This is a genomic window from Thalassobacillus devorans (genome assembly GCF_900176565.1).
GTDB lineage: Bacteria > Bacillota > Bacilli > Bacillales > Halobacillaceae > Thalassobacillus > Thalassobacillus devorans_A.
Map to the genome: position 1 here is coordinate 115,343 of NZ_FXEH01000005.1, position 57,671 is coordinate 173,013.

Sequence of the window (57,671 nt, forward strand, 5' to 3'; positions counted from 1 at the left end):
TAATCGGTGTTTTGACACTATTAATTGGTACTTTCATGGAAACGCTATCAATCTTAATTATTCTGACCCCATTGTTTCTGCCAGTCGTTACTCAGTTAGGGGTAGACCCTATTCACTTTGGGATTATTCTCGTTCTAGCTGCAGAAATTGGCTTACTTACACCTCCTGTTGGCCTTAACCTTTTTGTAGCCTCTGGAATATCTAAGATTTCGATTGAACGCATTTCTATGGCCATGATTCCATTTATTTTAGCTATGATATTGGCACTTATCGTTATCATTATTTTTCCGCAAATATCAGTGTTTTTACCGAACTTAATTGATTAATTTATAACGTCATTGCACTGAAGAAGGGAATGAAATTCATGAATTTTGTCGTCGCTCCTGACTCTTATAAAGGGAGTTTAACAGCAATTGATGTAGCTAAAACAATAGAAAATGCGATTATTTCGGAGTTATCAAGTGCAACAGTTGTAAAGGTGCCTATGGCAGATGGAGGAGAAGGGTTTATTGACTCTCTAGTTTTTTCAACTAATAACAGCCTTACATGTGAGTACTTTATCAAAGGACCTTTATCACAGAATATAAAAAGCTATTATGGATTACTAAAAGACAGTAGCACCGCGGTTATTGAAGTAGCAAATATTTGTGGATTAACTTTGGTTAGTGCTGACCTCAAAAATCCATTCTTGACAACATCTTATGGTGTTGGGGAAGCGATTCTCCATCTATTGGACCAAGGGATTAGAAAATTTATTATCGGACTTGGTGGAAGTGCTACTAATGATGGTGGGCTAGGAATGCTTCAAGCATTAGGCGTAAAATTTCATGATCAAAACGGACAAAATGTTGTTCCAAACGGATACGGTTTAAAGCATATCAGGAAAGTAAACTTTGAATCCATTGATCCTCGCATAAAAGACTGTGACATAAAAATTGCAAGTGATGTAGAAAACCCTCTTTGCGGACCGAAAGGAGCTACACACATATATGGTCCGCAAAAGGGAGCAAGCCCACAGCAAATCAAAGAACTAGATACCGCATTAAAACATTACGCTCAAATAATTAAGAATGAAATCGATTACGACTATGAAAATACACTTGGTGCTGGTGCTGCTGGAGGACTTGGTTTTGCCTTTCTTATTATTGGGGCATTCATCGAGTCGGGTGCAAAACTTGTTGCTGAAGCTACAAATTTAAATGAGAAGATAAAGAACAGTGATTGGGTTATTACAGGGGAAGGACAAACTGATTACCAAACACTTTTTGGAAAAGCACCAGCACATGTAGCAAAAATTGCAAAGGATCATCATAAAAAAACAATCTTAGTATCTGGAAGCTTAGGTGAAGGAATTGAAGAATTATATGAATTATTTGTAAGCTGCCATGCTACCATACCAAAGCCAGTTTCCATAGCAACAGCAATGCAAGAGGCTAAAATTAACTTAACGCTTACAACGAGAAATATAGCAAGACTATTAAAATTTACCTCATAATAAGGAAAAAAGACATTGATACAATAGCATGTATCTAATGTCTTTTTTTGCTTTTATAATTTACTTTTTGAAAATCGTCTCCTAATATTATGCCCTTTGAAAATCCATATACTGCCTACTACCAACCGAACGCTCTAAGATCTCTGCAATATCTAGAGTTTGAACACTTTCTTCAATTTCTTTTGCCTTCGTACCATCACTTAGCATCGTTAAACAATAGGGACAACCACTACTAATCATAGATGGATTAACGCTAAGTGCTTGTTCTGTACGAGCAACGTTAATACGACTTCCTGTATTTTCCTCCATCCACATCATACCGCCGCCCGCTCCACAGCACATCCCGCTTTCTCGGTTACGCTTCATTTCTACCAGCGTGACGCCTGGAATCATTTCCAGGACTTCCCTTGGAGGCTGGTATACCTCGTTGTAGCGGCCGAGGTAGCAGCTGTCATGGTAGGTGATCGTTTCATTCACTTCATTTACTGGCCTCAACCGACCATCCTTCAGCCATTCGGCAAGCATCTCGGTATGATGGTAGACCTCTGCTTCATAACCGAAGTCCGGGTATTCATTTTTAAATGTGTTATAAGCATGCGGGTCGATAGTAATGATCTTTTTAACGTCATTCTTTTCAAATTCTTTGATATTCTTTTCCACAAGTTCCTGATACAAGAATTCGTTCCCCATCCGACGCGCTGTATCTCCGGAGTTACGTTCTTTGTTACCGAGGATAGCGAACTTGATGCCCGCTTCATTCATCAGCTTGGCAAAAGCAAGCGAGATTTTTTGACTGCGGTTGTCATAGGCGCCCATGGAACTGACCCAGAATAGGTATTCAAAGTCTTCCCCTTCTTTTTTCAATTCTTTCACAGTCGGAATGCGGACGTCCGGCTCCTGGTCGCGCCAGTCTTCCCGCTCTTTCTTAGATAAACCCCAAGGATTGCCCTGACGTTCGATATTCGTCATCGCGCGCTGGGCATCCGGATCCATTTTTCCTTCCGTCAATACAAGATAACGGCGAAGGTCAATGATTTTATCCACGTGTTCATTCATGACCGGGCACTGATCTTCACAGTTACGGCAAGTGGTACATGCCCACAGCTCTTCCTCTGTGATGACATCGCCGATCAGGTTATGGTTCTGGGCAGCCTCTACAGAAGCTGCCGCTTCATCACCACCTTGAGTCTGCGCCATTTTGGCAAGTTGATTTCCCTGTGTATTGGAAAAGGCATAAGCCGGCACCCATGGTGATTTTCCAGTGACCGCTGCTCCTTTTTCCGTCAACTGATCACGCAGTTTGATGATTAGGTCCATCGGGGAAAGCATTTTTCCTGTACCTGTAGCTGGACATACATTGGTACAACGGCCGCATTCGACACAAGCGTAAAAGTCGATCATTTGCAACTGGTTGAAGTCTTCGATTTTACCGACACCAAAGGAAACATCTTCTTCGGCAGTCTCATCATCGACATCAAAGTCAATTTTAGAAAGCTTTCCAGGTGGTGTCTGGCGAGTCAAGAACACATTGACTGGAGCCGCCAGCAGGTGGGCGTGCTTGGATTGTGGTACATAAACCAGGAAGCTTAATAGCACCAACAGGTGAATCCACCACATGACGAAAAACACAACAGCTGCAGCAGTCGGGCTTATCCATCCGAAAGCGCTTGCAATTGAGGTCGCAACAGGTTCTGTCCAGGCGCCTTCATGACCGTGCCAGATTAAGCCCATACCATTACCGATCAAAACACTTAACATTAATGCTCCGATAAATAATAGCACAAGCCCCGCTTTAAAGCCTCGCTTCAAGCGGACAAGCTTTTCCACATAACGGCGGTGGAACGCCCATACGACAGCGATCAGGATCATCAAGGTGACCAGTTCCTGGAAGAATGTGAAGCCTGGATAAAAAGGTCCTAAAGGAAGATGGGTGTCTGGAGCAAGACCCTTCCAGATAAAATCAATGGCACCAAACTGCACCAAAATAAAACCGTAAAACATCATCACGTGGATGATCCCGGACTTTTTATCTTTCAATAATTTCTTTTGACCAAAAACATAAACCAATATCAGCTTCAACCGATTCTTAATTTCACTATCATAATCGGCTTTTTGTCCCAATCGAATATAGGCAATACGTGTACGAACGACTCGAACAAACAAATATATACCATAAATAGTGGTCCCAAGAAACAAAATCCAGTTTACCACTAGAAAGGATTCCATATTTAAATCTCCTTTTTATATAGGTTTAAATTCCATATTTTTTTAAAATTATAGATTGACAGAAAGGCCCCAACTCGTACAATAATTGTACAAAATTCTATTATTTGTACGGTTTAACATCACTTTTCATAAGGAGAGATGGGTTTGTCAAAAAGAAATGCAGAAGGCTTGAACTCTAACCAAGTCATTATAAAACCAGGGGACTATCTTAAAACACTTGAAAAAGATTTAGAAGATATTAAGGCTTTTAAGAAGTAACCTCATTCAACCATTACTGAATCTTCCAAAATTACAGGATTACCCCAGCCGGTCACAAGACGTGCCCCGCTTATGTTAGAACATCTTGGCTACGCTAACTTTAAAGATGGTCTATACTCCCTTACATCGAAAGTTCTTTCTTTAGGGTATTCGTATATTTCTTTTCAAAATATCTGGTAAATTGCAACACCATATCTTGAAGAACTATCAGAAAAACTCCAAGAGTCAAGTTCTCTTGCTATACTGGATGATACAGATATTGTTTATATAGCGCGCGTTCCAGTAAACAAAATTATGAAACATTCATTAATTGACATTCTGATCATGTATATTTTTGGTTATTTATTACTTAAAGCAGGGGAAACATCCCTAAAGAGTCGACGCCTGTTTAAATGCACACATGTTTGATTTTTGGCATTTACATAGCTAAAAACACCCCTGCTTCCTAGTAAGTAACTATTCATACATAGCCGCTTGTATGGATTAGACCCGTACTTTCAATAATTCTTCCTTCAGCTTAGGAACAACTTCAAATAAATCTCCTACAATACCATAGTCTGCCACATTGAAAATATTAGCTTCTGGATCTTTATTGATGGCGACGATGACTTTTGAGTTAGACATACCAGCTAAGTGCTGAATAGCACCCGAAATCCCCGCAGCAATATATAAATCCGGTGTAACTACTTTACCAGTCTGGCCGATCTGAAGAGAGTAATCGCAATATCCTGCATCACAGGCTCCACGTGATGCACCAATAGCTCCGCCTAACACTTCTGCCAATTCTTCCAGCGGCTCGAAACCTTCTGCGCTCTTAACCCCGCGCCCGCCTGCTACGATTACTTTTGATTCGGATAAATCGACACCCTCAGATCCCTTTCTGATGATGTCTTTAATAATCGTACGGAGATCTGCGATATCCACGTCTTTAGTGGTCACTTCTCCTGACCGGGACTCGTCACGCTCAAGTGATGCGATGTTATTCGGACGGATCGTTGCGAAAATAATTCCGTCTGTAATGATTTTCTTTTCGAATGCTTTTCCAGAGTAAATCGGACGGGTGAAGATGACATTCCCTCCTTCACTGTTTACTTCAGTGACATCTGAGATTAAGCCTGTTTCCAGCTTGCTGGCGAGCTTAGGTGTCAAATCCTTCCCAACAGCTGTGTGACCCATCACGATACCTTCCGGACCTTCATCCTCAATCACTGCCTTAACTGCTTGTCCATATCCTTCTGATGTATACGTTTTCAATTTTTCGTCTGAGACAGTGATTACACGGTCTGCCCCGTAATAAACCATTTCGTTTCCTTGTTCAGTCAAATCGCCTTCACTACATAAGACGCCCACCACTTCTCCGTCCGGACTAATTTGTTTGGCAGCCGCAATGGCTTCAAACGTTACATTACGTAATGCACCCTCACGAGATTCCCCGATCACTAACATTTTTTTACCCATACCGATTCTCCTTTCCCAATAAATACTGCGTTTATAGTACCTTCGCATCGGTTCTTAATAAAGCTACGAGTTCTGTAACTTGATCGTCTATTTCCCCTTCAAAGACTTTTCCAGCTTCTTTCTCTGGCGGTAAGAAAATGTCCAATGTTTTCGTTTTCGCTTCCACATCATCTTCATCTAAATCCAAATCATCAAGCTCTAATTCTTCTAATGGTTTCTTCTTCGCTTTCATAATGCCTGGCAATGATGGATACCTTGGCTCATTCAGCCCTTGCTGGCATGTAACAAGTAATGGAAGAGAAGTTTCTACTTTCTCTACATCCCCCTCTACATCACGTTCAATTGTTGCAGTTACTTTATCAATATTAATATTCGTTATAGCAGTTACGTATGGAATATCTAGTAATTCAGCTACACAGGGACCAACTTGCCCAGAACCGCCATCAATTGCCAAATTACCGCCTAAGATAATATCGTAGTTATTTTCGTTAAAATACTCGGCGAGAATTTTTGCTGTTGTAAATTCATCACTTTCTTCTAGATCATCATATGCATTAATAAGTACCGCCTTATCAACCCCCATTGCTAGAGCTGTACGGAGTTCTTTCTCTGCTTCATCATTACCTACTGTAATTACTGTTACTTCCCCATCATGCTCATTCTTTAGCTGAATAGCTTCCTCAATTGCATATTCATCATAAGGATTGATGATAAACTCCGCACCTTCTGTATTTATAGCCCCTTTTTGGACTACAATTTTCTCTTCGGTATCAAATGTTCGTTTGATAATTACGAAAATATTCATTTGCTACACCCTTCCTTAATATCGATTATCGATAATATATAATGCATAGTAGCAATTATATTTAGAATTGTCAAATTTTTTTGATTGATAAACATCTTAATTTAAGCTATAATAATAAATAAACGATTATCGATAAAATTTAGTAATATGAGGTGTTAGTATGGAAAAGCTTATTAAAAATTACTCTCTTTCTGATCAAATTTATAATTTACTAAAAGAATCTATCATTAAAGGCAACTTAAATCCCGGCGATCGGATATTAGAGTTAGAGGTGGCAAAAAAATATGAAGTAAGCCAAGCTCCTGTTCGTGAAGCTTTATCTCGATTAAAAAAAGAAGGCTTTGTTATACACCATCGTAACAAAGGAAGCTTTGTCTCTAATCTATCAAATAAAAATATAGAAGAGGTATATAGTTTTCGTGCAGCAATTGAGCCATTAGCAATTTCTCGTGCTATAGAGAATATTACTGACAAACAAATTGATAAATTATACGAAATATATGAAGGAATGCTTACAGCTGGTAAAGCTAATAACTTAGATGAAATAAGAAGCTATGATGTGCAATTTCATTCTTATATTTATCAATTAGCTGATCACCATTTTATGTACCAAGTATGGAACGACCTCATTGCAATTGGAGATCGCATATGGTACTTAAACACAAAACTATACTTTGAAAACTTGGAAGAATTGGCACAAATTCATAAGCCAATCGTAGATTCAATAGCTGAACGCAATACTGAAAAGTGCATATCAGCATTTAAGGAGCATATGAACTATGTGCGAAAAAAAATGAATATTGATAACACACAAAAAAAGTGAATTAAAAATTAAGCAATTGCTATAGCTGAAAGTAAGGCTCCGCTTATCAGATCACATGCCCTGGTAGGAAGTATTTTTTGCAAGGGTGTGTTACATACCCGTTAGGAATCAGCCTTCATGAATAGGCAGATTTCTAAAAAGGTAACCAGTGCTAAATGCCTTATAAGTTAGCAAGTTATTCTTTCTCTGACTTCTCTTTTGGGTACTTTCTCACTATGGACTAAGATAGGAGTAATCACTTTTTACCCGTCCCAGTATTTCCAAAGCTCGATTACATATTACTTCATTCGCATTCATGTTTATGGAAGTTCCTGCTCCTCCTTGGATCGGGTCTACGATGAATTGATCATGATGCTCTCCATGAATGATTTCAGTAGATGCTTTTATAATCGCATTTCCAAGATAGGATAAAAGACGCCCAGTTGGTGATTAAAGATTCATGGATACGATAGCCTGTGATTGGGAAATTTTCAGAAGCTCTTAAGGTTTGTATGCCATAATGCATGTACAGGAATCTCTCTTTCACCTAAGAAGTCTTTTTCTACTCGAGTAGTTTTCACTTTATACATGATGTAACCTCTTGAAATATTGTAATCGAACCTATAGTGATACGTAGCAGCTAAATAGATGTTCGTTGCTTTCCCTTTCTATCTCGAGATGGATATAGTGAACCACCTCTTGAATAGAATTGTATTTTCCAAGATAAATCATTAACTTTGATAACAAGGCTTCTGTATTCATGTCATTTGAGATTACTACATTATTTCGATATATTTTGCGTCCGACCTCATATAAATCTATGTCAATTCTGATATAAGAATTATCTACATAAGAGATGTATGGATAGTTAACGCTTTCAAAGCATGTTTACTTTGCTTTTCAAAGATTAGATAATAGACTAGGAACACCTAACTTATCCCAAGCAATCGAAGCTGCTAAACCTGAATTTCCAAAACACATTAGATGAATTTGGTAAACTAACTTACTTTTTATAGACAGAGGGACAAGTCTGCCCCTCTTGATCATCTGCATCCTTTATCATACTAGCACCCTAATTTTGAGCTTTTGTTAGCTTAACTAATTGATTAATACTCGCATCCAAAGATTTAGCAAAAGCTTCTGGGTCTGAGGTAGCCTGCCATCTATTTTGACGAACTTCCTTCATGACCTCATCCAGTGACTCATGGGCTAATCCTTGCTCTTTTAATAATTGGAGAGCTTTTTCTAAGGTATCTATCATTCTCATAGGTCCATAGCTATGTGGCTCTCGGTACAATCCCCTTGTGCTTGTTAAAACGTAGCTTACAAAATCCAGGAGACCTTCCTTTGATTCTTCGGACGAGATATTATTATCCACTGTATTTTTCATGAGAAATGACCTCCGTAACCGGTTTTATAGTTTTGGGCCTTGGTTTTTGATCAGGGTAACCAAGACTAATTAAGAGTTCTGGTTCTACCTCTGCAGGCAGCTCTAAGATTTCTTTTACAGATTGTTGATGAAAAGATCTGGCCGGGCAGTTTCCAACACCATGGGATTGGGCCACTAATATAATGAAAGAGGCTACTATCCCTAAATTTATAAACCGTAAAACTTCCTTTGTATCTTGCCCCCCACGGACAAGAGCCTCCTGTTTGTTTGAGCACAGCACTACAATAGCAGTTGGATTACCCGAAACACCGGGGGCAAACCTTTTCACTCTGTGAATTTGTTTTTTATCCTGGACAATGACAAAGTGTGACTCTTGTGCATTACTGCCAGAGGGACTGTGCATGATTGCCTCGTTAATCTCCGATATAACTTTTTCTGGGATTGGCTGGTCTTCAAAAGATCTGGAACTGCGCCTCGTTTTGATTGCCTGAAATGTATCCATACCTATCACCCTCCTATTTTACTTAAATGAAAATCCATGTGATTCTAAAATAGCACGCAAGTTTTCTCTTAAACTAGCGGAAGCAGCAATCGTCTCTGGCCTAGTACAGCGGCGGGCTGTGTGTTCACACCACCCATACTCCAAACCATCCCGCTCCGGTTCCCCGGCTATAGAAACACGCCTGCCCTCATAAGTTCTCCGCGCGACCATTTGTCTGTCGTAACCCTTAAGGCCTTCTTCAAGATGTTCTGTGGAATATCCCTCTTGATGAACAGTTACTTTTTGCGGCAGGCGAGGCTTTATTCCCCGCCTCACCCCTTCCTTTTCATAGCCTATCGCAAGTCCCACAAGCGCATAGACACCTTTAGGCAGGTTAAGCTCCTCTATCACCTTTATTGGCTCATTTCTAATAGACCCAACTGGTACTGCACCTAAACCCAATGCTTCGGAGGCTACCAGGGCATTTTGCATTGTAAGTGTGGCATCCATGGATGCCAGTAAAAACATTTCCAATGAATCACCTTCAAATTGATAGCCTTGCCGGTTCGTAACATATTTTAGTCGGTGTATATCAGCACAAAATACAAGAAACACTGGAGCTTCCCTTATAAAATTTTGGTCTCCCGAATATGTTGCTAAACTATCTTTCTTTTCTTGGCTGGAAACAACGATAATACTATATGCTTGTAAGTTAGATGATGTAGGAGCAGACCTGGCGGATGTAATAATTGCTTCTAGATAGTCCCCCGGAATAGTCTTTGAGTTAAAAGCTCTGATAGATTCATGGGACGTTAAAACGTCAATAGTTTCACTTTTCAAATCATCAAGACTAGTAATGCCTTCAAGCTCCTGTCTTTTACGAAAAATATTATTACTCATACAATATTCCTCCAATAAGTTTAGACCTTGCCATTCTCCACAACTTTTTCATTCTCTATCCAAACAGTGGGTTTCCTCGTGACACAATCTAAATGAACACCTGCATTAATAGTTCCGCCAAAGGTAATATTCGAACCGAAGGCAAGATGGATTGTTCCGTATGCTTTTTCGTCTTCAAGGATATTTCCGCTTATCCGGGCCGTTTCATTCGTTCCAATACCAAACTCAGCAATACATCTTCCATCCTTGTCTCCCAGTAACTGTAATAGTTTTTCTCCATCTTCTCCACTCGCTGAAACGAGCCTTCCCTTCTCTAACCTCAGTAACACTGGATCGCTAACCTTTCCGATTCCGGCAATAGATCCATCAATTAATATTTCCCCCTCAGATCCTTCTAGCTGGGGAGCGATGTAACTCTCACCAGAAGGAAGGTTTCCCGATGCGCCTTTTTCATTAAATACTCCAGTGCTGCTAATCCCTTTTCTGCTGCTAATATTAACCGTTAAAACATACTCTCCCTTTGCACCAGTGTGTATTGTTATTTTTTCAGCCGCGTTTAACCTCTCCGTAAGGGCATAGGTCAGGCTTTTAACCATTTCATAATCAGCTTTCATGGCTCCCTCTGTAAACATGTCCATGGTAACCCCCGGCATTGTAATCACTTTTGTTCCTGTCTGGCTTGCCTCCTTCCTTGCCTTTGTATGTGTTAAGGAGTGCTGGCAAATACAAAAGCAAACATCAGCTTCCTTCATCATCGCCGCTACGGTTGCAGGGGGTTCTTCTCCGGATTTTGATCTAGTTTGCATAAGTTTGTAATCACAGGTAAATCCGAGATGATCTAAACTATCAAATACTAGTCTTCCGATCTCTTCTTTTTCTAAATCTGTTAAAATAACAACATGTTCATTCCCACTAGCGCATACATTTTGTTCCATCACATTTTTTACAATTGGTATGAACGTATTAAGATGACTCACTTTTGATTACCACCCTTCTTTTTTTACGATTGATAATACCTATACTTATTAAAATTAAGATTAATCCTATTACCATACTTCCTGTGACACTTTCATCTAAGAAAAGATACCCTAAAATTAAAGTGACAACAGGCATTAGGTATGTAATAAATAGTGCATAAACGGGTCCTCCATAAGCAACTAAATAATAAAATACAACAAAACCCAAACCTGAACTTAACATTCCTAAAATGAGATATACTGGAAAATTGTTGCGATCAAACAAATAGACGTAACTGTCTGGCTGAACAAAAATCATGATGATACCACAAACAAAGGTCGCAGTAATTAACGTTGTGAATGCCAGGATATAAGGTGACGTCTGTTTTTGATATTTACTTGACAGTACACTTGTAAATGAGTAGCTGAAAGTTGCGCTGAGGAGAATCATCACGCCAAGAAATTCAGAAGACTGGATACCTTTTCCTTGAACGATAAATATAAAAACTACCCCAAAAAAACCTAAAAATAAACTCAGCCAGTCTAATGGTGTTGCACGATGTTTCAGCACAAAAATACTTAATATCATACCGAAGACAGGAGTAAGTGCATTAATAATGCCAGTCAAAGTCGTTTCTAGAAACTGTACGCTAACTGTCATTAAAGTCCATGGCACAGTTGCGCCTAAGAGGCTTATCCATATTAAGGATGGTGAAATCTTAATTTTTGAAAAAGCTCGTTGTTTAATAAGAAAGGGGAGCAGAAAAAGAACCCCGAACAGACAACGAAAGAAAACAATTGAAATGGGATGAAATTCTACGAGTAAAATTTTTGTCCAAAAAAAGGTTGAGCCCCATAAAGCACTCAACATTAACAAGGCAAATAGATAAATGGGATTCACCTCTTCCTGTAAATGGGAAGGAAGAGCGGTATAACCGCTCTCCTAAGCCATTTCTGCTGCAATTCTAGCCACAATGCTTCTTGAAAGGATTACAGGAAGTCCTGTTATAGATTTCACTTTTTGCTTGTGCTCATTTGTATATCCCATGCAGTCTAAAACAAAAATAGTAGCACCTTTTTCTTTTAACTCTAATGCTGGCTTTTCAAAATCAGCTTTTTCATAAGGCGAGGCTGCCGCAGCAACAACAGGTATACTCCCCCATTTATCGAGCAACTGCATTCTTTGCTCTTCCAGTGGGACAATTAACCCTAATTTTCCGCTTCCCAGCACAGCTTGTACTACATTTTTCAGAACCTGATCAGGAAACAATATCGGCTTCTTATTTTTTAACGTTGGAAAGCTTCCGGTACAAACTACTATAGAACTTGAAACCTCTTCTTCCACTTTACTTAATTGATTTTGCAAATAAGGTATTAACTTGGACTTCGAAAGTTTGACACTTCGCCTATTCCTCAGCCTTGAAATATATGTCGTTTCATTAGAATCCGGCGATAATTGCCTAATTTCATTTTCATTCAAATCATCTAATGCGCCTACTTCAACAAATTCAACGGAAGGGCCAAGAAGGGCTTTCATTTCCGGTGTCATGTCGGAACGGGGGGATTGACCAATTGTTAACAACCCGATCTTTTCATCCATAGTTACTCTTTCCCGTCCAGTGTTTGTAATTTTTTCATGGAACCGTACAGATTAACTAAATGGTTAAATTCCTCCTCATCATGGAAGGATATAGAACCAGCAGTAAACTCCTTTGCCACTTCTATCGCAAAACGTACTGACTGGGCAATATCTACTTCGTGGCTCGCCCCTGTTCCACAGCCAGGAACAGCGGAAGCTGCTGTGATTGCCAAGCCCACCACTGGAACATCTGTTGCAACTGACGGCTGTAATATTGAATTAATATGGAAAACATCATTACCATAAGGAGTAATGTCTTGTGTAGTTACAGTAAATGTCGCAGGTAATTCACCGGAAGTCATTTCTAAAATCCTTATTAAATCATTGCTGAACTTTAATATATATCCTTCTTTCACGGTAGGTGATAGTGCGACTCCTTTATGGTTGATAATACGATTTCCTTTTGTGGTATCGATGGAGACAATCGCTTCCATCTCGGGCAGTACTTCATATTTGTTCATTGTTAATATATCAACAGGAGACCCCATAAAGTCTACTGGTTCGTGTGGTTGTGTCGGCGCATGAGGGCAGATATGTGTGGTGATATATACATCCCCTTCCAAGCGGTCACCCTTTTGAGACATATCTGCTAGTTTGGTAGCCGCGGCAATGGCTGCCACTGCTCCGTCAGCGTCTGAGACAATTCCGATCCTCGATGGACGGGCTCCGATACCACCTAACCGCCCAACCAAACCAAATGTTTTAGCAGACCCACCTAAATATTTACCGTTTTCCCCTTTAATTAAAATTTTAATAAAGTCAGTAGAACCTTGTTCACCTTCTACTGTTTCACTTGACGCTTCGACATGCTCATAGTCGTTAAAAATATTTATTACTTTCTTTCCCGTTATGGATGAATCATCTAATAGCTCGATTGATTGCATTGCATAATGTAATGACATATAATTTCATCCTTTCTCTCTTATTAGGCTAAAACTTGTTTCTCTATAATCGGCTCTATTGCTTTAAGCAGTTTTTTATTTGACATGGTTGAACTTAGCAAAAGATTTTCCCTCGGGACAGAAATAACAGCTACATTACGGTTACTTTCCATTTCCGCACTAACAATAGGGAGTCCTGTTTCGGTGTCAAAGGTCATAAGCAAATCTGGAAATACTCCTTTTACAGTTCCGTTTTCTTCTGCCGTCATATATTCGTTCCAAAAGGTCAGCTCTAAATCCTCCACATAAAGTTTCCCAACATCAAAACCGCCTTTTGTTTCAATAATGTAATCACGAGTCTGGCCTATTTTAATGACTCTGCCTTGCAGCTTCGTTGCAACAGCTTCAATTTTGTTTAGAGGATCATTTTCCTGTAAATAAATTTTCCCTAATTTAATCGCCTGGCTAATACCACCAACTGCAGCATTTTCTTTAATATAATTATTTTGCACAGGGTTTCTTGCTACCCCAACCATTCCACCAGCTTTTACCGACATTTGTCGAATAAGGTTAGAGGTGTGTTGAATAGACCCTGTTACATACCCTGCTATCTCATAACTTCCTCTTCCCCCGGCAGCAGCTTGGTAAGAAATGTACCCCTCTAATTCAGAAAGATTCATAGAGCCCATTGATGCTGTTGGGTGTGCTCTTCCGTTACACGGAGCATCAATAACCGGCAGACCGGTTATTGCTGACTGAATCCAGCCATTAACAGTGGTCGCTGCTCCATTCTCATTTGTCATCAGGGCTTTTAAAGGACTATGGAAGTTCTTTTGCAATATATCTACTGTTGAATACAGCTGCTTGGCATTAACATATTGGTTTTTAGCTGCAGGGGCCCCGACAAGCGAGACACATGATACATAATCATCATCCGGTAACTGTTCTACCGTAATAAGGTTTACCTCCCCAAGCTCCAGGGCAAGCTTTCCCTTTTGTAAACCGTCATGTATCAATCCACCTCCCCCGCCGCCTAAAATGGCGCCCCCATAGACTGCTTGTTCCATTAGTTCATAAGTCATTGCTCTACTAGACATTAAACGCACTCCTTTAATTAGGATAATTTATTATTAGCAAAATAGTATATTAGCCAATTTGTTACCTTGCTTTCCACACTGCATTGAAGAAGCTATATAAGGCATCTCCTGCAATAAAACCCGCTGCTGTTGTGTACATTGTTGCTTCAGCTTGAGGTCCTTTTAGCTTGAGAATAAGTAATCTAATTACAATCCCGCTTATAACTGCCCAGCCAGCCAGTGGAAAAGTTATTAATAAACCTGTAGCAAACAAAATCCCCATTTGCCGCTTAGGTCCTCCGATGAGCTGGATCAGTGCTCCAGGGATAGCCCACATTAGTAAATACCTCCCTGTATTACCTGTAATTCCTGCTTCAATAGTTGCTGCGTACACACGGTCAACTGGCGGAACCAAGTCCTGTGAGAAGAAAACATTATGGAAAAGACCTACCATTACAATAGCAACAGTGAAGCCGATCATAGCAGATTTTAATTGCATTTTCCGTCCATAAAGCTCCACTTTCATATCTTTAGTATCCCGAATCAGGGTTCCACTCTTTAAGTCGTATCCCATGTCCGCAAAGGCTGGTCCTGTAGCTGCTGTATAACCAACTAAGAAAGCTAATGCAATAGGCGGGAATCCAAGAAGCATACCAATAATTAAAGAGATTAATGTAACAGCAAAAGCCGGAAACCACCCGGAGTGCATTGCAGCAACCCCTACAATAATCTGCGTGGCAAGTGCCGCAAATGCCGCGAATACCAAGAATAATATCAACTGTCCAAGTGATAATTCAGTAATAAGTCCACCTATAAGTGCGACAATTAACGCTCCGACAACAAAGGCAACATAACCAAATCCAAAAGCCCTTGATACATCTCTTGCTGTTCTTGTATTACCTACATCTTCTGATGTTGCCACAGCCTGATCATTCAGCCTGGCTTTTCGGTCTTTAGTAATTGTTATTATAAATTGTGCAAGGGCTACCACACCTGCTCCAATCATCATTCCATGGGGGATATAGTATTGATCTAAATCGACATTAAAAACTGGAAGGGAATATCCCTTAATAAGCAAACCTATACCAAACATAGACAGAGCCCAAATGTTCCCAATAAAAGCTACACCAAAAGCTGACATAGGGATACCAGCCCATGCACCAGCTACCCCTCCAGCAATGCCAATCCCAAGATACTTTGCTTTTTTTCCACCTTGGTCCCCAGCTTTTAATGCTTCCGCTGTGGCAACTCCGGGAGGCCATGTTTCGTTTGCTCCGAAAAGTTTCGAATCAAACACTCTGTAAAGGATGATAGCGTCTATTATCAAGGCGATACCTGCACCTATTAGCATCGGAATAATAAGATCTGGACGCCCTAATACGAAAGGCAAACCAATAGGAATCAATAAACTATTAGCTGCCCCAAATGTTGCTGAAGAAATAGTTGTTTGTATAAGATTTTGATTTTCTAGGGACTTATATCGGTAAAAGATCTGCATCGGTATGCGTGCTATGAGAATAGCAACTAATGCCCCAATAATTGAGGTATTAGGTGTTATACCTAAAGTGACAATAATTTGCATTCCTATAATCGCCCCGAGAATAGCCACTAAAATGGAAAAAATCACAAATGGAAAATCAAATTTTAGATGATTCAAGGTAATTTCTCCTTTTTTATTTTTTGGTTAAAGAATATGCAATCCCTTGTGCCTGGACAAGGTCAATAATAGGAACATGCAGGTACTGTACCAGCTCTTTTTTTAATCCAATTGTAGAAAAACCTGTACATGCAAACAGGATGCTGGTTGCACCTTTGTTAACAAGAGCCTGACATGCCTCAATTGCACGCTTTTTTGCATCATTTTCTAATAAATCTACAGTCGTTGATACTCCATCCGGCCAAGTATAATCTAAGAGATTATTACCAAGTATGGCCGCAATGTTCGGTGGTATTTCCGGTGTAATCCCCAGTACTCCAATCTTACGGCTTATCATAAGTGCAGTATGTGCTCCGACTTCACCAGCCCCATACACAGGTACATCAACAAGCTTTCTGCTGGACTTTACCGCCGGATCTGCTGCACAGCTGACAGTAACTGCCGTAACACCGTCTTCCTTCACCATACTTTTTACTAAAGCTTCAATTTTCGGCTCTGCCAGCTTCAGAGTTTCATCATCGTGTATTCCATTCCGTTGGTCTGGGATACACCGTGAAATCGTATCAATATTAAAATGGTGTTTCATCAATCGTGAATGTTCCTGCAGAATGTCCGCATCTTCTGTGGTGAAAACTCGTATAATTCCTAACATCTTGTCTCGCCTCCCTTTGATTATTGTCTATTGTAAATTTTCAGATAAAAAAATGTAATGCTCAATTTGTGCAACTTGTTTTCTAAATATTTGTTCAATTTGTACATTCAAAAGAAAGAAATTCCTCTGCTGTAGGATTGCGCAAAAAAAATTAATATAGATAAATTAAAAATAGCCCTTTATAAGGGCTATTTTAGGTTGAATTTTCTCATCTTTATCAAAAAGAAAAGTAAAAAACGAGTTTCACTATCATCTAAACTCACATTTAGAATTGACTCTATTTTTGTTAATCGGTATTTTAAGGTACGCCGGTGGACAAATAATTTTTCCGATGTCTTTGAATGGTTTCCGTTCTCTTGCAAAAAAACATCCAGTGTGTGTATAAGTTCTTCATTACCGTTTTCATTAGATTTTAAAGATTCTAGTGTCACTTGAATAAAATGAAGGACATTACTATCATTTTTCAACTTTAAAAGTATCTTATTAATTCCCATCTTTTCATACAAAATGATTTTGTCATTTATGTTCATTTCATGTCTTGTTTGAAGCGAAGCCTTTGCTTCATCCATTGCCTTATAGAGATCTTCGAGTGAGTTATGAGCAAGGCTTAGGCCACAATAAATATCATTTACAAATTCCCTCTCTAATTGCTTAAATGTTTTTTCCAGTTTAGTAATAAGGAGTGAACGATCTTGTTGATTTTTACACATATACATACCATAAAAATACGAGTCCTCTTTAAATAAATATGTTCCAGGCAATTGATCATCAAAAACTTCATAAATCTTTTTGTAAAGACCATAAGTAATGACTTGGTCCTTGTTTGAAGATATTTTTAATACTTTTTTAATAACGGAAAAATCAAACGCAAATATACCATACATCTGATTTTTACCGGGATTTATATAATTTTCTACATATCCAGGGTTTATCTCACTTTTTTTTTCTATTAAATACTTTAAGAACTTAGCTTCCTGCAGATATCGATTTTCTATTTCATATCTCTCTTTTAATAGTAAGAATTTTATTTGTTCTTTTATACCTACCTTGCAACTTTCAAGTACACCCAGCAAGTCTTGTGATTTTCGTAAGATTATATGTAAGTACCCTTCACATACTTCATTTTCCTGAACTGTAATAACCATTCGGTCATCTTTAGACAATGGGGCATTATTTAAACCGTGAACTTGATAAGTGTTTTCCCTTCCGGCTGGTTTACTTAAAGTAGAAAAATTTTTTCTTCTTCTATCCTTCTCTTTCTTTGCATATACTAATAAACGATTATCTGCTGTCTCGTAATACACATTTTCTCCAGAAATCGATGACAGTTCTTTCATAAAATCCTTTAAGCTTTTTACTTCTGTATTTATCAATTTATTCATAAGCTGTAATTGCTCATGACGATGAGCCCTTTTCTCTTCGTATATTTTATCAAACAATGCGTTTAGCACATTAACATAAGATACATCAACAGGAATGGCAATAATAGGCATATCATGCTTGTTAGCCAAATCGTACATTTCATGCGGAAGATCATTTACATACCTGCCTAATTTAATAAACAGGGCACCACCATTTACCTTAATTAAGTTTTTAAACATTTTTATTTGTGCCTCTGGAGAATCTTTTATAGAGTAGAAAGTGGAGATTATTACTATCCCCTCGGTTAACCACCCACCTATATCTGGAACTTCCATAACTTCAGCTGCTTTAATTTTACGTTTTACACCGTTTCTTCCAGCTAACACTGAAGCATTCTGTAATGACTTTAATTTTAACGCAGCTGATACATCCATTTTCCTACTCCTTTCGAATTTTCGGAATGTTAGTGTAATTGCATTATACCATTTTAAAATCTCGCTCTCTTCAGCTTTATATAAAAATTGTATGGTAAGTCAATTTAATTTAGGAAACTCTATCTATAATTTGATTCTCTAATTAAGGATTTATTCTATCTGACTACCAGTAGTCCGAACTAACATTTGTAAACGCTAGAATAAAGTTGACAGTTTTCGCTTGATAGGATTTTACACTTTTGCTCTATCAGCCTATTACTTTAGTAAAATAGTTGGTGACGTTATTTTACTGGAGGTTAGGATTTTGGAGGAGAAATTAGTGTTGTATTTAAATATCAAAGACCTACATAAACGGAAGTTTAAAATAGCACAAATTGCTAAGGAGCTTAAGATTTCAAGACCAACTGTCTATAAATATTTAGAGATGACTTTTGAAGAAGCCAAAGCTTATACGGAACAACCGATTGGGAAGAAAAAGAAATTAGACAGTTACAAAGATTGGATACTCGCCTGGTTAGAAGAGTATCCCCACTTGAGTGCTGCGCAGATACACGATTGGCTTTTAGAGAGATACCCCGACCTAGCGGTCGGTGGAAGTACAGTGAGGTCATATGTTAGAGAAGTCAGGGAAGTCTATCAGATTGAGAAGAAGCAATTGGTTCGCCAATATGAGGCAGTTCCTGAACAACCAATGGGGAAACAACTTCAGGTAGACTGGGGTGAAACAAAACAGAAGACAACTGACCGCAAAGAGATTAAGTTGTATTTCATTGCGTTTGTACTCGCCCACTCCAGACAGAAGTATATGGAATGGCAGTCAAGACCATTTACCACGAGAGATGCGATTCGCTGCCATGAAAATGCCTTTCAATTCTACGGAGGATGTACAGAAGAAATCGTATACGATCAGGATCATTTAATTACGGTTAGTGAAAATGCAGGACAGTTGCTTTTAACAGCTGAGTTTCAAAGTTATGTGAATGAACGTAAGTTTACGGTTCATTTGTGTAGAAGAGCTGATCCGGAATCTAAAGGAATGATTGAGAATGTAGTGAAGTACATTAAAGGCAATTTCGCAGACAGTCGAGTGTTCAGTGATATAGAGGATTGGAATCAGCGGGCTGTACAATGGCTAAAGCGTACCGGAAATTATCAAGTTCATCAGACAACGAAAAAAAGACCAGCTGAAGTGTTTCTCGTCGAAAAGCAACACTTAAAGCCGGTCTCTTCCCTACTTTCATTTGAAAGTACCAATAATCAAAGTATATCAAGAAGTGTAAGCAAGGACAATACAATCCGGTATAAGTCCAATCGATATTCCGTCCCTCTAGGGACTTATCAAACAAACGCTGATAATCATGTTTTGATTGAAGTTATAGGCAAAAAACCGTCTACGCTCATAATTCGAAAGGAAGCAGAAAGTGAGATTATCGCCGAACACTGTATCAGCTTAGAAAAAGGGAAGCTGATTCAAAACCGCAACCATACCCGTGATCGCTCCAAAGGGATTGAAGAATTCAAACAACGGTTGATCTCCTTTTTTGAAAATCAAACACAGGCAGCTACTTACTTTGACGAGATTAGCAAAAGATACCCAAGGTATCGTCGAGACCAGTTTGCGATCATTCATCAGGTCATCCAACAGTACCCAACGGTAATCGAAAATGTATTGGCCAAATGTATGAGAGAAAAGCTGTTTAGTGCGAATGACTTTCGTGATATTGCCCAGCACATTCATAGATTACCTCATGACCAGGTAAAAGAGATAAAACCCTCTAATGCCTATCCAGCAAAACATTGTTATATTAAAACTTCTACACGATCTTTAAATGCTTATACCAGCATTTTAGGAGGTCGATCATGATGAACAAGACAGTAAATGAATTACAAGATCAGTTTCGTCAGTTACGTCTATCAGAAACGGCGGAGGAGCTTCCGCAGCTTCTTCGCGAAGCTGAAAAATCCTCATGGACCTATTTAGAATTTCTAGAATCTATAACGCGATATGAACTAGCAAAGCGTGAAGCAAAAAGCCTTGAAAAAAGAATGAAATGGGCACGTTTCCCTTTCGTGAAGTCATTAGATGAGTTTGAACTGAACGGTCAAAACGTTCTGACTGCCCGCCAGCTAACTCAACTTAGAGAGTTAAGCTGGCTGGAACAGCAGTATAACTTAATTATCCTCGGTCCACCCGGAATAGGAAAAACGTATATCGCAATTGGGCTGGGACTCGAAGCTGTTTCCAGGGGATTCAATGTTTACTTCGCTACAATGGGTGAGCTTGTACAGCTCTTAAAGACGGAAGAGTATCTGAACAAATCAAAGGTACAACTGAAACGAATGAGAAACGCTGACCTTGTGATAATTGATGACCTGATGTATATGGCGATGGATCAACGAGAGGCGAACCTGTTTTTTCATTTGATCAATCATCTATACGAACGAAGTTCGATCATTCTGACCTCAAATAAAAGTCCAGAGGAATGGGGGCATTTGATTGGCGATCAGGGAATTACGACAGCGATTTTAGACCGTTTACTCCATCGTGTGGAAGTTATACATGGCGGAGAAAATGAGGAAAGTCATCGTATGAAAAATAGAAAAAGCATATTTTCAGCAGAAGTGTAAAGGGGAAACGAGCAAAAAGTGTAAAATTCGACTTGACGTCTACAACATTTTTGTTATGAAGACACCGTCGACAATAATCAAATGGACGCTGTAGTCATTCAGGTGCTCGAAAAACATGAAGAACGAATATACTCAACTGGATTTTGTTTTTGCTAAGGAAGTTCAGAATCTTAGATACCCTGAATTCTTAAAGACCGTAAACACTCATATGAGACGTTTGTTAAAAATTAGTGGTATCGATAAGGAACTTCCCCCTCACTCCTTACGGCATACCCACACTTCCCTATTAATTAAAGCAGGAGTAGGTGTTAAGGAGATTCAGCAACGATTAGGTCATGGAGATATAAACACAATATATACGCGCACATTACTGAAAACATGGAAGAAAAAGCCTCCCAAAAGTTCAGTGAACTTATGAGAGGCTCATTAGATTTATAGTGTTTTCCCCTGTATTTGGCAAGTAAAAAATGTAGTAAATGGCAGTTAAAAATGTATGCCACTTGCCACTCCGTATTTTAGATTAAAGATTCCTTGTATCGAAAGCTCTCTCCGGTAAATAACAATAGATGGGAGTGATGAATCAACCGATCAATCACTGCTTCCGTTAAGATTGGATCTCCGAATACGTGATTCCACTGCCCAAACTGTAAGTTTGTTGTGATGATAATACTTTTAGTTTCATAACACATTGATATTACTTGAAAGAGTAGTTCTGCTCCTTCTTTATTTAATGGAATGTACCCTAATTCATCCAGCACTAATAAATCGAGCTTTTTGATCTGCTTCATTACTTTCTGAAGTTCTCCTTTTTGGTTGCTTCTATGAGATGATTCACCAAAGATGCCACCGTAAAGAACTTTACTTTACTGCCAAACCTATGTATGGCATTCAAGCTAATTAACGTTGCCAAATATGTTTTTCCTGTGCCCACCCCTCCATATAGAATGAGGTTCTCTTTTTCGTGGATAAAGTCGCCATTCAAGATAGCTTCTCGGCTAATCCCTTGTGGGATTTGAATATGCTCCCACTGAAATGGTTGAGTACCTGTCTTGGGTAGTTGAGCCTGACTAAGTAAAAGGTTAATTTTTCTTTCTTCTCGATTCTCTACTTCTCGTTTGAATAATTCCAGAAGGAATTCTTCATTTGTATCGGCTTTGACCTCCTGATAGTGCTCACGAATCCAGCTTAGTTTCAAACGTTTCGCCAACATTTCTATTTGGTGATTCACTTCATGCCACCGCCAGTCTCCATAAGGGAATTATAGTGAGACAATCCCCTGGTGGCTGCCGGTACCTTAGGAACTTTCATCGTTGGCGTAATTGTTTGATAGCTGCTGTTTCCTTGGATGATCGAGTAAAAACAATGCTTAATCTGATCTGCTTTAGGGTGCCCATGCTTCATTGCCAATTCAAGTGCTTGATTCAATAATTCAAAGTCATTATTCTTCAACAGTTTTCCGAGTAATTGTAAGGCTTCTTTCTGTTCTTGCTCTGTGCAATTGTTTAAGTATTTCGTCCATACTGGCGGGAACTGCTCATACAAGCTTGAATACTTGATTGCTCTTGGACGTCTGGACAACAAATCTAAATAAGGCTGCCAGATCATCGACTTTCTCTTTATTCCATACAATCTGTTGTGCTTCACAATCACCTCGTTATGATCATTTAGAATGACTACAGAATTATAGGTGATTTGGACATTTACTTTCTGCTTGGCAAAACGCGGGGAAGTAGAGTATTGCTTATGATCTACCGACACCATCCCATATTTATCTGCGGTTAATGTTTCATGCCTTACGCAATCAAAAGATTTAACGGGGGTCATCAACCACTCATCTTTATCTTCTGAGTGAAGGTGTGTTTGTAAAAAACCCTTATCATAATGCATACGATCTCTGTCTTCTTCGGCTAATGCCCATAAAGTCTTGTTGAAGTGATCAAGGTCCAGGATAGTACATTCAGGCAATAGGAAATTATTTCGTACATATTTCACCATGGCTTCTACATGCCCTTTTTCATTTCCTTTCCCTGGATTACAAAACTCATAGTTGAAGCCGTAATGTAATACGAACCGTTCAAATGTGTTGGTGAGCTCACGCTCTCCCTTAGCCCCTATTTTCTTTACAGCTGGCGAAAGGTTATCAAACCGTATCGTGTGTGGTACGCCTCCCATATAATGAAACATACGCTGAAGACCTTCCAGTAAACACTCTGTATTTTCCGAAGGAAAAACCTGAAAATAAAAGGTATTACTGTAGGGGAAGGACATCACTAAATAGGGAAGGTCAATCACTTTCGATTGATAGATGAATGGTGCTTCCCCAAAATCTACTTGGGCAGTCCCAGGGATAGATTCAAGAGGCAGAGCTGCCTCTTCCACATACGCTTTCAATTCTTGCTTTTTCTTTGAAACATAGTCACGCACACTTCTATATGAACCTGTAAAACTATGATTCTTTACTAGCTGTGTGTACATGCGTTTGGCCGTGCGATGATTCTTCTTTTTCTTCTTAAGATCTTCGTTGATCCACTTCTCAAGAATCGGTTTGACTGGATCCATGACCGGTGAACGGCGTGTTTGCTTCTTTCTGGGCTTGAATTCTTCCTGATTGGCATACTTGCTAACCGTACGTGGATCGACCTTCATGCGTCGCCCTATATCTGCGTAGGATTCGCCTTTTTGATTGGCTTCATATCTGATATAATTAATTTCAGTCACTGCTAACATCTCCTAATAGCCTCCTGTCGAACGTTGTTGGTCCAACGAGGAGTTTAAAGTTATTGGGAGTGATTGGCAAGTGACTTTTTTTATGTTCAGATACTACATAAATTAGCTGCCAAACCTTACGTTATTAGATTGCCATAAACAAAAGGTAGGAGCAGGAAATTTATCAATTTTCTTTCTATAAGTTGAAAAATTCCTAATATCTATTCCTAGAATAACTTGTAGATTATCCAACGAAATAACAGGGGCATTTTCTTTGATTACTTTCCAACCCTTGCCTTTATAAAGGTTTATAGCTGGTTTGTTATCTATAGCTGTGGTCAGAACAGAAGTAGAATATGGAACTCTATCAAGCATCTTATTATGGAGTGAGCTTCCGATGCCCTTCCTTTTATGTAATGGATCAATAGCTAATTCTACAAATTCTAAACAATTACTTAACCAGTGATCAACTTCGTTAGAATTTAACTGTTTTTCTAATTTACCTCTGTAAAATTAACCTGGCAGACTCTTATACCCATAAGAAAAACTATCAATTCCCCTTTTAAATTGGTTGCTTTTAAACCAATAAATCCTTCAAATTTAGAATGTTTTTGAATATTCTCTTCTGCAGCTTCTTAATTCTGAATTAGAATGTTCATTACCAATAAAAGTACGACAATACAATTTAGCAACATCATGCAAAGTTTCTTCGTCTTCAAAAAAAGAAGAATAAAACATCTTTTCTTTCATAGAAGAAGAGTTAGAAGTACCACCTTAATCACCACGTTTATTCCCCTTTCAACAATAAATTCCTTCTACCCCGTAAATGAGTAAGGGAAGGCTAAATCACCCATATATCAGTTATCTTCCTCGTACTACAACAAGGCCTTCAAAGTCACATCATATTAGGAATAAACACATTTATAAATAAGAAGTAACCTAACGCACCTAATAGCAGAGATATTAGTATTACAAGAATAGCAGCTTTAGGCACCACAATAACTCCCCTTTGCTAAGTGTTAATATAAATAATCATTATGTTTATTTTTATTGTACTAAAAGGATCAGCAACCTCTTCTGCTCCGATAGCCAATAAGGGACACGCACCATTCAGCTGTCGCTTCCCTTTCAATAAAACTCAGCTTCAAGATAGATCCTGAGATAAACAAATGAGTCAAATAGCAAATGTAAAAAGCAATAAACTGACTGCAAAGAGTATCATTGCTATTCCAATGGCTATGTACATGATAAATTCAAAAGTTGAAAGTTTCCTTTGTTTTTTAGTTTTTGCCAATTGCGCACCATAAAAAATTGAAGTCACAGCGAGTATTGTAAAAGAAATTGCACGTAATACTTCAGCTAATACTACCAGGAAGATCAACTCCCTTATTTCGAGATAACTCACATTAACTATTCTTAAGAAAAAAAGTTATTCCACTATTAAACAATCGTTAGCAATAGGTAAGCCTTTGACGGTATCTCCAGCTTTTCCCCTGCTCCACACCAAGGACGTGCTAGTTTCCCAGCATCCGGCGCTCCATCTAACGATATGTACTATGATGATAAGTTACTCGTTACCTTCAAGCAAAGAAGTCTATGACGGAAAACCTCTTGCTCGAAAGCTTGCACTGTGGCATCTCCCCTTCTCTGAGTGATGTCCCCACTTTCCTACCCGATCGGTGCAATGCACGCTTGTAAAACCATCGTTCCATTCGCTAGACTTGGGGCTGTTCCTCCCTTTCCATTACAGAAGATTCTTCGGTCATACCCCTACCCTCACAAAGATAAATGCCTTTCAGCTTATGCCTTATGGCAACCGTTTCGGGTGGCAGCCCTTGATTCAACGTCCCTTGCTTTCCAAGTACCATACAAACGTAGCTATCCATACTAGACCTAGGTGCTTCCTGTAAGCCTGTGAGCTCGATACCGCCATCGTTCGGTATAGTGTCTTTCAGAGGGGGCAGTTTTACTCCACACCACTCACGTCATCGTAAGATGACACGTAAGTTTCCTTACGTTCGAAACTTTAGACCCTTACCTTCGGAAGTTCGTCAGTCCCTATCTCAAAGAACGATTCTCACCTTATCTAGTTTTTCAGCCGTGAGGCCTATCCGTCGGCATACCTTTATGGCTTCAGCCTTCGTTCTGCCTAATCTACCTGTGCTCCACACCCTAAGACCTGCCCGTCTTAACGCATGCAGGAGTATTGACGGGATGGTTTCAGGAAACATGGATCCTTCATTCCCATCCTCCGTTGTACAGTTGAAATTTAATCAAATAAACTTCCTGCCTTTCACGCTGAAAAGCGCTTATAGCAGAACTTGTCGCGCGCCCCCGTTTGTTGAAGACTCGAAATCAAGATATCCTTATATTATCTTTTTCTCTAGGCCTCGTTTGTTAAATAGAGGTTGTATACTACTTTGTTAATCCATTTAATTGTTCCCATTCACTTAAATACATTCTCTCTGTCAAATTGTTAGGATTACCAATCTTGCAGATGAACTCTAAACTATTTCCATCTGGATCATTAAAATGTATCTTTGCATGTCCAAAACCTCCATTAGGGTTAGGCATCACAAACGGTTCAGAAGGCTCAAAACCAAAAGCTTTTCTCGGTTTATAACCTTTATTTGTTAGCCAATTAACCGAGTTCTTTAACCCATCTAATGATACTTCAAAAGCTATATGTCTAAGCGAAGGATGATACTCCACCTCAACTTTATCGGTGTGCCATAATCCAAGCCAACTCTGGTCTTTTACAATCCATAAAAATGCTAATCTATCTTCCACTTTATGATCAAACTCCAAACCAAGTCCTTCATAAAATTCAACCGACTTTGTTAAATCACTTACTGGCAAATGTGCTTCGTAAAGACCTTTAATCAATGAAAATACCTCCAATAATTTCATATAAGATTACTACGATCCTTCACTACTGTTTAGTAAAGAGATAACCGCTTACGGAGAAATGACCCTTTTATTCTTGAAATCGGGAGATCTTTTAATTATTTAACCGCTCTCCAAATTGTCCATCTATCTTCTTCAATTATGCTCTTATTACTTGAAAGTGACTTATCTACATGATTAATAAATATCCTTAATTCATTATCATCTAGTTCATGTAAAATACTTCTTCCGGTTCGCTCACTTAAATCTTTTAGTAATTGATCTTTGGTGTGGTACACTTTTCTTGTTTCCCACAACTTAACTTCCTTCCTCAATTTTTCTAAATCCAACTTTCTTCAAAGTCTCCAATACGAAATGACTAGAATACCGGCGACTTACCTCTTTATCGATTAATCTTGGAAATAATTCAAAAAGATATCCTCTTATATGATTATCGTTGCCTTTTAGTAGACAATCATCAGGGGTACGGTCCTGAACAATATAATATCCATCATCATTGAGTATTCGATAGACACTCTTTCACAACAAATAAGGGACCATCGAGTGCAACCCCCAAGTGAATAGTGCTAAAACCAGATTCTAATCGTATAGTTAGAGGCCCTCCCTTTATTTGGAATAACTAAGAGGGCCACTCTATACCTAGATAAATAAACATAGAACCATATACAAACAATCAATACGTTTGTAAATTTAGACCCTTACCTTCGGAAGTTCGTCAGTTCCTATCTCAAAGAACGATTCTCATCCTATCTAGTTTTTCAGCCGTGAGGCATATCGGTCGGCATACCTTGTTTATGGCTTCAGCCTTCGTTCTGCCTAATCTACCTGCGCTTCACACCCTAAGACCTGTCCGTCTTAACGCATGCAGGAGTGTTGACGGGATGGTTTCTGGAAACATGGATCCTTCATTCCCATCCTCCGTTGTACAGTTAAGATTTAATCATATAAACCTTTTGCCTTTCGCGCTGAAAAGCGCTTATAGCAGAACTTGTCGCGCGCCCCCTTTAACGGAAGACTCGATATCAAGATTTATTACCTGATTAACATGTGGGTATCACTGTTTTACAGCATGAACATAATGAATGGTTTCAAAAGCTGTTAAGTAGTCATTTCTATTACTAAAATACAGTTCATTTATATTACTCGGTGTAAGATGTTCATAGATAAGTAAGCCAAATGTTTCTAGTATTTTCTCCAGTTCCTGATAAGAAAAACATGATTTCATTGGTTCCCCACTTGCAGCAGCCATTTTAACCATATTTTCCACTCTATTAAAGTGACCCTTTTCAGTAAATAAAGTTTCGTCTCCATAATCAAAAACAATTGAGCTACCCGGTGAAACTTCGTTAAATAAATGAGCCATTAAGTTTGAGATTTCTTCTCTAGTTAAATAATAAGAAACTCCTAAAAGGCTAAAAAAAGTCTTTTTATTAACATCAAACCCTTGTTTTATTAGGTTTTGATCAGAAAACATTCTAGTGAAATCCATTGCAATAAACTGAAGATTACTTGGAATGTTAATATTAGCTTCTTTCAACCTTTTCTTTTTAAATTCTTGCGTAGATGGGTGATCAATTTCAAATATCTCTAGAACAATTTCCAATTCAGGATATCGATAGCAAAATGTATCTAGCCCTGCCCCAAGGATGACATATTGTTCTACTCCAAGATCAACTTCATTTAGTAATACTTTTTCTGAATAAGCAGCACGAGCTAGAGGTGTTGGAGAAAGCTGAACTTGAGTTATCCATTTTAATATTTCTTCTGTGTTTCCTTTTAATTTCTGAGCTATATCTGTGTTGAAAAATTGGACACCATATACCATGTTCTTCTTTATGTCATTAAATTCACCTTGTGTAATTAAATCCTTGGCCACATAGTCATTAAAAATTTTAGGCGAGTCAAAACAACTATGATAAGCTTTACCAAAAGCAGAAATTAATGAGGTAAGACTAGACTCATGTTCTTTCACGGAAACACACTCCTTAAAACAAAAATGGGATTCCCCCGGCCAGGAGAACCCCATTATATACCTTGATAATATAATTGTAAATTATAGCATAAAATCATTTTTTTGTAAAATATTTTGCTCTTTAACAAAAGCAGTTTCAACATCTCAATTTAACTAACTTTTCTGAAATGCCCACTTATCTTGGATACTTGAAATCAAGATAACACCAACAACTCTTTAATAGTTTAAAGCACGTTTACACTAAAGATTTATTGTATTACAATTTGTGATGACCTAAACTTCTCACTTTTTCAACCAATTTAGTGAGAAGCTGTAGAAAATGACCATATTCGGTTTAAGGACTCCACCTATAATGTGGGGTCTTTCTTATTATCACAATAATTTTTTCAACCGTATTAAACCTTACTTAAGAATTGCCCCCTTTTCATCAAAACTTGAATTCGAGATATAATCTAAAGATGCGCTTACTTTAGTACTCTTTCTCTCAACAATTCTTTTATCCTAAATATACAATTTCACCATTTTCCTTTTTGCATCGTATCGTAATTTTCCCCGCATTTTGTTCTGGGTTCTTATATCCATTTTCTACTTCTTGAAATAGCCTTGATAACAGATTTTCTACTTCTCCTAATGTTGTATCTTTAGAAAGGTTATGTACCTCCATTAATTCAACACCTTTATGAGCATCTGCCGTACCTTGGACTTCAACCTCTCCAAATGCTTGAACTTCGATTTCTATTTTCAAATTCTTCATCTCCTCAAAACTATTATTGTATTTAATTAACTTCCAAAAGGTTCACTACCTGCTCCGTTAGCAAAATAAGCGATAGCCACTGTGCAGCTATCGCCCCCTTATGCGGAAGACTCGAATTCAAGATAAAATGTTAATCTAACCAGGCTTTTGATAATTGACGAACACCTTCATGGATGTTTTCTATGTTAATTCCGCCAAAGCCTATTAATATGCTATGCTCATTTATTTTATGTGGAGCATTATAGTAAATAGAGGTAGGATACACTTTAACAGAATGTTCCTTTGCCATTTGAATTAAATTTTGTTCTGACCTTCTTCTATAATCGCTCAACAAAATATGAAGGCCCGATTGTTCGCCAATTACTTCAAAATTATCTTTCAAATATTCATTTATTGAGGAAATCAATACTTCTTGTTTTCTACGATACAGCCGCCTCATTTTATTTAAGTGTGTCTCCCAGTGCCCATTTTTCATGAACTTCTGAAGAGTATCTTGATGTAACTTAGAAACTGTCTGCTTATAAACACTGAGTTTATTTTCATAGTTGCCAAGTAAATGTTCAGGTAAAATCATATAGCTAACTCTTATGGAAGGAATTAATGATTTGGAAAATGTGCCAAGGTAGATAACTCTATCCCAGTTATCCAAACCTTGTAAAGATGGGATAGGTTTACCTTTATACCTGAACTCTCCATCATAATCATCTTCTATAATATAACCATTCACTTCATTTGCCCATTTCAACAATTCTATTCTTCGTTTTATTGGCATAATAATCCCGGTTGGGAATTGATGTGATGGAGTGACATAAGTGATAGTCGCATCAGAAGCCCTTAAGGTATCTATACATATACCGTTTTTATTTAAAGGAATCGGCCGAATAAGATGCCCTTTATCCTCTAAAACTCTTCGGGTTCTGTGAAACCCTGGGTCTTCCATGGCATAGACATAACTAGGATCTAACATCATCGTTAAAAGGTGTAATAAATACTGGGTTCCTGCTCCTATAACGATTTGCGCTGGAGAGCACTTCACACCCCTTGATTGAAATAAGTAATTAGCTATTTCATTTCTTAGCGACCATTCTCCTTTTGGATCCCCATTTAAAAACACTTCCTTTTGTTGTTTATCTATAGACTCCAAGGTTAACCTTTTCCAAACAGAATAAGGAAATTGATCTAATTCAACTTTTCCATGGTTGAAGTCATATTTGTACATATCCTTTTTGTTAGAAGTCTTTCTCTCCATTTCCTTTCTCTTGACTGGTCTGATATTAAACCAATCTTCATCTATATCTGCCACGAAAAAACCTTCTCTAGGTATACTCTGAACATAACCTTCCGCATTAAGTTGCTGATATGCATTCTCCACTGTATTCAGACTAACTCCTAAATGATTTGCGAGTTTCCTTTTAGATGGGAGTTTATCACCTGGCCTAATCTTTTCTATTTGAATCTGTTTTTTTATATAGCTCAATAATTGCACAAATAACGGCTCTTTACTGGTCCGATCTAGTAGCGGTGTAATTTCAAGCATTTTTTTTATCCTCCCTTAAGGACTGACCCCTTCAGTTATTATTAATCTGATACTTTTGTTGAGTTCAGTAGATCAATATAATGATTTTATTACAAGTTCAATAAGGAGGAAACAGAATTGGAGAAAATTAAGCAGTTAATAACAGAAGATGAATGGTTAGAAGCTTTTCCGATAATGAAACAATTACGTACACAACATAACGAAGAGACTTTTTTAGACATTGTTAGAGACGCCCATCAAAAAGAAGATTATCAAATGTATGCTCTCTATCAAGGAAATACTATCGTTTCAGTTGTTGGGTTTATGCCTATGGTTACGCTCTATTATGGTAGATTTATTTGGGTTTGCGACTTAGTTACAGACTCTAATATTCGATCAAACGGATATGGGGAGAAACTTCTTACATATGTACATGACTGGGCAATTGAAAATCATTACGATTGCGTAGCATTATCTTCAGGATTACAAAGGGAGAAAGCTCATAAGTTCTATGAAGAAAAAATGGGATATAAAAGAGTGAGTTACGTATTTAAAAATTCTTTAAAATCATAAAGAGGACCTACAGAAGGGCCCTCTATAGTTAATATTCATTCCCAAAAAGACCCACATAGTGGAAGACATAAAATCAAGATACTTTAATTATTCTTTATTCCTGTAAAGCGTGTTTACATTAAATCAGTATTGTACTACAATTTATAATTATCTAATATTCTTACTTTTCAACCAGTTTTGTGAGAATGTGTAGAAAATGACCAACCCTATTAAGGACTCCGCTTATTATAGTAGCGGAGTCCTTGATCATTTTGGGAATGATGTGACCGTCAAGTAAAATGACACAATTTCTGCTTATTAATTTGAAACACTTTGCTGCCCAAATATGGTTTTTCGATGCTTCATTCGCCAACTGTCTTCATTTAAATGAATGATTTCCACTCGATGCAATATACGATCTAGAATCGCAGTTGTAATTGCCTGATCTCCTAATAATTCCCCCCATTCTTTAGGACCTTTATTGGACGTTAATATAATCGATGTTTGATTGTATAAATCATTGATCAAATGAAAAAACATATTGGCTTCCTGTTTGTCCATTGCCATAAACATTAAATCGTCAATGATAACTAGATCTGCTTCTCGTATTCTCTTCATTCTTGTTTTCGATTTCCTTGTGATTTCTTCAGTCTTTAATACATGAATGAGATCACCCATCGTAGTAAAAATCACTTTATATCCTTGGTTGAGAGCCTCAATGCCCAGCCCAATCGATAGGTGGGTTTTGCCGACGCCTGGCGGGCCAAGGAAAATAATATTATATAGCTGCTCCATCCACGTTAAGTCCTTTAACTGATTTAGTTTCTTCGAACTTAATGATTTCTGTTCTTTTAAATCGTATTCTTCCAAAGTGCTGAAAAACGGGAACGTCGCCCATTTAAACCGTTTCTCTAATAGCTTTTCTTCTCTGCGCTTTTGTTCATAGGTTGCTACATCCAGGAGAAACTGAGTAAAGGATGCGTCCTTTTGCTCAGCTTCTCTTATGAGTGTAGGAAGATGGTTAGCTGTTTCGGTCAGGCGGAGGGTTTTCATCAAATCTTGTAATTGATTCAGCTGACTCAATTAGACTCACCCTCCAATATTTCAGTATAGGCATTTACTGTTCTCTTTTGGGCTTCCGTATCCATGAGCCAGCCTGAAATCTTATTTATAGATGATACAGCCCGGGCGTTATCGGTTACTGTATCATCAACTTGGCGTTGTCGTTTGATGTATGAAACGATATCGCTAAAATCTGTCGCACTATAAAGATTTCTTTTCACACATTCTTTCAGTGCTGCTGATAAGATTGCCCCATTGTTCTCCTTTGTCTGCTTTAAAATAATCTGCAACTGATCTCTAATATACCGAGGGTAGTTTTGCCGGATGATATTAAGATAGTCGTATGCGGAATCTACCTCTTCAAACCGTTTCGCAACCGTATCCATAAATGCATTGATGCCTTTTGTTCGATCGCGCGAATGGCTTCTATCCTTTACTAATTGGCCTTTTCCTTCAGGAATAGTGTGTTTTGCAATCAATTCTCCTGTATCGGTAATATAGATGAATAGTTGTTTGTCTTCCGTTTCCTTGATACCGACGGTATCATATTTATGGAATGTTCCAAGTGGAAGAGAATACCGATTCGACAAATAACGAATTGTATTGTCCTTATGGACGCTTCTTGTTATACTATTTTCATAATTGTTTTTGATAGTTAATTTTTCTGCGACTGGTCTTAAGTGTTGCTTTTCCAAGGAGAACACTTCGGCCGGTCTTTTTTTTGTTGTGTTATGGATTTTATAGTTCCCTGTCCGGTTTAGCCACTGCCAACCCTGCTCATTCCAGGAATCAATGTTGTGAAACACTCTATGTCTTGCAAAGTTATGCTTGATAAAGCCAACCACATTTTCAATTTTCCCTTTACTTTCCGGGTCAGCTTTTCTACAAACCCTAAGGTTTAAACGCCTGGTTTCCTTATAGTGTTGAAACTCTTTCGTTAAGATAAGATCCCCGCCATTTTCACTGACCACGATTAAATTATCCTGATCATAAACGATTTCTCTTGGGATTCCGCCATACCACCGAAATGCATCTTCATGTGCTTCCATCACATCCTGGGTAGTGAAAGGTCTGTCTAACCATTTTTTATATTTGTATCTCGAGTTAGACAAAACAAATGCGATAAAGCTCAGCTTCACCTCTTGATTGTCAGGTGTTCTTTGTTTTGTATGACCAAAATCAACCTGCATTTGTTCTCCCATTGGCTGGTCAGGAATAGCTTCATAATTCCGTGGTAGAGTCTCTTTCTCTATTCTATATTCAGTACGTAATTCTCTAACGTAGGCACGAACCGTGCTCTCGCCAATCTCCAGTGATTCATACCTTTCCTGTAACCAATCTTGCACTTGTGCTGCCGACATATCAGGATGTTCTCTCAGCCAGGATAAAATTAACGCTTTGTAAGGATCTAACTTTTTCTCTCTCGTTTTTATTCTTTCTACCCATTCAGCCATCTCCGAAGGAGACTTCTGCAGGTTGCGATATACCGTTGATCTTGAAACCCCTAACTTTTCCGCCACCTTCGATTTACTAAATCCTTGCTTAATTAACTGTTGAATCTCCATATACATTTCCCACTTATCCACCTTTTCTGAGCCCTCCATTGATGTCTGTATAATCTTAAATATCATACAATGGGAGAGCTGTATATTTTACTGGTATATTTGGGTAAATAAGTGTTTCTTCTAATCTAGCGGAAACTGTCTACTTTAGTTTAGCAGTCACAAATGAAGCCTATTCCTGATTAGCCCCCTATTACGGAAGACTTGATTTTGAGATATTGAAGCAGATATTCAACTAACCTCCACATTAGCCCTATAAGAAACATTATTATTTTCTTGTTTTCCTGAATCCATAAAAGGTACGAAAACCAAATCCTTCATAAAATGAACGAGATGAACTATTAGCAAGTAATTCAATTCTTGTGTTCGGATGTATATTATGTAAATAGTGAATAATTTGTTTTCCTAACCCTAACCCCCTATACTGCTTATCTATTAGCAATTCACAAATAAATAGGCTAACACGAGTGTCAGTTAATCCTCTTACATAACCAACTAATCCTCGCCCCTCTGTTTCAACAACGAAGGCTACATTTGAATTTTCCCACGCTTCTTTTGTGTTCAAATGATTCTCCACTAAATTCAGCCATCCTTCTTCTTTGTTTAAATCTTGAATATTATTGAAATCTTTGTCTTCATATGGGCGAATAAACGCTTTTTCTTTATCTTTCAAAACTATTTCCATCACAAAATCCCTTCCTTGACATTAAATCTTTTTATTCCACATTACTGCCTCGTTAGCACAATAAGAGATGGCTAGTATGCCGCTATTGCCCCCGTTACATGAAGACTCGATTTCAAGATATCGACCTTATAAGAGACTTTACACTTCCATTATTAATGATAAATAATTTATAAAAGTAAACCATCCAAAGGAAGCTATACTTAATGTAAGCACCGTAAGTGAGAGATAAGGGTGATAGCCCGAATTTTTTTTAGATTGTATTAGGAAAAATAATGACCCCAAAATACTTACTACAAATATCAACCCCAAGACAACATTCATTACACTGGACAGCCTGATACCGAAATCAACAAGCACGTTTATTAAGTAAAGTAGGTTAACAATTGCTGATATAGCTAATAATGTTTTCTTCATAGTACCTCCTTAATTGATGGTAGTGTATTTATTGATAAAGTCACCCTATACATAATTCCAATTATTTCAAATCATCTTCAGGAACTCAATCCTTTTTCACTAAAAAGAGACTTATCTTTACTCCAGATAAGCCCCCTATACTTTAAAACTCGATATCAAAAAATCATTCTAAAAGCTACGTAATTAATGGCACGACATTAATTACAGGTTCCTCATATGGATGAATATTTTTAATAATATTTCTTATCTCCTCTATTCTCTTGTAAGGCGACTTAAATTCCATTTTGCACTCTGATCCAAATGTTACTTTATTCTTTTCACCTGAATAAGGTTCTGAAGATTCTAGGGGCCTCCAATACCCTTTGGTCTCAGTATAAGAAACTACATGATCATACTCTCCAACAGTTAATACTTTATTTTTGTTCAATTGGTCACGTAAAGGTACAATGTATTCTTCTGGTAATAACACTTCAAACTTCACAAAACTGAAATTCATTGAAATATCCTTTCCTCTTTAATAGTAAAGCCCCCATTTACGGAAGACTTGATTTCGAGATATATTTGAATTGATTTTCAATAACGCACCTGTTTAGGTCCTCTTTTACTTTAGTTACCCATTAACTTAATTAAGCAAATACTATTATTGAAATGGACTTTTCTTCTTACTAGGATAATCAATTGAGTTAGCTATTTTAACTAATACTTCAGCATTGACCTTATCAGAAGCCCTTTTATCAATACTAAACATGTATTGCCAATCATCCCTCTCAAAAACTAATGCATAAGGCCCTCTACTAAACTTCATATAGACTGCTTTATTCCCGTTCTTTAGGTTAACCTTTTTAACAATATACTTATCTGGGATTTGAATTTTATGCTCGATAGGTCGAACGTCTATTTTGTAATGATTTCCAGGTGATTCCTCACTTATGAACGTCAGTTCTAAAGAATCATTTATGTCGCCATCTAAATCACTAAATCTTCCCAAATAATGAGTAAAAGTTATAGGTGGAATTCTAAGTGGCAACTTTAAGTCTCGGTTATAATGTTCTTCAAATTCTTTTATAGCTTCTTCAGCCGTTGTATACCCGCCATATTCAGGATAGAATTCCTCTATGGGTTTAGGTTTATCGTTAGAATTTGCATTTACTGTTCCATGGTTCCCTCCCCAAAAGAAAGTACTGAAAATGATTAATAAAAGAGATATACATTTCTCCATATAATACCACCCTAAAATTATATTTAGGCGTATTATTAACAGTTAATTAACAACTATTCTTTCTGCACTAACCTGGTCGTTAGTTCATAAAAAAAGGTCCAAACCGTTATTCCTGATTTGCCCCCGTTAGTTTAATTAGGTGTTATGCAAAAATGATCATTAACTCTTAATTATTGTAATGTCCTCTTATTTCAGAATACAATATCCAAACATTTGTTTTAAAAAAGAAAAAATATGCCAAAAAACAACACTACAGTCCATATAAAGGAAATATGTATGCTTTTGTTAATACGATTGTTATTTCTTTGTTTTTTGTGCTCAATCGAAAAAATAAATAGGAATATTAAAAAGAGAAAATATATAAGGAAGAAATATAGGAGTGACCTCCACTGTTCAATCCAGCTCATAATGGGTCCAATAGTTCCACCCACCAAGAATAGAATTACGGATAAAACACCTACTGAGATACTAATTTTGGGCATCAAACTCCAAAAGGATCGTTCAAAAATATTGTTTCTCTTTTTTGCCTCAAACAAAAATATTAAATAGATGCAAGATAAAACTGCTGTTACGATACTAAATGTGATGTAAACATTATTCACGGGGGTCCAACCAGTCGAAGAGCTTACCAGTCTGCTAACAGCAACCAATTCTAAAGTTGCCATCAATACTCCTATAACACCCACTGTCAGGATTTGAAGTACTAACCATTTCACTTTCTAAACACCCCCTAACCATATACGTATAAGTACACAAAAGTTCTAATAACGTCCTCATTTCTAATCTCCCACCTCTTTTATTAAAGACCCCGTTGCAGGAAGACTTGAATCCGAGGTATATCTTATTGTTTTACCATATGACTCTTATCGAAAAAATAAGGAATAAATTATAAACCCAGCTACTATTTGGAAAATAAATATACCAGTTCCCTTCCAGCCTAAGCCACCAACTAAATCTGCAAGGTTACTTCCGTGACCACTACTTGAAGGATTGCTTAACTCTTTTTGTCTTAGTCTTTCTCTTCTTTCTCCAGGTGTTTCATTTCCCATCTAATTCCTCCTAAAATCATTTCTCTTATTACACACATACGATACTAATCCAAATTAGTTTCAAAACGCCTAATATCTCGAAACTGAGTCTTCCACAAACCTGCCCGATACTAAAATAAGGAGCGACACCCTTATTGGATAATCGTTAGCAATAGGTAAGCTTTTGAGGTTATCTCCGGCTTTTCCCCTGCTCCACACCGAACGTGCTAGTTTCCCAGCATTCGGCGCTCCATCTAAAGGTATGTACTACATTATAAGTTCCTATGTTACTCTTCGAGACTGGATGCGACGATCCTTTCCACCCCACTTACCTTTCGGTATTGATTGATTTTATCTAAGATCAATCGATTCTGTGGTAATTGTTTAAGATAAACCTTTATCTTCTCTATATCTTTTATATGGATAAGTCGATGAATATCCTTATGAAGAATACGGAGATTTTGAAATTGATCGCTTCCTCCAAGATTCTTTGGCACATAGTGGTGACAGTGAACATCTGAAGCGTGAAGATGTTCACCTGTAATTTCGCATTTCCCCATTTTCATACTATACCGACTAATACGATTATCCAGATATTCGACACTTCGATTCGGTAAAGAAGGCTTCATTAAGTGTCCAATTTCTTTCTGTATATCATGGCGGAGACTTTTGTACATCTGTTCTCTTCCTGTCTTTGTATAAAGCGAAAGCTTTGGACTGAAGTTCATCGTATGGAATGTTTTCACATTGCCAATGGGAAACAGATACGTACCATTGATATTGATCGTTTTCGTTCCTAAGCTAAAGGTTTTCCTATAAAAAGGCGGTGGCTTAAAAGGATGTTCTAGCTTTCCAACCGGTCGAAGACGGTTCACTAGAAATGGTTTAAGATCGTAAGCAAGACGTGAGAACACAAGATTTACATGAGTCGCTCGTTTAAAATATTGGTGAAGTCCTAGAACAAAGCTATTGTAACGATGAATATTCTCAGCAGAAGGCGAAGCTTTCATTCTTCGAATGAGCTTTTTCGCTTCCTGTTTGATTTTCTCTCTTTTTGAAGAAATGACCCCAGTATGGGCCACTCGTTTCTTGCCCTTTTTATTCGCACGAATGGTGAACCCTAAGAACTCCGATTCTCGTTTTCTTAAGTTTACAATTTGAGATTTCTCTGGTGAGATGTCCAGCTTCAAACGCTCTTTGAGGTACAGACGTACCGCATGGTACCACCGTTGCGCTGTCTTTCCATCCCGACATAGAATTTTGAAATCATCAGCATACCTGACCAGATATCCTTGTTTCAAATTCGTTTGTTTTCTCGCTCGCCTTCTGGCATCATCTGAACTGTAGGATTTCGTCAGGGGAAATACTTCCCACTGGTCCGCAACCCATTGGTCTAGGTCATTTAAGACGACATTAGAAAGAAGGGGAGATAAAATTCCACCTTGTGGTGAACCTTTATCGGGCACGCCTTCACCATTAATTTCCGATGTAATCATTTTAGAAATACATGCCAATACCTTTCGGTCTTGGATGCCGATATTCCAGAGTTGCTTCTTTAATAGACGATGATTTACGTTATCAAAGAAACTTTTAATATCTACATCAACCACGTAATGAAGTTGACTATGGTTAATCAAAAACTGTATCCTTGCCATAGCATGATGAGCAGACCGGAGAGGTCTGAATCCGTAGCTATGTTTGAAGAATTGAGATTCTACAATCGGTTCAAGAACTTGTTTGAAGCATTGTTGGATCACTCGATCCAGTATGCATGGAATCCCAAGAGGTCTCCATTTGCCGTTCTCTTTTTCAATCCATTCTCTTCGAACTTTCTTCGGGTGATAGTTTCTAAGTTTGGTTCGGACTTCATTTACCAGATCTTTTTCGGATAGCTCTTTCATGTCATCGATGGTCTTCCCATCGGTTCCCGGCGTTTTTGATCCCTTATTGGTTTTAATCATGCGAAAAGCGAGCAGGATGTTTTCTCTCGATATGATGGTTTCATATAGGTGAGAAAATGTATGTCCCTGACTCGCTTTTTCATGAAGATCCGTAAAGGTCTCCGTCATATTATAGTAATCCCAGTTTCGTAGCGTTGACACTGTGGCATCCCTCCTTTGGAGCGATGTTCCCACGTTCCTACCCGATCGGTGCCATTCACGTTAGGAAAATAATCGTTTCATACTCTAGACTTGGGGCTATTCCTCCCCTTCCATTATAGAAGTTTCATCAGTCATTCCCCTACCCTCACAAGGACAAATGCTTTTCAGTATAACTTTATAGCAACCGTTTTGGGTGACAGCCCTTGATTCAACGTTCCTTGCTTTCCAAGTACCATACAACGTAGCTATCCATACTAGACGTAGATGCTTCCTGTAAGCCTGTGAGCTCGATACCGCCATCGTTCGGTATAGCGTCTTTCAGAGGGGGCAGTTTTACTCCACACCACTCACGTCATCGTAAGATGACCTGCAGGTTTCCCTACATTGAAATCTTTAGACCCTTACCTTCGGAAGTTCGTCAGTTCCTATCTCAAAGAACGATTCTCATCCTATCTAGTTTTTCAGCCGTGAGGCATATCCGTTGGCATACCTTAGATATGGCTTTAGCCTTCGTTCTGCCCAATCCACCTGTGCTTCACACCCTAAGACCTGCCCGTCTTAACGCATGCAGGAGTGTTGACGGGATGGTTTCGGGAAACATGGATCCTTCATTCCCATCCTCCGTTGTACAGTTGAAATTTAATCGAATAAACTTCCTGCCTTTCACGCCAGAAAGCGCTTATAGCAGAACTTGTCGCGCGCCCCCTATACCGGAAGACTTGATATCGAGATATATTCGAGTATGTGTATATCTAAAGCTTCCGTTAGCTTTACTAATTACTTTTCTTCATAATGTAATATCGCTAAACATATCATCCCAATTGATAGAAATGTGATTGGGCTACTTACTTCATTAGACCCTTGAATAACCAATACAATTGTAGCTACACCAATTCCTAATGGAACTGCTCTTAGAATATGTCTAATCCATTTCCTAAACATTCTTGACCACCCCCTAAGACCACTATGCGAGAATATAAAACGTATCATTGACTCTTATATACTATTGTGCTCCGCAAGCTGAATAAGAGAGAGCCAGAATGCAACTATCGCCCCCGTTACTCCAAAAAGGTATTTTCTTTATAAGATTCGTCATATAACTTTATTCTTTCTTTCATACTGTCACTCTTACCTTCATCCCACCATTCAACAGTCATGTAAATATTGCTCACTTCTTTCAACGTAATAGGGCTTCCATCCTCATTCAGATATTCTCCACCTTCAATTGCTCCAGTTGATTCATTTGCAATATCAATTTCTGCACCAGATGCTGAACCAGAATGTACTACTATATCCTCACCGTTCATAACGGCGTGGGTTTTAAAATGAATAGAGTCTGCAATGTATTCATTTTCATTTTTCATATTTAGGGTTCCATTACCTGCTTTAAAGTTTTCTGGTGTTATCACAACTTCATACCCAGTTAAATTCCAGGTTTCACTTTCTCCCATCATTGATAAATAAAAATGATTTATAACTGACTTCTCATTACCGTTACATCCCGAAAGTAAAAGAACAAGTGCTAAAAATAGCATGTAGAAGATTCTTTTATTTTTTAATACCATATTATCCCCCTTTTTGCTGACATAACTGTATCATTTTAACACTCATAGATAATGTTCCATTTTGTGTTTTCCTGCTCCGTTACTTCAATACTTTAGCCCACTTAGTTAGAAAGGGAACAAACCATTGTTCATGAATTGCCCCCTTTTGCGGAAGACTTGATTTCGAGATATTTTTCAATAGATCTTTAACTAACTCACCCATTGCTTCCATAGTATAAACTTACTTTTTACTGTTCTCTTTTAAACCTTCACGTATCTTTTTTAATTCCTCGGTCTGCTCAACAATATTTTTGTTGACTTTACTTATTGCGTCATATATTGCAAAAAAAATAGCAAATAGTAGTACTAGAGTTAATAATTCCATTTTGTACCCTTCTTTCTGTTATGTACTAACAGTTTATTAAAGCCCCTTAAAAAGCCATCATCTTTAATCCGGAAGACTCGAGACTTAGATATCCCTTATTTTTTGTGCATTACAAACTGAGATTTACTATATTTAAATTTATTTCTCTCATAAAATGGAATTAAATCCTCTTCACAAAATAAGCTAATTACATCAATGTGAGAAAGTTCTTTTAATAATCGTGATACAATTTCAGTTCCAATACCTGACTTTTGAAATTCTGTATGTAATACAACATCTTCGATATAAGCCCTGAATTTTCCGTCTGATACCGCCCTTGCAAAGCCTATAAGAAAATCTCCACTCCACGCACCAACGAATATTGCGTGTTCTAAGATATTCTCTATATCCTCTTCTTTTCTGTTTTCCCACCAACCTGCCTCACTATAAAGTCTTTTAAGTTCAGTTGCTTCTATTGGTTTTTCTGTATTACTTTTAACTTCGATTTCCATACTTTCACCCGTTCATATTAAGATTCCCCAAAGTACTCTTAACCTTGGAAGGTATATGGAGCAGACGATTTAAGCAAGCTCTCTACCCCACCAGCATGGTAAGGCATTAGTTGGTTTGCGGTATTTATATCCAGCCACTTAATATCATCTATCTCATCTTTATGTATTATTTGTATAGCACCTTCTACAATTTCGCTTTGTAAGTAATGAATAGAGCATGATGGCCCTTACTTTCAAAAAACGCTTCATTTACAGCGACTATGTTTTCAGTTTTTATTGTTAAATTTATTTCTTCCTTACTTTCTCGCATTGCTGCTTGTTCGAATGTTTCACCTTTTTCAACAGCACCGCCTGGAAGAGACCAACCACTACCTTTATTCTTCACCATCAAAACTTTCTGTTCAATTTCATTAAAGATAAAGGCGTAAGCTACGTCAACTCGTCTCACTTGAAATCACTCCTACTTAATACATTTGTTTCCGGCTAAATAATGTTGTTTTTATTCAGCAAACGCCCCTCTATAACAGAAGACTTGATTTCGATATATTGAAGCAGATCTTCAACTAACACACCCGTTAACGGAACTATAACATCAAGCTTTGAAAAAGCGTAATGGTTATAAATAAAGTGGATAAAAAACCAGCAGACAGTAATGTTATCATTTTCCACCGGTTTATTTCTTTTGAAGGTTTTACAGCCTCTTTAGACACCGTAACCCATATAGCCATAGATACTATAACTAAGATAAATAAAAATTCTTCAGACATATTTCACGCCTCCATTTTAAAAGCTAAGTACGGCTATGCTATGTACTAAGAATACTATTTAACAATCGCGCCCTTATCCAGAAGATTCGGGACTGAGATAAGTTAGGTTCTAATTCCCTTCCTACAATAATTCCTGTACATTTTGATGGATGTAGTCTTTTAATCCAAAGAGTTCTTTTTTGTCAAATTTATAAGAAACCTCTTCACTTCTGTAACCGTCCAATATTTTTTGAATGGTGTTGCTAAGTCCCTCTGGGAATGTAGCTATCCCCCACTCACCTGCTTCTTGCTTTGATGTAACAGTCCCAGATTTAACGTACAAAAATACTCTCAGCATGTTTAACGAGCAATAAATTGGATTATCTTCTATATTTACTAAACATTCCTGATAATCCCCCTCGATGGAAGAGAAGTAGTCCGATTGCGAAATAATAGGGAAAATTTCAGGTATTGGTTCTCCATCAATACAAATTCCCCGTTGGTTGAGTATATAAATATGTGCAGCTAAATCAGGGTCAGTGCTAATATCTTCATTGATATATAAACATTGCTCTTTTGAAATTACAGTTTCATATCTCTACCTCCATTGTTCACTATAGTGAAAGTCGAAGGAAGAAGGATGTTTCCAATTATCTAATTGCTCTTTATTCAAGAAACTAATTTCGATTGGATAAGGATCATCAGAATAACTTAAGTATAGATTTGCTAATTTCCTTTTGGTCTCTATTGTTATTGATTCATTTGTGACCACTATTACATCAAGATCACTTTTATAGGGATTGAATCCCTCCATTGCTAGTGAGCCGTGAAGATAAAAACCAATAAAGTTATCATAGATGATTTGTTTAGTCTTACTAACTAATTTAAAAACAAAATCCCTTATATCTGAAGAAGAATTATTCCAATTGTAGGACATTTAATAAACCTCCTTCCCCTATATAATTGAGACAAAGAGTGACAAACATTATCCAGCAATTGCCCCCAATTATTTAAGAGACTCAGTACTGAGATAAATGTTCAGATAATTAGACTATTAAGAAGAAGTGCCCACATTCACAATTTTTTTGATGTAATAAATCACCATGCTTTAGGTGCCACTTCCCACTATCTAGATCTTCTTTCAGCTTATTAAGGCAACTACTTACTGAACTAGGATCCCCTTTAGCAAGAGGTGATGTTCCATTTTTAAATCTTTCTTCAAGATAGATTTCTGGCTTGTTCCAACCCGAAAAGAAAAACTGATCCTTTAAGTCATTAGGTAATGGAAACGGCTTAACTCTTACAGCAGACTCTAATTCTTCTTCTAGTAAGTTTGAAATAGTATGTAATGGCGGATGAACCTCATACGCTTCTTCTAGAATGGGACTAAAATACTCAAGTATCCAAAAATCATCGGAGCACAACCGAGGATCTAAAGTGAAGATTATTATTTTCCCTTCACTCTTTAAAACTCTTTTCATTTCTCTAAAAGCTAACCTCAAGTCTTTAAAATGGTGAGAGGCTAGAGTACAAACAATCCCATCTACTGAGTTATCTGAAACAGGAATATCCTCTACAATTCCTTCTTTCCAGGTTAAATTCTCATGTTCTTTACCTTGATTTCTCATAACTGATGAAGGCTCCATAGCAATTATAGAATACCCTTTTTCTGCGATTCTACAACTGTAATTTCCGGTTCCGGCTCCAATATCCAATATCGTAGCAGGTGCTTTAAAATTTAGTTCCTCAACAATACTTTGAGTAATTCGTGGGTCTGCCTTTCTAGTACTGTTATAGGTTTTACCTATATCATTATAAATTGGATTAGTACTCAATATTGACCAACTCCTTGAAATTAACAATTACGAACACATCTAACTATATCAAATTTTCCAATAATTATTAAATTGGTTTATCTCGAAACTGAGTCTTCCACAATCCTGCCCTTTTCTGGAAGACTCAGTTTCGAGACATCTGCATTAAAACAATATAAGTTATGTTCTTAGCATAAAATCGCCACAGGCACAAATTCCCCCCTTAAGTAATAAATTCTACAAAAACTTATAAACCCCTGAGGACTTGCTTAAGATTCAATTTACATATTTACGTTAACCTAATCCCAAGTATAAATATACTAAGCTTAAAAATACATCTCAAAATTCTCGGTCGGCACGAAATCGGCACGCAACAAAAACAATAAAAATAACCCTTGATATAATCGCTGTTATATCAAGGGTTATTGGGTATTAACCGATGGAACCTTCCATTTCGAATTTTATAAGACGGTTCATTTCAACCGCATACTCCATTGGAAGCTCTTTAGTAAATGGTTCGATGAAGCCCATGACGATCATTTCTGTCGCTTCTTCTTCAGAAATACCACGGCTCATCAGATAAAAGAGCTGTTCTTCAGACACTTTAGATACTTTCGCTTCGTGCTCTAACGAAATATTCTCGTTCATGATTTCGTTATAAGGGATGGTATCAGAAGTTGACTGATTATCCATGATAAGTGTGTCACATTCAACGTTCGAACGTGCACCTTCTGCTTTACGTCCGAATTGCACGATCCCACGATACGTTACTTTACCACCATGTTTTGAAATGGACTTCGAAACGATGGAAGAAGACGTATTAGGTGCCAGGTGAATCATTTTCGCACCTGCATCCTGATGCTGGCCTTTACCAGCCAAAGCGATTGACAATGTCATTCCACGGGCACCTTCGCCCTTCAGAATAACTGCAGGGTATTTCATTGTCAGCTTGGAACCAAGGTTGCCGTCAACCCATTCCATTGTTGCATTGGCATCAGCGGTAGCACGCTTCGTAACCAGATTGTAGACGTTGTTCGCCCAGTTCTGGATGGTAGTGTAACGGCAGTAAGCATTCTTCTTAACAAAGATTTCAACGACTGCACTGTGCAGAGAGTTTGTTGTATAGACAGGCGCTGTACAACCTTCTACATAGTGGACAGAGGCATCTTCATCAACGATGATCAACGTACGCTCAAATTGTCCCATGTTTTCTGAATTGATTCGGAAATATGCTTGTAGTGGCGTATCCACTTTCACGCCTTTTGGTACATAGATGAAAGATCCACCGGACCATACTGCAGAGTTCAATGCAGAAAATTTGTTGTCAGATGGAGGAATTACTTTTCCGAAGTATTCTCTGAAAAGTTCTTCATCCTCTTTCAAAGCAGAATCTGTATCTTTAAAGATGATTCCCTGTTTCTCAAGATCTTCTTGCATGTTGTGGTAAACTACTTCAGATTCATACTGAGCGGATACACCAGCAAGGTACTTCTGTTCTGCTTCTGGGATACCCAGTTTATCGAACGTATTTTTAATCTCTTCCGGAACCTCATCCCAGGAACGCTCAGAGCGCTCAGATGGCTTTACATAATAAGTGATTTCATCGAAATCAAGCTCGGCAAGGTCGCCGCCCCACTGTGGCATTGGCATTTTATAAAAATGCTCCAATGACTTCAAGCGGAAGTCAAGCATCCATTCCGGCTCTTCTTTATAACGGGAAATTTCCTCAACTACTTCTTTTGTCAGTCCTCTTTGAGTACGGAAAATCGAAACATCCTTCTCATGGAACCCATATTTATAATCTTCGATTTCTGGCGCCTTTTTGGCCATAATCAAAAACCTCCTTTTGGTGTTATGCCGCGACTAAGACTGTCCTTGTTCGTCAACACCTTTTTCCATAGCCTTCCATGCCAATGTTGCACATTTGATTCTAGCCGGGAATTTCGATACACCTTGTAGTGCTTCGATATCCCCTAAATCAAACTCCTGTTCATCAATTTCTTTTCCTTGCATCATATCTGAAAAGACCTTTGACATCGCCAAAGCATCTTCTACACGCTTTCCTTTGACGGCTTGCGTCATCATGGAAGCAGAAGACATGCTGATGGAACAGCCTTCTCCATCAAATTTAGCATCCTTGACCATTCCATCTTCCACTTGCAGCTGCAACTGAATGCGGTCACCGCAAGTAGGGTTGTTCATGTCGATGGACATGTGGTCGTCTCCTTCAATCGTTCCACGGTTTCGCGGATTTTTGTAATGATCCATGATGACTTGTCTGTAAAGTGTATCCAGGTTGTTAAAAGACATCGCCAAAATACTCCTTTGTTTTTTGTAATCCTTCGACAAGTCGATCAATATCTTCTTCGGTATTATATAGATAAAAGCTGGCACGGGCAGTTGCTGATACATCAAGCCAGCGCATCAGTGGCTGTGCACAATGGTGACCTGCACGAACAGCAATTCCTTCCGCATCCAGTACGGTTGCTACATCATGGGGATGCACATCATCCAGGTTGAATGTAACAAGACCCGCCCGTTCTTCCGGTCCATAAATAGTGAGGCCATCTATTTCTCTCATACGATTCATCGCATAATCGACCAACCTATGCTCATGAGCTTCAATTTCCTCCAACCCAATTTCATTGATGAAGTCGATCGCTGCTCCAAGGCCAATAGCACCACCGATTATCGGTGTCCCACCTTCAAATTTCCAAGGAAGTTCTTTCCATGTGGAGTCGTAGAGATTAACAAAATCAATCATCTCACCGCCGAATTCAAATGGTTCCATGTCATTCAATAAGGCACGCTTGCCATAAAGCACGCCGATACCGGTTGGTCCGCACATTTTATGACCCGAAAAAGCGTAAAAATCACAATCTAAATCCTGTACGTCTACTTTAAGGTGAGGTGCACTTTGCGCACCATCAACGAGCATGACGGCTTCATTACGATGAGCGATTTCCGTTATTTCTTTTACTGGGTTAACTGTACCAAGTACATTGGAAACATGCATGACCGCTACAACTTTAGTATTACCGGTTATCGTTTCCTCAACATCTTCCAGGCTGATGGTACCATCTTTCTGCAATGGTATATATTTCAAAGTAGCCCCAGTAGCTTTTGCGACCTGCTGCCACGGAATGATGTTACTGTGGTGTTCCATCGGGGTAATGACAATTTCATCACCTTCCCCGAGCTTTGCACGCCCATAGCTTGTGGCTACCGTATTAATTGCTGTCGTTGTACCGCGAGTGAATATGACTTCCTGCGTACTTTTAGCATTAATAAACCTTCTGACCTTTTCACGGGCTCCCTCATATTCATCGGTAGCTTTCGTACCTAGTGTATGGACACCTCGATGGACATTAGAGTTATAACCTCTATAATATTCATCTAACTTTTCAATCACAGAAGCCGGCTTCTGTGAAGTTGCAGATGAATCCAAATATACAAGTGGATGTCCATTTACCTCTTGATCCAAAATCGGAAAAGATTGACGGACAGCTTGAATATCCATCAATTTACCTTCCTTTCAATAACCTGGGTCAGCTGCTCCTTCACTGCTTTAATCGGAAGCTGCTTAACAACCGGAGCAAGGAATCCATGAATGACTAGTCGTTCTGCTTCCTTTTGAGTAATTCCCCGACTCATCAAATAGAACAACTGCATTGGATCGACACGGCCCACTGAAGCAGCGTGACCTGCAGTAACATCGTCTTCATCGATTAGGAGAATTGGGTTAGCGTCACCACGCGCGTCTTTGCTTAACATCAGGACACGTGATTCCTGCTCTGCGTTTGACTTTGAAGCACCGTGTTCAATCTTACCAATACCATTAAAGATCGCCGTTGCTTTCTCCTTCATAACCCCATGCTGCAGGATATAACCTTCAGAAGCTTTTCCATAATGGACGATACGTGCCGTAAAGTTCTGCTTTTGACTTCCGCGACCTACAGATACTGTTTTTGCATCTCCAAGAGAGTTTTCACCCATCAAGTACGTGTAGTTTTCAGAGATCGTATAGCCGTCATTCATTTGGCCAAGAGCCCATTCTATTTTGGCATCACGGTCTGCAACACCTCGGCGGTTCACATAGGTAGTAGTGCCGGCACCCAGGTTATCTACCGCTCCAAAGGATACTTTTGCATTATCATGAGCAAAAACTTCTGTAAGGATATTAGTTACTGCCTCTTCTTCCTCATTATTTTGAGAAAGATAATTCTCTACATAAGTGACAGAACTGTTCTTATCCGCGACAACAATGACATGATTGAAAAGTGCTGCTTCCGGGTCTTCCTGCCAAAAGATTGCTTGAAGTGGTTCTTCCACTTGAACGTTCTCCGGAACATAGACGAATACGCCACCGTTCATTAAAGCGGCATGCAAAGCAGTGAGACGATGCTCATCTACTTGAATACCATCTTTCATGTAATACTTTTCTACAAGGTCACTATGCTCTCTCATAGCTGTATTCATATCCGTGAAGATTACACCTTTATCCTTCAATGATTGAGATAATGAGGCGAAAGCGACACGTTGATCACGCTGAATGAATAAGTTTTGTTCTTCTTTATTCTGATCGACAAAGTCTTTTATTTGATTTGGAAGATCAGCCAAAGAACTTAACTCTTCCCCACGTAGATCATGAGTGAATTTTGTAAAGTTCCATCGATCGATTTTGGTTTTGTCAGGCTTTGGCATTGGCAGGCGTTCCGCTTGCTGCAATGCATCCAGACGAAGGGTCTTCATCCATTCTGGTTCGTTCAAGCCTTCAGAAAATTTGGTGACATATTCTTTGTCGTATCCTAGTGAGATTTCTACTGTCATGGTATCCCTCCTATCTGATTACGCTTTTTGACCTACAGTTTCATCTTCGATTCCAAGTTCTTGCTTGATCCAGTCATAGCCTTCTTCTTCAAGTCGCTGTGCCAATTCAGGACCACCGGATTTCACAATACGTCCTTGCATCATTACGTGTACTTTATCAGGAGCGATATAGTTCAATAGGCGCTGATAGTGAGTGATGATCAGGCATCCGAAGTTTTCATCACGCATTTGGTTGATACCTTTAGAAACAACTTTCAGGGCATCGATATCCAAACCAGAGTCAATTTCATCAAGAATAGCAATTGCTGGCTTGAGCATCATCAATTGAAGAATTTCATTACGCTTTTTCTCGCCGCCGGAGAAACCTTCATTCAAGTAACGTTGTGCCATGTTTTTATCCATCTCAAGGAGATCCATCGTGCCGTCCATTTCTTTAATGAATTTCATCAAGGAAATTTCATCGCCTTCCTCACGACGGGCATTAATAGAAGAACGAAGGAAGTCAGAGTTCGTCACACCGCTGATTTCGCTTGGGTACTGCATTGCCAGGAAGAGACCAGCTTGCGCACGTTCGTCTACTTCCATTTCCAATACGTCTTTTCCATCAATATATACTTCACCCTCTGTGATTTCATATTTCGGGTGACCCATGACTGCAGATGCTAATGTGGACTTACCTGTACCGTTCGGCCCCATTACTGCGTGGAATTCTCCACCCTTGATTGTCAAGTTGACACCTCTTAAAATTTCTTCACCTTCAATCGCTACGTGAAGATTCTTAATTTCTAAAGTAGATCCTGCCATAACTAATACCTCCATATCTATTGTGAATCATTTTTTGAATAAGAACATATCCATTCTCAATCTATTCTCATTACAATCTTATATCATTTCGAAACTGTTATCAACTTTTTTCACTGTACGAATCGACTTTCTAAACCATTAGGTTTAAAAAATCCACTTTATTAGGATAACACGGACCTTCCTTATTATATAGATAAAAACAGAAAAAAATCAGGTGGATTCATCACCTGATTTTCCATATTTATTATTTATGCAATTGACGATCTACTTCAGCCACTATCTTACGGCTTTCTTCGTATTCCTTTTGACGACGTTGTTCAACTTTTAACCGCTGATCTAACTTATTGCTATATTCTGCATAGCCCATTCCGTGAGATTGCTGCATAGCTTTCTCCATTTCGGAAGTATAATTCAGCTTAAGTTGGTCGTTAATAATAAATCAATCCTTTCGGTTTTTGTATGCTATTAAGTGTAGCACAGGTATATTACCCAGACCAAAAGGCATTTAAACCAAAATAGTGGAATTGTATAGGAAATGTATTTTCATACAACAATTAACAGGGTACCATTCATACATCGTCAAAATTGCTCCATAATACTTCGGTATCCTCGAATTATACTTAATGTTGCAAATTTTGCAACTCTTGATATGCTTCCTGTACCAAAGTGACTGCCTGGCTCATTGCGGCCCCTCCACCAAAGGCTGCTGAGACTCCACAAGCTTCCATTATTTCCTTTTCACTTGCTCCTTGGTCAATGCATCCTTTTGTATGATAAATCATACAATATTCATCTTGAGCTACCACACTAATACCGAGTGCAATCAATTGTTTTTCTTTCTCTGTCAATTCGCCTGCTTCAAAACAAGCTTCTGTAAAAGCATTAAAATGATGGGCGATTTCCGGCATCTTCTCCGTAAATGTACCGATTCCGTGCTTATATTCTTGCAAGTATGCTTCAGTAAAAGTCATTTTATTTTCTTCCATATATAAAACCTCCCAGGATATTCATGCTAATGCTAGTATGAGCAATAACAGTCAAATTATCCTGGGAGGACATCAGTTAGAAAAACTTGGCTTGCCGCTATCTTCTTAGGCCTAGTCTTTGTATATTTTATACTTCTATCATATTACTTCGTGCCATCTACAGGAACGACAGCACCTTCGTATTCTTCTTCCATAAATGTTTGAATCTCTTCAGAACGCAATACTTCTACAAGCTTCTGCAAAGCTTCTGAATCTTCGTCTTCACTTTTTGCAGCTATTACGTTGACATAAGGTGACTCTGAACCTTCAAGGATAAGAGCGTCTTCACTAGGGTTCAATCCTGCTTCGATTGCATAGTTGGTATTAATAGCAACCAGTGCATTTTCTTCCCTTTCATAATTTGATGGCAATAGTTCCGCATTAATGCCGTCATCAAATTTAAGGTTCTTCGGATTTTCTACAATATCCTTGATAGTAGCGTCCACTTTTTCTACGTTTTCATCAAGCTTGATCAGTCCTTCTCTTTCTAATAAGGAAAGAATTCGGCCATGGTCTGCTACGGAACGACTTAAAAGTACATCTGTTCCTTCTGGCACCTCATCCACGCTTTTAATATTTTTTGAATAAATACCCATTGGCTCAATATGGATGCCGCCAAGGTTGACAAAGTCGTAATCATTATCAGCCATTTGCGTCTCAAGGTATGGGATATGCTGGAAGTAGTTCGCATCAATACGACCTTCAGCCAAGTCTTTATTCGGGAGTACATAATCCTGGTATTCTTCAATCTTCAGCTCAATTCCCTCTTCTTCTAAAAGAGGCTTTGCTTCTTGAAGTACTTCTGCATGAGGCACAGAAGTCGCTCCAACTGTCAGTTCTTTTGTATCAGAAGATGATGACTGATCTCCATCATCTGAACTGCCACAAGCAGCTAACACTGTGATTAATAATCCTGCTAAAATTCCAGTTAACCATTTTTTCATAGTAAATTCTCCTTTTTTATATGAATTGATTTTTTGTAACTAGTAGTGATGGCAAGGGATTTGCTCCCTTATCCGCTTCACTGAAAAAAATTCTTTCAAAACAAAGACTCAGCGTTTATCAATCGAACGTGAAACAGCGTCACCAACGAATTGGAAAATGAAAACGATCAGCACAATCAATATGGTACATACAAATACAACATCAAAGTCACTTCGCTGAAATCCATAGAAATATGCGAAATCGCCTAAACCTCCAGCTCCGATAACCCCTGCCACAGCTGTATAGCCAATCAGTGCGATTGCTGTAACCGTAAGACCAGAAACAAGTGCGGGCAAAGATTCTTTCAAAAGTACTTTAGAAATGATAGTTGAGGTCTTAGCACCCATTGATTTTGCAGCTTCAATCACCCCTTTATCTACTTCTTTCAAGGCTATTTCAACTAACCTTCCATAGAAAGGAGCTGCTCCGATAATCAAAGCTGGTATTGCAGCTTTCGGACCTCGTATCGTTCCCATCAAAAAGTCTGTAAATGGAAATAACAATAAAATCAATATAATGAAAGGTATTGCCCGGAATACGTTGACGAATGCTGCCGTTACCCAATTTAGAAGTTTATTTTCCCATAAACCTCCTGGGCGGGATAAATACAAGACCAATCCCAGCAGGATACCGAGCACCAGGGTGCCTGCTACAGAGATGATGGTCATATATAAGGTCTCATAAGTAGCTGTTACCATGTCTTCTACTTCCACATTAGGAAATAAATTACTCAACATTAGGGATCACCTCCACTTCTACAGAGGTTTGTTTGATATAGATCTGCGCTCTTTCAATTTCATCTTTATTACCTTCTACATGAACAAATAGCGTGCCATACGCCCCTTTTTGAGTCTGTGTGATTTTTCCATGCAAAATGTTTAGAGCTAGATTGAACTTTCTGGACAGCTCGCTTATTAAGGCCTGGTTTGTACTTTCGCCTACAAAATGGAGACGTAACACTTTTCCTGACCTGTATTTCTCATGAATCAATGCTAAGGAGTATTCCTGATCGGGATCACCCATAACTTGATCCACGAACTTCTTCGTCACTGCCTGCTCTGGGTGAAGAAACACATCAAGTACCTCCCCCTCCTCCACGACCTTTCCATTTTCCATCACTGCAACGCGATGGCAAATTTTCCGGATTACATGCATTTCGTGGGTAATCATAATGATCGTTAAGCCTAATTTTTCATTGATATCCACGAGTAAATCCAGGATAGAATCGGTCGTCTCGGGATCAAGTGCTGAAGTTGCTTCATCACACAAAAGCACCTTAGGGTTATTCGCTAATGCCCTCGCGATACCGACACGCTGTTTTTGACCGCCACTTAGTTGGGAAGGATATGCGTTTTCTCTTCCTTTAAGTCCTACCAGTTCGATCAATTCCATTACTCTTGCTCGTCTTTTATCTTTAGGTACACCAGCTATCTCTAACGGAAAAGCGATATTATCTCTGACTGTACGAGACCAAAGCAGATTGAAGTGCTGAAATATCATCCCGATTTCCTGACGGGCAAGCCGCAGCTTATTTTTGCTCATGCTAGTTATTTCCTGCCCATCTATCGTTATAGAGCCTCCTGTGGGATCCTCCAGACGATTTAATAAACGGATGAACGTGCTTTTTCCAGCTCCACTGTATCCGATAACACCGTAAATTTCCCCGGCTTCAATATTTAGATCGAGATGATCAACCGCAGTGACATCCTGGTCTTTCGTGTGAAAGACTTTAGATAAATCTTTTATAGAAATCATTCTGTGCTGCCTCCTACTTCTTGCTGATGGTTTAAAGCAAAGAAAATGCTGCTTGTCTCCGAGTCTTACTTAGAAAGACTTTAATTCCAACATTTCCATAAAGTATTACTTACTTTATGCATAAAAAAACACCTTCTGCTTAGAGAACAGAAAGGCGCTTAGGTAACAAGCTGCTCCGTTCTCTTATCTGTCAGAGCTTATGAACTCTGCAGGAATTGGCACCTTTTCAAGATTGGAAAACTTGACGGTTGCCGGGCTTCATCGGGCCAGTCCCTCCACCACTCTTAATAAGAGATGTGATTAATTTTAATACTTTAATCCGTTTAAGTGTCACAAAAAAGATTGTAGCATGTGAGCGAAATTATTGTCAACAAAATTCGATTAATTCCGGCAAATAAGTATTCTTACCATGCAATACTACTTCTGATATGCGTTGCCTTCCTTTTGTATGGTAGGATAATGACAGAATTCTATGCATACGGAGGAGGTTTCTATATGGAGAAAGCGCCACTTTTCCAATTGCCTTATATCAACAATTCTGGCGTCTATGATTTACAAGATGATCTCGGAAAAGTAATCGTTCTTACTTTTTGGGTATCCTGGTGTCCAGACTGTTCCAGAGATTTGCCTATGAAAGAGCAGTTATTCCGATCCATGGACTCAGACAAAATACGTCTTCTTACTATTAATGTTGCAGGTCGGGAAAGAGAAGGCGATGCAGGAAGAGCATTCGCTGAAAAATTCCTGACCCAGCCCACTTTAGTGGATGATGGCAGAGCAACTTATGACCAATACCAATGCAGCGGTGTACCAACCACCGTTATTATTGATCAATACGGTAATATTTCTGCGAAGTTCGGAGATAAGGCAGAGTTTCTTGAAATAGTTGAAAAAATTGGAGAGTTAGTGAATTAACAGCTCCTAACAAAGCAAAAAGCCGCAATACATATAATTTCGGCTTTTTGCTTTATTTAAATTGAAAATAAACTCTTAAATTAGACCAAAGCTATTCTTAACGTTATTTCTCGGGAAATAATGTTAGGAATTGACGTGTTTAGACACGATCCTCTGCATGTAAGGAACGGAATGGAAAGCGTAAACCTTATCCTTCACTTTGCCTTTGGAGATAATTAATAAACAAGGTACACCTTCAATTTGGTTTTCCTGCATGAATCCGGGATGCAACGATGCATTCAAATCAAAAAACAGGTCTTGCTGCCATAATGTTTCAATCGTATCAAGCATTTTTCTCGCCATGCGGCAAGTCCCACAAAATGGGCTATGAATAAAAATCATTGCACTCCTATCACTTTTAATAAAATCTTTTTCTGATGTCAGTTCTAGTACTTCCATCCTATCCACCCTTCATATCAGGTAAATCGGTTTGACGTGTAAATGTTGGCTTAAGAGTGCCCGAGCTAATTCGGGTTCAGGAGTTGTTGCTACTTCCCGATAAGCTTTGTCCACATATATATGTTCAGCATGCGGCAGTTCATGGGTCAATTGTTTCCTCAATTTATGACCTGAATCATCCTCATCCACCAGAATATAGACAATGCGATCATCGAGATTATAATCGAGAATCATTTCCTCCATCCGTTCTACCCCAAGCGTACCATGCGTACACAAGATTTCCACCTGATCATGATCATCCAATATCTTCTTTATATGTTTTTTATCTGTAATCCCTTCTACAATTAGAATTGGGACTTGGTTTTGATCGTTCATATCGGGATCCCACCCAGTTCTTTTAGTAAAACAGACCATGCTATCATGATAGCATGGTCTGTGGGTATCTAACGTTTATTCAACACCAGCCGCCACCATCACAATCTACATATCGACGGACCTTCGGCGCCTCTTGTTTTGCGGTTTTGGTTTTACGCTGGCGCTGTCTGCCAGTAGTATTGGCAGTTTTTTTAGACTGACTCATTTTTTCCATAAGGTCACCCCTTGAACTTAGGGTATCCCCTATTGAAAAAATTAGTCTTCTGTGATCATTTCTTCATATTGATCAGCTGTCATCAGTTCATCCATCTCTGAATTATCAGTAGGCTCAACAATAACCATCCATGCTTTTTCATATGGAGATTCGTTAACAAATTCCGGAGAATCTTCCAATTCCTCATTAATTTCAACGACTTTACCGCTGATTGGAGCATAAAGCTCAGAAACAGTCTTTACAGATTCTACACTGCCGAACGGCTCATCTGCTTCAAGCTCGTCGCCTACTTCTGGTAATTCCACGAAAACGATGTCGCCAAGCTCAGATTGTGCAAAGTCTGTAATACCAATACGAACTTTTTCTCCTTCAACTTTTACCCATTCGTGCTCTTCGGAATAACTTAATTCTTTTGGCAAACTCATGACTAACCCCTCCAAATTATAATTATTATAAATAAGCTGCAATACTAACATAAAAGCTTTCTAATTATTATGCCAGTGATATGCTCATTTTTAGAAGCATTATTTCCAAGTATTCTCGAAATCAGCTTCTTTAAAACCTACAGTCACATCTTTTCCATTTGTTACGATTGGCCGTTTGATCAGCATTCCATCAGAAGCTAACCACTTTATCATTTCATGTTCATTGGCTTCCTTAAGCTTGTCCTTCATACCAAGTTCGCGATATTTCTTGCCGCTGGTATTAAAAAACTTTTTAGCAGGAAGACCGCTTTTCGTTATGTAGTCCTGCAGTTGGGACTCTGATGGTGGATGTTCAACTATATGCACAGTTTCATACTCGACACCGTTTTCATCCATCCATTTCTTGGCTTTTTTGCATGTTCCACATTGTGGGTACCAATAAAAGGTTACTGCCATTGGCTCTTTCCCCCCTTATTATTTACCATGCTTTTATTCTATCACAATCTGATAAAATATTTCATTAAACAGTGGAAGCAGCACCAATTTTTTCATTACTCAACGAGAAGGCTGTCACCTTTCCAAACAAAACAAGGCCGGTTCACTTTCCCAATGAACCGGCCTTGCTATATCCGTACGTGTGACCCCCTGTTAGCTATCTTTATACGATATATTTCTCTTCTTTGATCAGATTGGCAGCAATCTCCCGTTTCTTAGCGATGATATTGGAAGGTGTATGGCGTGTCAATTTCTTCAATGCCCCCAACATCATACGAAGTGTATCGCCCGATTCAGATGCAATTAACGTTTCTTTTGCATGAGCTTCAATACGGTTGAATGCTTCCTGGACATAAACTTGTGTGTACAGTAACTTTTGCTGTGCTTTTTCAGGAGATTTATTCATTGCTTTCTCCGTGCGCAGTACTGCTGATTCCATGTTATAGATTTCAGCGACGATGTCCGCGATATTAACAAGCAGCTCTTGTTCTTTTTCTAATTTCTCTCCGTATTTTTGAGCTGCTAGACCAGCTGCCACAAGAGCTATTTTTTTCGCATTTTTCACCAAATACTTTTCTTGCTCCAATGGTTCTGTGCCCGGATCTTCAGGCATCATCATCATTAATTCTTCTTGCAGGGACTGGGCTTTTTGCAACAGTGGCAGTTCGCCTTTCATTGCTTTCTTCAACAAAGTTCCAGGAACAATCATCCGGTTGATTTCATTCGTTCCTTCAAAGATCCGGTTAATTCTGGAATCACGGTAAATACGCTCCACTTCATACTCCTGCATGAATCCGTAGCCCCCATGAATTTGCACCGCTTCATCCGCTGTAAAGTCCAGTAATTCTGTAC

57 protein-coding genes, 4 pseudogenes and 1 riboswitch (2 of these 62 running past the window's edge) are annotated in these 57,671 nt (G+C 38.5%); of the genes and pseudogenes, 8 read left to right on the plus strand and 53 right to left on the minus strand.

Annotated elements, in window-relative coordinates:
- On the plus strand, nucleotides 1-326 hold the end of the coding sequence (locus tag B9Y67_RS05405) for a TRAP transporter large permease (protein WP_085505764.1). It extends 955 nt beyond the left edge of the window; the window shows 326 of its 1,281 coding nt (coding positions 956-1,281); the start codon falls outside the window, past its left edge; it ends in the stop codon at nucleotides 324-326.
- Between the two features lie 38 nt (nucleotides 327-364).
- Nucleotides 365-1,495: a glycerate kinase gene (locus B9Y67_RS05410; protein ID WP_085505765.1), complete on the plus strand. Its 1,131-nt coding sequence runs from the start codon at nucleotides 365-367 to the stop codon at nucleotides 1,493-1,495.
- An 87-nt stretch (nucleotides 1,496-1,582) separates the two neighbouring features.
- Here the strand turns inward: B9Y67_RS05410 and B9Y67_RS05415 are convergent, their stop codons facing one another.
- From B9Y67_RS05415 to B9Y67_RS05425, 3 genes are all read right to left on the minus strand, one after another.
- Nucleotides 1,583-3,721: a 4Fe-4S dicluster domain-containing protein gene (locus B9Y67_RS05415; protein ID WP_085505766.1), complete on the minus strand. Its 2,139-nt coding sequence runs from the start codon at nucleotides 3,719-3,721 to the stop codon at nucleotides 1,583-1,585.
- 741 nt (nucleotides 3,722-4,462) lie between these two features.
- On the minus strand, nucleotides 4,463-5,437 hold the full coding sequence (locus tag B9Y67_RS05420; protein WP_085505767.1) for an electron transfer flavoprotein subunit alpha/FixB family protein: 975 nt from the start codon (nucleotides 5,435-5,437) through the stop codon (nucleotides 4,463-4,465).
- Between the two features lie 31 nt (nucleotides 5,438-5,468).
- Nucleotides 5,469-6,242, minus strand: a complete 774-nt coding sequence (locus tag B9Y67_RS05425) for an electron transfer flavoprotein subunit beta/FixA family protein (protein WP_085505768.1) — start codon at nucleotides 6,240-6,242, stop codon at nucleotides 5,469-5,471.
- Between the two features lie 160 nt (nucleotides 6,243-6,402).
- Here B9Y67_RS05425 and B9Y67_RS05430 point away from each other — a divergent pair, with 160 nt between their 5' ends.
- Nucleotides 6,403-7,065 carry a GntR family transcriptional regulator gene (locus B9Y67_RS05430; RefSeq protein WP_085505769.1) on the plus strand — a complete coding sequence of 221 codons (663 nt, stop codon included), beginning with the start codon at nucleotides 6,403-6,405 and terminating at the stop codon, nucleotides 7,063-7,065.
- 216 nt (nucleotides 7,066-7,281) lie between these two features.
- Here the strand turns inward: B9Y67_RS05430 and B9Y67_RS05435 are convergent.
- The 12 genes and pseudogenes from B9Y67_RS05435 to B9Y67_RS05495 form a co-directional block, all read right to left on the minus strand.
- A pseudogene (locus tag B9Y67_RS05435) lies at nucleotides 7,282-7,634 on the minus strand (lyase family protein); the annotation flags it as partial.
- Nucleotides 7,635-8,116: 482 nt separating this feature from the next.
- Nucleotides 8,117-8,434, minus strand: coding sequence for a DUF6092 family protein (locus tag B9Y67_RS05445; RefSeq protein WP_085505770.1), 318 nt, complete (start codon nucleotides 8,432-8,434; stop codon nucleotides 8,117-8,119).
- Nucleotides 8,415-8,936: a nitroreductase family protein gene (locus B9Y67_RS05450; RefSeq protein WP_085505771.1), complete on the minus strand. Its 522-nt coding sequence runs from the start codon at nucleotides 8,934-8,936 to the stop codon at nucleotides 8,415-8,417. Before B9Y67_RS05450 ends, B9Y67_RS05445 begins: the two co-directional genes overlap by 20 nt.
- A gap of 18 nt (nucleotides 8,937-8,954) precedes the next feature.
- Nucleotides 8,955-9,815, minus strand: a complete 861-nt coding sequence (locus B9Y67_RS05455; protein ID WP_085505772.1) for an NADPH-dependent oxidoreductase — start codon at nucleotides 9,813-9,815, stop codon at nucleotides 8,955-8,957.
- Between the two features lie 20 nt (nucleotides 9,816-9,835).
- Nucleotides 9,836-10,792 carry an aminopeptidase gene (locus tag B9Y67_RS05460; RefSeq protein WP_254901717.1) on the minus strand — a complete coding sequence of 319 codons (957 nt, stop codon included), beginning with the start codon at nucleotides 10,790-10,792 and terminating at the stop codon, nucleotides 9,836-9,838.
- The gene (locus B9Y67_RS05465; RefSeq protein ID WP_369668742.1) at nucleotides 10,779-11,672 is read right to left on the minus strand and encodes a DMT family transporter; all 894 of its coding nucleotides are present in this window, start codon (nucleotides 11,670-11,672) and stop codon (nucleotides 10,779-10,781) included. The genes B9Y67_RS05460 and B9Y67_RS05465 overlap by 14 nt, the downstream gene beginning before the upstream one ends.
- A 42-nt stretch (nucleotides 11,673-11,714) precedes the next feature.
- Nucleotides 11,715-12,371: an AroM family protein gene (locus B9Y67_RS05470; protein WP_085505774.1), complete on the minus strand. Its 657-nt coding sequence runs from the start codon at nucleotides 12,369-12,371 to the stop codon at nucleotides 11,715-11,717.
- Between the two features lie 2 nt (nucleotides 12,372-12,373).
- Nucleotides 12,374-13,312 carry a DUF1177 domain-containing protein gene (locus tag B9Y67_RS05475; protein ID WP_085505775.1) on the minus strand — a complete coding sequence of 313 codons (939 nt, stop codon included), beginning with the start codon at nucleotides 13,310-13,312 and terminating at the stop codon, nucleotides 12,374-12,376.
- Nucleotides 13,313-13,335: 23 nt separating this feature from the next.
- Nucleotides 13,336-14,388, minus strand: coding sequence for a DUF917 domain-containing protein (locus tag B9Y67_RS05480; RefSeq protein ID WP_085505776.1), 1,053 nt, complete (start codon nucleotides 14,386-14,388; stop codon nucleotides 13,336-13,338).
- Nucleotides 14,389-14,449: 61 nt separating this feature from the next.
- A complete protein-coding gene (locus B9Y67_RS05485) occupies nucleotides 14,450-16,024 on the minus strand; it encodes an OPT/YSL family transporter (RefSeq protein ID WP_254901718.1) in 1,575 nt (524 codons plus the stop codon).
- Nucleotides 16,025-16,040: 16 nt separating this feature from the next.
- Nucleotides 16,041-16,676 carry an aspartate/glutamate racemase family protein gene (locus B9Y67_RS05490; RefSeq protein WP_085505778.1) on the minus strand — a complete coding sequence of 212 codons (636 nt, stop codon included), beginning with the start codon at nucleotides 16,674-16,676 and terminating at the stop codon, nucleotides 16,041-16,043.
- A gap of 188 nt (nucleotides 16,677-16,864) precedes the next feature.
- Entirely contained in the window at nucleotides 16,865-18,472 is a 1,608-nt protein-coding gene (locus B9Y67_RS05495; RefSeq protein WP_085505779.1) for a PucR family transcriptional regulator, read from the minus strand.
- Between the two features lie 319 nt (nucleotides 18,473-18,791).
- Between B9Y67_RS05495 and istA (B9Y67_RS05500) the strand changes: the two genes are divergently transcribed.
- The 3 genes from istA (B9Y67_RS05500) (at nucleotide 18,792) to B9Y67_RS05510 (ending at nucleotide 21,518) form a co-directional block, all read left to right on the plus strand.
- Nucleotides 18,792-20,336 (plus strand): IS21 family transposase, encoded by a 1,545-nt coding sequence (gene istA / locus B9Y67_RS05500; protein ID WP_139823775.1) that lies wholly within the window; start codon nucleotides 18,792-18,794, stop codon nucleotides 20,334-20,336.
- On the plus strand, nucleotides 20,336-21,100 hold the full coding sequence (gene istB / locus B9Y67_RS05505) for an IS21-like element IS643 family helper ATPase IstB (protein WP_085506700.1): 765 nt from the start codon (nucleotides 20,336-20,338) through the stop codon (nucleotides 21,098-21,100). Before istA (B9Y67_RS05500) ends, istB (B9Y67_RS05505) begins: the two co-directional genes overlap by 1 nt.
- A 115-nt stretch (nucleotides 21,101-21,215) precedes the next feature.
- The gene (locus B9Y67_RS05510) at nucleotides 21,216-21,518 is read left to right on the plus strand and encodes a tyrosine-type recombinase/integrase (RefSeq protein WP_254901719.1); all 303 of its coding nucleotides are present in this window, start codon (nucleotides 21,216-21,218) and stop codon (nucleotides 21,516-21,518) included.
- A gap of 97 nt (nucleotides 21,519-21,615) precedes the next feature.
- Here the strand turns inward: B9Y67_RS05510 and istB (B9Y67_RS05515) are convergent.
- The 8 genes and pseudogenes from istB (B9Y67_RS05515) to pdxR all read right to left on the minus strand — a co-directional run bounded on the left by istB (B9Y67_RS05515) (nucleotide 21,616) and on the right by pdxR (nucleotide 30,976).
- Nucleotides 21,616-22,328, minus strand: a pseudogene (gene istB, locus B9Y67_RS05515) (IS21-like element helper ATPase IstB).
- The gene (gene istA, locus B9Y67_RS05520; protein ID WP_085505781.1) at nucleotides 22,325-23,827 is read right to left on the minus strand and encodes an IS21 family transposase; all 1,503 of its coding nucleotides are present in this window, start codon (nucleotides 23,825-23,827) and stop codon (nucleotides 22,325-22,327) included. The pseudogene istB (B9Y67_RS05515) and the gene istA (B9Y67_RS05520) overlap by 4 nt, the downstream one beginning before the upstream one ends.
- Nucleotides 23,828-23,929: 102 nt before the next feature.
- Nucleotides 23,930-24,250: pseudogene (locus B9Y67_RS05525) on the minus strand (GNAT family N-acetyltransferase); the annotation flags it as partial.
- A 1,971-nt stretch (nucleotides 24,251-26,221) separates the two neighbouring features.
- Nucleotides 26,222-26,692, minus strand: a complete 471-nt coding sequence (locus B9Y67_RS05535) for a VOC family protein (protein WP_085505783.1) — start codon at nucleotides 26,690-26,692, stop codon at nucleotides 26,222-26,224.
- A 119-nt stretch (nucleotides 26,693-26,811) separates the two neighbouring features.
- Nucleotides 26,812-27,042, minus strand: coding sequence for a hypothetical protein (locus B9Y67_RS05540; protein WP_085505784.1), 231 nt, complete (start codon nucleotides 27,040-27,042; stop codon nucleotides 26,812-26,814).
- Nucleotides 27,043-27,767: 725 nt separating this feature from the next.
- The gene (locus tag B9Y67_RS05545) at nucleotides 27,768-28,685 is read right to left on the minus strand and encodes a class I SAM-dependent methyltransferase (protein ID WP_085505785.1); all 918 of its coding nucleotides are present in this window, start codon (nucleotides 28,683-28,685) and stop codon (nucleotides 27,768-27,770) included.
- A 496-nt stretch (nucleotides 28,686-29,181) separates the two neighbouring features.
- Nucleotides 29,182-29,430: a hypothetical protein gene (locus tag B9Y67_RS05550; RefSeq protein WP_085505786.1), complete on the minus strand. Its 249-nt coding sequence runs from the start codon at nucleotides 29,428-29,430 to the stop codon at nucleotides 29,182-29,184.
- A 139-nt stretch (nucleotides 29,431-29,569) separates the two neighbouring features.
- Nucleotides 29,570-30,976: a MocR-like pyridoxine biosynthesis transcription factor PdxR gene (pdxR, locus tag B9Y67_RS05555; protein WP_085505787.1), complete on the minus strand. Its 1,407-nt coding sequence runs from the start codon at nucleotides 30,974-30,976 to the stop codon at nucleotides 29,570-29,572.
- Between the two features lie 174 nt (nucleotides 30,977-31,150).
- Here pdxR and B9Y67_RS05560 point away from each other — a divergent pair, with 174 nt between their 5' ends.
- A complete protein-coding gene (locus B9Y67_RS05560; RefSeq protein ID WP_085506702.1) occupies nucleotides 31,151-31,528 on the plus strand; it encodes a GNAT family N-acetyltransferase in 378 nt (125 codons plus the stop codon).
- Between the two features lie 297 nt (nucleotides 31,529-31,825).
- On the opposite strand, the gene istB (B9Y67_RS05565) is transcribed toward B9Y67_RS05560, so the two are convergent.
- From istB (B9Y67_RS05565) to B9Y67_RS05680, 24 genes and pseudogenes are all read right to left on the minus strand, one after another.
- On the minus strand, nucleotides 31,826-32,560 hold the full coding sequence (gene istB / locus B9Y67_RS05565; RefSeq protein WP_439330193.1) for an IS21-like element helper ATPase IstB: 735 nt from the start codon (nucleotides 32,558-32,560) through the stop codon (nucleotides 31,826-31,828).
- A gap of 26 nt (nucleotides 32,561-32,586) precedes the next feature.
- On the minus strand, nucleotides 32,587-34,155 hold the full coding sequence (istA, locus tag B9Y67_RS05570) for an IS21 family transposase (RefSeq protein WP_085505788.1): 1,569 nt from the start codon (nucleotides 34,153-34,155) through the stop codon (nucleotides 32,587-32,589).
- A gap of 244 nt (nucleotides 34,156-34,399) precedes the next feature.
- On the minus strand, nucleotides 34,400-34,816 hold the full coding sequence (locus B9Y67_RS05575) for a GNAT family N-acetyltransferase (protein ID WP_085505789.1): 417 nt from the start codon (nucleotides 34,814-34,816) through the stop codon (nucleotides 34,400-34,402).
- Nucleotides 34,817-35,405: 589 nt separating this feature from the next.
- Nucleotides 35,406-35,711 (minus strand): divalent cation tolerance protein CutA, encoded by a 306-nt coding sequence (gene cutA, locus B9Y67_RS05585; RefSeq protein WP_254901721.1) that lies wholly within the window; start codon nucleotides 35,709-35,711, stop codon nucleotides 35,406-35,408.
- Nucleotides 35,712-35,870: 159 nt separating this feature from the next.
- The gene (locus tag B9Y67_RS05590) at nucleotides 35,871-36,449 is read right to left on the minus strand and encodes a hypothetical protein (RefSeq protein ID WP_085505792.1); all 579 of its coding nucleotides are present in this window, start codon (nucleotides 36,447-36,449) and stop codon (nucleotides 35,871-35,873) included.
- An 863-nt stretch (nucleotides 36,450-37,312) separates the two neighbouring features.
- Nucleotides 37,313-37,498 (minus strand): DUF6366 family protein, encoded by a 186-nt coding sequence (locus tag B9Y67_RS05600; protein WP_085505794.1) that lies wholly within the window; start codon nucleotides 37,496-37,498, stop codon nucleotides 37,313-37,315.
- 266 nt (nucleotides 37,499-37,764) lie between these two features.
- On the minus strand, nucleotides 37,765-39,579 hold the full coding sequence (ltrA, locus tag B9Y67_RS05605; RefSeq protein WP_085505795.1) for a group II intron reverse transcriptase/maturase: 1,815 nt from the start codon (nucleotides 39,577-39,579) through the stop codon (nucleotides 37,765-37,767).
- A 1,058-nt stretch (nucleotides 39,580-40,637) separates the two neighbouring features.
- Nucleotides 40,638-41,144: a hypothetical protein gene (locus B9Y67_RS05610; RefSeq protein WP_085505796.1), complete on the minus strand. Its 507-nt coding sequence runs from the start codon at nucleotides 41,142-41,144 to the stop codon at nucleotides 40,638-40,640.
- A gap of 459 nt (nucleotides 41,145-41,603) precedes the next feature.
- Nucleotides 41,604-41,999, minus strand: coding sequence for a GNAT family N-acetyltransferase (locus B9Y67_RS05615; RefSeq protein WP_085505797.1), 396 nt, complete (start codon nucleotides 41,997-41,999; stop codon nucleotides 41,604-41,606).
- Nucleotides 42,000-42,037: 38 nt separating this feature from the next.
- Nucleotides 42,038-42,447, minus strand: a pseudogene (locus tag B9Y67_RS05620) (NUDIX hydrolase).
- 136 nt (nucleotides 42,448-42,583) lie between these two features.
- The gene (locus B9Y67_RS05625; RefSeq protein ID WP_085505798.1) at nucleotides 42,584-42,766 is read right to left on the minus strand and encodes a hypothetical protein; all 183 of its coding nucleotides are present in this window, start codon (nucleotides 42,764-42,766) and stop codon (nucleotides 42,584-42,586) included.
- 121 nt (nucleotides 42,767-42,887) lie between these two features.
- The gene (locus B9Y67_RS20945) at nucleotides 42,888-43,328 is read right to left on the minus strand and encodes an aminoglycoside adenylyltransferase domain-containing protein (protein ID WP_369668752.1); all 441 of its coding nucleotides are present in this window, start codon (nucleotides 43,326-43,328) and stop codon (nucleotides 42,888-42,890) included.
- 15 nt (nucleotides 43,329-43,343) lie between these two features.
- Nucleotides 43,344-43,682, minus strand: coding sequence for a nucleotidyltransferase domain-containing protein (locus B9Y67_RS20950; RefSeq protein ID WP_254901722.1), 339 nt, complete (start codon nucleotides 43,680-43,682; stop codon nucleotides 43,344-43,346).
- 109 nt (nucleotides 43,683-43,791) lie between these two features.
- Nucleotides 43,792-44,580, minus strand: coding sequence for a class I SAM-dependent methyltransferase (locus tag B9Y67_RS05635; protein WP_176223918.1), 789 nt, complete (start codon nucleotides 44,578-44,580; stop codon nucleotides 43,792-43,794).
- Between the two features lie 411 nt (nucleotides 44,581-44,991).
- A complete protein-coding gene (gene sufB / locus B9Y67_RS05640) occupies nucleotides 44,992-46,389 on the minus strand; it encodes a Fe-S cluster assembly protein SufB (protein ID WP_028783597.1) in 1,398 nt (465 codons plus the stop codon).
- 33 nt (nucleotides 46,390-46,422) lie between these two features.
- Nucleotides 46,423-46,869, minus strand: a complete 447-nt coding sequence (gene sufU / locus B9Y67_RS05645; protein WP_085505800.1) for a Fe-S cluster assembly sulfur transfer protein SufU — start codon at nucleotides 46,867-46,869, stop codon at nucleotides 46,423-46,425.
- On the minus strand, nucleotides 46,859-48,079 hold the full coding sequence (locus B9Y67_RS05650; protein WP_085505801.1) for a cysteine desulfurase: 1,221 nt from the start codon (nucleotides 48,077-48,079) through the stop codon (nucleotides 46,859-46,861). The genes sufU and B9Y67_RS05650 overlap by 11 nt, the downstream gene beginning before the upstream one ends.
- On the minus strand, nucleotides 48,079-49,389 hold the full coding sequence (gene sufD / locus B9Y67_RS05655; protein WP_085505802.1) for a Fe-S cluster assembly protein SufD: 1,311 nt from the start codon (nucleotides 49,387-49,389) through the stop codon (nucleotides 48,079-48,081). The genes B9Y67_RS05650 and sufD overlap by 1 nt, the downstream gene beginning before the upstream one ends.
- Nucleotides 49,390-49,407: 18 nt before the next feature.
- The gene (sufC, locus tag B9Y67_RS05660; RefSeq protein WP_085505803.1) at nucleotides 49,408-50,193 is read right to left on the minus strand and encodes a Fe-S cluster assembly ATPase SufC; all 786 of its coding nucleotides are present in this window, start codon (nucleotides 50,191-50,193) and stop codon (nucleotides 49,408-49,410) included.
- 244 nt (nucleotides 50,194-50,437) lie between these two features.
- Nucleotides 50,438-50,578 (minus strand): hypothetical protein, encoded by a 141-nt coding sequence (locus tag B9Y67_RS20615; protein WP_166761380.1) that lies wholly within the window; start codon nucleotides 50,576-50,578, stop codon nucleotides 50,438-50,440.
- A 235-nt stretch (nucleotides 50,579-50,813) separates the two neighbouring features.
- A complete protein-coding gene (locus B9Y67_RS05665; RefSeq protein WP_062440922.1) occupies nucleotides 50,814-51,179 on the minus strand; it encodes a carboxymuconolactone decarboxylase family protein in 366 nt (121 codons plus the stop codon).
- Nucleotides 51,180-51,322: 143 nt separating this feature from the next.
- Nucleotides 51,323-52,162 carry a MetQ/NlpA family ABC transporter substrate-binding protein gene (locus B9Y67_RS05670; protein ID WP_085505804.1) on the minus strand — a complete coding sequence of 280 codons (840 nt, stop codon included), beginning with the start codon at nucleotides 52,160-52,162 and terminating at the stop codon, nucleotides 51,323-51,325.
- Between the two features lie 108 nt (nucleotides 52,163-52,270).
- Nucleotides 52,271-52,939, minus strand: a complete 669-nt coding sequence (locus B9Y67_RS05675) for a methionine ABC transporter permease (RefSeq protein ID WP_085505805.1) — start codon at nucleotides 52,937-52,939, stop codon at nucleotides 52,271-52,273.
- A complete protein-coding gene (locus B9Y67_RS05680) occupies nucleotides 52,929-53,957 on the minus strand; it encodes a methionine ABC transporter ATP-binding protein (protein ID WP_085505806.1) in 1,029 nt (342 codons plus the stop codon). The genes B9Y67_RS05675 and B9Y67_RS05680 overlap by 11 nt, the downstream gene beginning before the upstream one ends.
- A 180-nt stretch (nucleotides 53,958-54,137) precedes the next feature.
- Nucleotides 54,138-54,251: riboswitch (SAM riboswitch) on the minus strand.
- A gap of 201 nt (nucleotides 54,252-54,452) precedes the next feature.
- Between B9Y67_RS05680 and B9Y67_RS05685 the strand changes: the two genes are divergently transcribed.
- Nucleotides 54,453-54,872 carry a TlpA family protein disulfide reductase gene (locus B9Y67_RS05685; protein WP_085505807.1) on the plus strand — a complete coding sequence of 140 codons (420 nt, stop codon included), beginning with the start codon at nucleotides 54,453-54,455 and terminating at the stop codon, nucleotides 54,870-54,872.
- Nucleotides 54,873-54,995: 123 nt separating this feature from the next.
- Here the strand turns inward: B9Y67_RS05685 and B9Y67_RS05690 are convergent, their stop codons facing one another.
- The 6 genes from B9Y67_RS05690 to B9Y67_RS05710 all read right to left on the minus strand — a co-directional run.
- Nucleotides 54,996-55,310: a thioredoxin family protein gene (locus B9Y67_RS05690; protein WP_085505808.1), complete on the minus strand. Its 315-nt coding sequence runs from the start codon at nucleotides 55,308-55,310 to the stop codon at nucleotides 54,996-54,998.
- Nucleotides 55,311-55,322: 12 nt separating this feature from the next.
- On the minus strand, nucleotides 55,323-55,685 hold the full coding sequence (locus tag B9Y67_RS05695; RefSeq protein ID WP_085505809.1) for a toprim domain-containing protein: 363 nt from the start codon (nucleotides 55,683-55,685) through the stop codon (nucleotides 55,323-55,325).
- Between the two features lie 79 nt (nucleotides 55,686-55,764).
- The gene (locus B9Y67_RS20420) at nucleotides 55,765-55,890 is read right to left on the minus strand and encodes a DUF2553 family protein (protein WP_139823741.1); all 126 of its coding nucleotides are present in this window, start codon (nucleotides 55,888-55,890) and stop codon (nucleotides 55,765-55,767) included.
- 50 nt (nucleotides 55,891-55,940) lie between these two features.
- The gene (gene gcvH, locus B9Y67_RS05700) at nucleotides 55,941-56,324 is read right to left on the minus strand and encodes a glycine cleavage system protein GcvH (RefSeq protein ID WP_085505810.1); all 384 of its coding nucleotides are present in this window, start codon (nucleotides 56,322-56,324) and stop codon (nucleotides 55,941-55,943) included.
- A gap of 99 nt (nucleotides 56,325-56,423) precedes the next feature.
- Nucleotides 56,424-56,780, minus strand: coding sequence for an arsenate reductase family protein (locus B9Y67_RS05705; RefSeq protein WP_085505811.1), 357 nt, complete (start codon nucleotides 56,778-56,780; stop codon nucleotides 56,424-56,426).
- 202 nt (nucleotides 56,781-56,982) lie between these two features.
- On the minus strand, nucleotides 56,983-57,671 hold the final stretch of the coding sequence (locus B9Y67_RS05710) for an acyl-CoA dehydrogenase family protein (RefSeq protein ID WP_085505812.1). Its footprint extends 1,093 nt past the window's final position; the window shows 689 of its 1,782 coding nt (coding positions 1,094-1,782); the start codon falls outside the window, past its right edge; the stop codon is at nucleotides 56,983-56,985.

Bases quoted from the DNA above. Each gene is read 5' to 3' on its own strand.
- B9Y67_RS05420 (WP_085505767.1), bottom strand. From the start codon at position 5,437: ATGGGTAAAAAAATGTTAGTGATCGGGGAATCTCGTGAGGGTGCATTA.
- B9Y67_RS05615 (WP_085505797.1), bottom strand. From the start codon at position 41,999: ATGGAAATCGAAGTTAAAAGTAATACAGAAAAACCAATAGAAGCAACT.
- B9Y67_RS05675 (WP_085505805.1), bottom strand. From the start codon at position 52,939: ATGTTGAGTAATTTATTTCCTAATGTGGAAGTAGAAGACATGGTAACA.
- B9Y67_RS05590 (WP_085505792.1), bottom strand. From the start codon at position 36,449: ATGGAGAAATGTATATCTCTTTTATTAATCATTTTCAGTACTTTCTTT.
- B9Y67_RS20950 (WP_254901722.1), bottom strand. From the start codon at position 43,682: ATGTCCTACAATTGGAATAATTCTTCTTCAGATATAAGGGATTTTGTT.
- B9Y67_RS05490 (WP_085505778.1), bottom strand. From the start codon at position 16,676: ATGTTAGGAATTATACGAGTTTTCACCACAGAAGATGCGGACATTCTG.
- B9Y67_RS20420 (WP_139823741.1), bottom strand. From the start codon at position 55,890: ATGAGTCAGTCTAAAAAAACTGCCAATACTACTGGCAGACAGCGCCAG.
- B9Y67_RS05495 (WP_085505779.1), bottom strand. From the start codon at position 18,472: ATGGATGTATCAGCTGCGTTAAAATTAAAGTCATTACAGAATGCTTCA.
- B9Y67_RS05690 (WP_085505808.1), bottom strand. From the start codon at position 55,310: ATGGAAGTACTAGAACTGACATCAGAAAAAGATTTTATTAAAAGTGAT.
- B9Y67_RS05415 (WP_085505766.1), bottom strand. From the start codon at position 3,721: ATGGAATCCTTTCTAGTGGTAAACTGGATTTTGTTTCTTGGGACCACT.
- B9Y67_RS05665 (WP_062440922.1), bottom strand. From the start codon at position 51,179: ATGGAAGAAAATAAAATGACTTTTACTGAAGCATACTTGCAAGAATAT.
- B9Y67_RS05475 (WP_085505775.1), bottom strand. From the start codon at position 13,312: ATGTCATTACATTATGCAATGCAATCAATCGAGCTATTAGATGATTCA.
- B9Y67_RS05610 (WP_085505796.1), bottom strand. From the start codon at position 41,144: ATGGTATTAAAAAATAAAAGAATCTTCTACATGCTATTTTTAGCACTT.
- B9Y67_RS20615 (WP_166761380.1), bottom strand. From the start codon at position 50,578: ATGCAGCAATCTCACGGAATGGGCTATGCAGAATATAGCAATAAGTTA.
- sufU (WP_085505800.1), bottom strand. From the start codon at position 46,869: ATGTCTTTTAACAACCTGGATACACTTTACAGACAAGTCATCATGGAT.
- B9Y67_RS05430 (WP_085505769.1), top strand. From the start codon at position 6,403: ATGGAAAAGCTTATTAAAAATTACTCTCTTTCTGATCAAATTTATAAT.
- B9Y67_RS05650 (WP_085505801.1), bottom strand. From the start codon at position 48,079: ATGGATATTCAAGCTGTCCGTCAATCTTTTCCGATTTTGGATCAAGAG.
- B9Y67_RS05705 (WP_085505811.1), bottom strand. From the start codon at position 56,780: ATGGCAGTAACCTTTTATTGGTACCCACAATGTGGAACATGCAAAAAA.
- B9Y67_RS05455 (WP_085505772.1), bottom strand. From the start codon at position 9,815: ATGAGTAATAATATTTTTCGTAAAAGACAGGAGCTTGAAGGCATTACT.
- gcvH (WP_085505810.1), bottom strand. From the start codon at position 56,324: ATGAGTTTGCCAAAAGAATTAAGTTATTCCGAAGAGCACGAATGGGTA.
- B9Y67_RS05680 (WP_085505806.1), bottom strand. From the start codon at position 53,957: ATGATTTCTATAAAAGATTTATCTAAAGTCTTTCACACGAAAGACCAG.
- B9Y67_RS05450 (WP_085505771.1), bottom strand. From the start codon at position 8,936: ATGGATACATTTCAGGCAATCAAAACGAGGCGCAGTTCCAGATCTTTT.
- B9Y67_RS05685 (WP_085505807.1), top strand. From the start codon at position 54,453: ATGGAGAAAGCGCCACTTTTCCAATTGCCTTATATCAACAATTCTGGC.
- B9Y67_RS05695 (WP_085505809.1), bottom strand. From the start codon at position 55,685: ATGAACGATCAAAACCAAGTCCCAATTCTAATTGTAGAAGGGATTACA.
- B9Y67_RS05410 (WP_085505765.1), top strand. From the start codon at position 365: ATGAATTTTGTCGTCGCTCCTGACTCTTATAAAGGGAGTTTAACAGCA.
- B9Y67_RS05510 (WP_254901719.1), top strand. From the start codon at position 21,216: ATGAAGAACGAATATACTCAACTGGATTTTGTTTTTGCTAAGGAAGTT.
- B9Y67_RS05470 (WP_085505774.1), bottom strand. From the start codon at position 12,371: ATGGATGAAAAGATCGGGTTGTTAACAATTGGTCAATCCCCCCGTTCC.
- B9Y67_RS05575 (WP_085505789.1), bottom strand. From the start codon at position 34,816: ATGGAAATAGTTTTGAAAGATAAAGAAAAAGCGTTTATTCGCCCATAT.
- B9Y67_RS05600 (WP_085505794.1), bottom strand. From the start codon at position 37,498: ATGGGAAATGAAACACCTGGAGAAAGAAGAGAAAGACTAAGACAAAAA.
- pdxR (WP_085505787.1), bottom strand. From the start codon at position 30,976: ATGCTTGAAATTACACCGCTACTAGATCGGACCAGTAAAGAGCCGTTA.
- B9Y67_RS05445 (WP_085505770.1), bottom strand. From the start codon at position 8,434: ATGAAAAATACAGTGGATAATAATATCTCGTCCGAAGAATCAAAGGAA.
- B9Y67_RS05560 (WP_085506702.1), top strand. From the start codon at position 31,151: ATGAAACAATTACGTACACAACATAACGAAGAGACTTTTTTAGACATT.
- sufB (WP_028783597.1), bottom strand. From the start codon at position 46,389: ATGGCCAAAAAGGCGCCAGAAATCGAAGATTATAAATATGGGTTCCAT.
- sufC (WP_085505803.1), bottom strand. From the start codon at position 50,193: ATGGCAGGATCTACTTTAGAAATTAAGAATCTTCACGTAGCGATTGAA.
- B9Y67_RS05480 (WP_085505776.1), bottom strand. From the start codon at position 14,388: ATGTCTAGTAGAGCAATGACTTATGAACTAATGGAACAAGCAGTCTAT.
- istA (WP_085505781.1), bottom strand. From the start codon at position 23,827: ATGTTAGCAGTGACTGAAATTAATTATATCAGATATGAAGCCAATCAA.
- istB (WP_439330193.1), bottom strand. From the start codon at position 32,560: ATGAAAACCCTCCGCCTGACCGAAACAGCTAACCATCTTCCTACACTC.
- sufD (WP_085505802.1), bottom strand. From the start codon at position 49,389: ATGACAGTAGAAATCTCACTAGGATACGACAAAGAATATGTCACCAAA.
- istB (WP_085506700.1), top strand. From the start codon at position 20,336: ATGAACAAGACAGTAAATGAATTACAAGATCAGTTTCGTCAGTTACGT.
- B9Y67_RS05625 (WP_085505798.1), bottom strand. From the start codon at position 42,766: ATGTCTGAAGAATTTTTATTTATCTTAGTTATAGTATCTATGGCTATA.
- B9Y67_RS05670 (WP_085505804.1), bottom strand. From the start codon at position 52,162: ATGAAAAAATGGTTAACTGGAATTTTAGCAGGATTATTAATCACAGTG.
- B9Y67_RS05425 (WP_085505768.1), bottom strand. From the start codon at position 6,242: ATGAATATTTTCGTAATTATCAAACGAACATTTGATACCGAAGAGAAA.